Here is a 57,671-nt window from a genome sequence, read left to right on the forward strand (position 1 = left end):
AGCCGCCACATTTTGCTGATCAAAAGAGTCTTTATACATGGCAGAAAAAACCGGCTTAAGCGCCTTATACGCGCCCTCTTCGGTAGACGCCGCCGTGTCAGCATTAGCAAGGTTAGAAGCAATGGTATCTAAGCGCATGACTTGAGCACGCATTGCACTGCCGCTAATGTCATAAATAGAATTAAAAGACATTATTAATTTCCTTTGATTACTTTATGCAGGCCACTGATTTTCATGTTTAGAAAGGTCATACTGGTCTGAAAATCCATACTGTTGTTAGAGAATTTTGCCTGCTCGACATTGAGCTCTACGGTATTACCGTCACTGGATGCTTGATACGGCACACGATACATCAGCTCATTGGCAGTAATTCCCGCAAAGCCTACATCATTGTTATGCTCCATACTCGCTGCGACATCGCCCAAAATTTGCTGGTAATCCACATCTCTTGCTTTAAAATTTGGGGTATCAACATTTGCTAGGTTACTTGCGATAACCTCAGCTCTGTCTATTCTCAACTGCATAGCAAATGGGTGTACGCCTAACGCTTTATCAAATAATGCCATTGTTGCCTCAACTGACTACGTCTTGTATGCTCGTTTGCACATTTTGAATTCGGTATAAGGCTATTAACAACCTTTATGCCAAATTTTATAAGACATATTTTTCAATGAGTTACTGCAATAAATTCAATCTAAGGCACGTAAAAGCGGAAGCAATACTTCCGATACGGAATGGTGCTTTTTTCCTCTTTTTTGGAATTATTTCCTTATTATTTTCAGCTAATGTCTTAGCAAGCAATTTTCAAAAAGAGATTAAACGGTATATAAATAGCGAAATAACTCATTACTTGGGCAGCATAAACAAGCAAGGTCAACAAAAAAAAATTGCGTTATACATTCCAGCTGCAGCAAAAGAGCTTAGCTGTGATCAGTTATCAATAAACAGGGTAAAACCCAATTCCATTCCCGCAGGTAGAATTCGTCTGACCGTCAGCTGTGCAGATCCCATTTGGCAATTTAGAGCCACCGCAAAAGTTGATCTGTGGCTCAATTTAGTCGTTGCTAAACGTGACTTACAACGCGGCGAAGTGTTAAGCAATGAGTTACTAAACTATGACTCGATTAATATTGCAAAACACGTTTACGGTATGGAAACGAGCACAAATGAATTGATTGGAATGACAGTTAAAAGAAACATCAAGCAAGGCGATTTAGTCACTCGCAGACAGCTCGAAAATAACTACCTAGTCAATAAAGAGCAGCATATAAAACTTCTCATCAGCACAAGCTCCTTTACTGCAAGTGTAAAAGCAATTGCACTTGAGGAAGGAATTAGAGGCCAAATGATCAAAGTAAAAAACCTCAGTTCTGGTAAAATTGTTGAAGGCCAAGTGATTGATAAAGGGGTTGTAAAAGCAACACTTTTATAAATTTAAAAATAAATTTAAGAAATCGATAAATTGGGTCGCTTTACAAAATTAGTAGAAAATTAATTGGGGATTGATAATGAACATAAACAACAAAGGTAGCAGTAGTCATGTTGAGCAAGCTGCAAAAGTGAACAACTTTATTGATTCGGGCAGTCAAGATATCAGTAAAAAATCTCACACCGCGGCGAACAAGCAAGCAAGCGCAGAGCAAATTAGTTCACTTAGTAAAACAATCGATAATACCTTTGAAGACTTAGCGTCAAAGCCTGATGTTGACTTTGAAAAAGTAGCAAAAGTAAAAGCCGCTATTGCTAATGGTGAGCTGTCGCTTGACCAAGATACATTAATCAATGCCCTACTAGAGTTTCATAAAAAATGACCATAAACAGCATTAAGCAGTTTATTGAAAGCCTACAACACGACGTACGCAAGCTTGATTCACTCATTAGTGCACTTGAACAGCAGTATGTGCTTCTAAGCGAACGAGATACAACATTACAACAGCACAACGCCAAGATGTCTGCTGTTTTACAGTCTTTAGATAAAAACCATCTAAGCCGTGATAACTATTTACAGAGTTTAGGGCTTGCACAAGGTAAAGAAGGCTTAATGATGTTAGTTGAAAAGTTGCCAAAAGAAATAAAGCTAACAACACAAACATTAATGCAGCAGTTAGTCATTAAATCAAAGCATTGTCAGGCACTTAACGAACGCTCAGGTTTATTATTAGCCAGACAAAAACAGTTACTGCACAGACTAACAGGCACACAAAGCAAAACCGCTTACCCTGAATCACCTTTTTAATTTTTATGCCTCCCCTAGCATCACATCAGTTTATTGGTGTGGTGCTTTCTATTTTAAAAAAGCTAATCTAGATTTATAAGTTAGAATTAGATGACGTTTAAATTAATATTTTCACACCTAAGTTTAATGAGATATTTACTTTTCATATTAAGCACTTTTTTATTTGGCTGCAGTTCAAGTAATAATACTTTGCATAATAATGACTTGCTCGATTCCTTCAATAAATATAAATCCCTGTACGGCACCCCTAGAGAGCAAACTTTACTAAAAAAAGAGCTCTGGGAGGCTTTAGTGGAAGCAAGATCCATAACTGATAAAACAGCATTTGTTGATCCTCTAGCAAAATTCCCCACAGAAATTACCAAAATAATTGATACTAAAGAGTCAATTGATGATAAAGATGGGTGTTTATTAGTAAGCGGTACCAATACCAGCGGAGTCCCTCTTGATTACTACATTTCATTTAATCGAGAAGACAATCGTTGGATAATAAATAAGGTCACCGCCAAGTATTTTCTCGATGGTTCTGAGCGATACCTTGAAAAAGCGGTGTGTGATGAACAAGAAAGAATGAATTTATGGCTTGAATCAATGGAGAGTAGAGATAACTCATAACAACGAAAGTGATTAAACGAGATGAAGTTACGGAAAAGCTTTACAAAGTTTAACCCCATCGGTTAGAAGGATTAACTTGATGCATCGTACGAGATTTAAAGTACGAAAGTTAAAGTTAGGTACTTAGCCTTATTCACAATTAAGTATCGCTTTAGAGTATCGGCTCTAGCACCACTCCCTCAAATTAAGACTCTATCATGCAAATCTAAGCACCATAAAAAAAGCCGAGTATTTACATACTCGGCTGTTTACTATTCTGGCTCGTAGCCTAAATTAGGCGACAACCAACGCTCAGCTTCGGCAAGTGTCATGTTGGTACGCTTTGCGTAATCTTCAACCTGATCTTTTTGAATTTGCGCCACTGCGTAGTACTTAGCTTCAGGGTGAGAAAAATACCAACCTGATACCGCCGCCCCTGGCCACATTGCGTATGAACTTGTTAGCTTCATGCCGATACGTTGTTCGGTATCAAGTAACTGCCAGATTTTCTTCTTTTCTGTATGCTCAGGACAAGCAGGATAACCTGGCGCTGGGCGAATACCTTGGTAGTTTTCACGAATAAGCTCATCGTTCGATAGATTTTCATCTACCGCATAGCCCCAATACTCTTTACGCACTTGCTCATGCAAGTACTCAGCAAACGCCTCAGCCAAGCGATCTGCAACGGCTTTAACCATAATCTTATTGTAATCATCTTGCTTAGCATCAAAGGCATCGGCAAGATCATCTTCTTCAAGACCACCGGTTACCGCAAACGCACCAAAGTAATCTGGGATGCCTTTAGGCGCGATATAATCAGCTAAACAGTAGTTAGCAAAGTCGGTTTTTTCAGTTTGCTGACGTAAATGACACGATGTAGTTAAAAGCGTTGTACGCGACTCATCGGTGTAAATCTCAATGTCATCCCCTACTCGGTTTGCAGGGAATAAACCAATGACACCAAGAGGTTGTAGCGCACCTGATTGCTCAAGCTCATCAAGCATTGCATTGGCATCAGCGAATAAGCTTTTAGCCTGTTCACCTACAATTTCATCTTCAAGAATACGTGGGTACTTACCAGCGATTGACCACGTCATGAAATAAGGTGTCCAGTCGATGTACTGCCTTAACGTCGCAATCGAAACATCTTTAAACTCAGTCACACCCAGCTTTTTCGGTACAGGTGGCGTGTAGTTGTCCCAATCCAGTTTTACAGCGTTGTCGCGAGCACGCTGTAAAGTAACGGGTTTTGAGCGCGGCTTTTTACGTGCTTGTTGTTCACGTACTTTTTCATACTCAGCCTTGGTTTTCTCTAAAAATGCTGGTTTTAACTCTTTCGACAATAAGTTAGAAACCACACCCACAGCGCGGCTGGCATTATTGACATAAACCACACCTTTATCATACTGCGGCTCAATTTTAACCGCGGTATGCGCTTTAGAGGTTGTTGCACCACCAATCAGTAGCGGTAATTCAAAACCACGACGGGTCATTTCTTTAGCAACATGCACCATTTCATCAAGCGATGGGGTAATCAGCCCTGATAAACCAATAATATCGGCTTTCTCGTCTATGGCGGTTTGCAAGATTTTCTCTGCCGGCACCATCACACCAAGGTCAATAACCTCGTAGTTATTACATTGCAGTACCACGCCGACAATATTCTTACCAATGTCGTGTACGTCGCCCTTAACGGTTGCCATAACCACTTTACCATTGGTTGCGCCCTCTTCTTTTTCAGCTTCAATGAAAGGGTCAAGATAGGCAACGGCGCGCTTCATCACACGAGCTGACTTAACAACCTGAGGTAAGAACATTTTACCCGCACCGAATAAGTCACCTACTACGTTCATGCCGTCCATAAGCGGGCCTTCGATCACTTCGATAGGCTTAGCTTTGCCCTTGCGGCACTCTTCGGTATCTTCATCGATATACTCAGTAATACCTTTTACTAGCGCATGTTCAAGGCGCTTTTCAACAGGCCATGTACGCCATTCTAAATCTTCAACTTTCTCTGCTTGCGCCATACCTGAGTACTTTGGTGCAAGTTCAACAAGTCGCTCACCGGCACCAGGGTCGGTATTGAGGATCACATCTTCTACAGCTTTGCGCAGCTCTTCAGGGATATCATCGTAAACCGCTAATTGGCCCGCATTTACAATGCCCATGTCCATACCCGCTTTAATCGCGTGGTATAAAAACACTGAGTGAATAGCTTCACGTACAGGGTTATTACCTCGGAACGAGAACGACACATTCGATACACCACCCGACACTTTACAGTGCGGTAAGCCTTGCTTAATTCGACGCGTACCTTCAATAAACTCAACAGCGTAGTTATCGTGCTCTTCAATACCCGTTGCTACGGCAAAAATGTTCGGGTCAAAAATAATGTCTTCTGGCGGAAAGCCAATATCATCAACGAGTATTTTGTAACTACGCTGACAAATCTCGAACTTACGATCAGCAGTTTCTGCTTGCCCAGTTTCATCAAACGCCATTACAACCGCAGCAGCACCAAAGCGCTTAATTAGCTTAGCTTGGCGGATGAATGGCTCTTCACCTTCTTTAAGTGAAATTGAGTTAACAATGGCTTTGCCTTGAATACATTTTAAGCCCGCTTCAATCACGTCCCATTTCGATGAGTCGACCATGATAGGTACTTTTGAGATATCAGGCTCTGAGGCAATTAAGTTTAAAAACTTTACCATCGCCGCTTTTGAGTCCAACATGGCTTCATCCATGTTGATATCAATTACTTGCGCGCCATTTTCAACTTGTTCACGGGCAACATCGAGAGCGGTCTCGTAATCTTCTTCCATGATCAAGCGCTTAAACTTAGCCGAGCCTGTTACATTGGTACGCTCACCGACGTTAGTAAATACAGCAATTTGGTCAGTCATGTCGGTTTCCTAGTTTAAGTTACACGCTTCAAGGCCCGATAAGCGCATACGCACTTCAAGCTCAGGTAATTGGCGAGGTTTAACACCTTCAAGGCCTTTCGCAAACGCCTTAATATGAGCCGGTGTGGTGCCGCAACAACCACCTACAATATTGATAAAGCCAGACTTGCCCCAATCAATAATTTCTTTTGCCATTTCAGGGGCTTCTAAATCATATTCGCCAAACTCGTTCGGTAAACCAGCATTTGGGTGCACCGAGGTAAAGGTTTCACAAACTCGCGATAACTCTTCAACATACTGGCGTAGTAAGTCTGGGCCAAGGGCGCAGTTAAGGCCGATTGAGAGCGGTTTAATATGGCGAATTGAGTTATAAAATGCTTCGGTTGTTTGTCCTGATAAAGTACGACCAGAGGCATCGGTAATGGTGCCTGAGATCATCACAGGCAAACTACGACCAGCTTGCTCGAATGCTTCCTCTACGGCAAACGAAGCCGCTTTTGCATTAAGCGTATCAAAGATGGTTTCTATTAAAATAAGGTCAGCACCACCTTCCATTAATGCCAGTGTTGACTCAACATAGGCAGCCACCAGCTTATCAAAGTTGATATTGCGATAACCAGGGTCATTTACATCTGGAGAGATAGAGCAGGTTTTTGATGTTGGCCCAAGCACACCAGCTACATAACGCGGCTTACTTGGATCGTTTGCCTCAAACTCATCACAGACGCTGCGTGCAAGTTTCGCTGATTCGAGGTTGATTTCGCGGCTAAGGCTCGCCATATCGTAATCTTCCATCGAAATGGTCGTGGCATTAAAGGTATTTGTTTCTATGATATCGGCACCGGCTTCTAAGTAAGCACGGTGAATATCAGCAATGATTTTTGGCTGAGTTAGACTTAATAAATCGTTATTGCCTTTAATAAGTACATGCCAGTCTTTAAAGCGCTCACCGCGATAATCCTGTTCTTCTAATTTATATTCTTGGATCATGGTGCCCATCGCGCCATCGAGGATTAAAATTCGCTGTTTTAACGCCTCGGTTAATTGTTCGCGTTTATTCACTGCATTACTCGGCATAGTTGTTAGTCCTTACGTCTTGGCTAACTAAGTTAATATCATACGGTGTAGTTTGGTACACATAATAGTTTAACCAATTCGAAAACAATAAAAAGGCATGACTTTGCCACGTTTTCGACGGTTCGTTGTCTGGGTTATCGTCAGGGAAGTAATTTTCTGGCTTAGGTGCATCCGCTGATTTTTCTTGGTCACGCAAATACTCCCCTTTAAGGGTATGTGCATCGTACTCTGGATGGCCAGTAATATACACTTGGCTGCCTGATTTATTTTTAATTAAGTAGGCACCTACTCGCTCAGAACCAGCTAACACTACGAGCTCGTCGCAGGCAGTGATCTTGTCGATATCAATATGACCATAGCGAGAGTGTGGCACTAAAAAGGTATCATCAAAACCACGAGTGAGTGCTGCATGGTCAAAATAACTTTTATGGGTAAATACGCCGCTTAATTTATTTGGTTTAAGTTCGCGCTTAAGGCCATAGTGATGATATAGACCCGCATGGGCCGCCCAACACGAAAACAGCGTAGACGTAACATGCTGCTCTGCCCAATCTAAAATAACTTTTAGTTCGTCCCAGTAAGCAACTTCGTCATACTCTAAATGAGCAAGCGGCGCCCCCGTGATAATCATGGCATCGTAGTTATTATCTTTCACTTCTGAAAAATAACGATAAAACGTATCCATGTGCTGTTCAGAGTTACTGCTGGTGCGATGGGTATCTAAGCGCAACAGCTCAACATTAACTTGCAGCGGTGAGTTTGCTAACAAGCGAATAAACTGCACTTCGGTTTCAACTTTGTTTGGCATTAAGTTTAAGATGGCCAAACGCATTGGGCGGATTTCTTGCGTTTTAGCACGACTTTTTGGCATTACAAACACGTTTTCTTGACGTAACTTTGCAATGGCAGGCAATTCATCTTTTACTGTAATGGGCATAGCTGGCTCCGAGCATACTTATCTGACTGCTAATTATGAACGGATAGTTAGAAATTTCAACCTCTAGATGTTTAGATGTCCAAATGAGTTTTAATTGTTTGAAAGCAAAGCCCATAAAAGCCTGTTTCGTTGACGTATACGCGACAGAGCCTCTACAATATACGCTGTTAATTTTTCCTATAAATTGAAGGCTCCTTTCATGGTGTTACCAGATAAGTTTATATTCTCGATGAGTCGAGTTTCTAAGGTTGTGCCACCTAAGCGCACTATCTTAAAAGATATTTCTTTACACTTTTTCCCAGGCGCAAAAATTGGTGTACTAGGTCTAAACGGTGCAGGTAAATCAACGTTACTGCGCATTATGGCCGGTGTTGACCAAGACTTTGAAGGTGAAGCTCGCCCTCAACCAGGCACTAAAATCGGTTACTTACCGCAAGAACCGCAGCTAGACGAGAACAAAACAGTTCGCGAAACAGTAGAAGAAGCGGTAAGCGAAGTTAAAAATGCATTAAATCGCCTAGATGAAGTATACAACGAGTATGCAATGGACGGTGCTGACTTCGATGCACTTGCGAAAGAGCAAGGCGAACTTGAAGCTATCATCCAAGCACACGATGGTCACAATATCGACAACGTGTTAGAGCGTGCAGCTGATGCATTACGCCTACCACCTTGGGATGCAAAAATTGAACACCTTTCGGGTGGTGAGCGTCGCCGAGTTGCGATCTGCCGTTTACTACTTGAAAAACCAGATATGCTTATTCTTGACGAACCGACTAACCACTTAGACGCTGAGTCAGTTGCTTGGTTAGAACGCTTCTTACACGACTACGAAGGTACAGTGGTTGCTGTAACCCACGACCGTTACTTCTTAGATAACGTAGCAGGTTGGATTTTAGAGCTTGACCGTGGTGAAGGTATTCCTTGGGAAGGTAACTACTCATCGTGGCTTGAGCAAAAAGATTTACGTTTACAACAAGAACAGAAATCTGAAAAAGCACGTCAAAAATCAATCGCACAAGAACTTGAATGGGTTCGTTCAAACCCGAAAGGCCGTCAAGCTAAGTCTAAAGCACGTATGGCACAGTTCTCTGAGCTTCAGCAAAACGATTACCAAAAGCGTAACGAAACGAATGAACTATTCATTCCACCGGGTCCACGCTTAGGTGACCAAGTTATCGAAGTGAAAGGCCTGAAGAAGAGCTTTGGCGATCGCGTATTAATCGATGACTTAAACTTTGCAATGCCTAAAGGCGCTATCGTTGGTATCATCGGTGCCAATGGTGCGGGTAAATCAACGCTATTCAAAATGCTAAGTGGTGAAGAAACGCCTGATAGCGGTGAGATCATTGTTGGTGACACAGTTGAGCTTGCAACGGTTGATCAGTTCCGTGGCGACATGGACGAAAGCAACACTGTTTTCCAAGAAATCTCTAACGGCCAAGACGTATTAAAAATTGGTAACTTTGAATTCCCAAGCCGTGCCTATGTTGGCCGCTTTAACTTCAAAGGTAACGACCAACAAAAATTCGTGAAAGACTTATCAGGTGGTGAGCGCAACCGCTTACACCTAGCTAAGCTATTAAAAGCAGGTGGTAACGTATTACTACTGGATGAGCCAACCAATGACCTAGACGTTGAAACACTACGTGCACTTGAGAACGCTATTTTAGAGTTCCCTGGCTGTGTAATGTGTATCTCGCATGACCGTTGGTTCCTTGACCGTATTGCTACACATATTCTTGATTACCGTGACGAAGGCCAAATTAACTTCTTTGATGGTAACTACACAGAATATGAAGAGTGGTTGAAGAAAACCTTAGGCGCAGAAGCGGCGCAACCTAAGCGTATTAAATACAAAAAAATAGGTTAATTGATACTTAAGCTATCATTATCAGAGCCCTGCACACGCAGGGCTTTTTATTTTGAAAGAAAAATGTTTGCATTTAGTTCTTATTAAAGTACCAACTTTAAAAAAGAACTAATCTCATGAAACACTTGCTAGCACTTATTCTACTGTTTTCATGCTTTATAAATAGCACCTTTGCATCTGAGCTTGAAAACCCCATACAACTTCCTCCTCTCACGCTTGAAATGGCTGATGGGAGCCAGCTTAAAACGGCTGAATTACTTGGCACGCCTTATATTCTTCACTTTTGGGCAACGTGGTGCCCATACTGTAAAAAGCTTCAACCTGGGCTTGAGAAAATTCATCAACAATATAAACGTCACGGCCTTCGCGTGATAGGTGTTAGCTTTCGTGAAGACGATGATGCAGCACCTCAGCAATCTTTAATAAACAGAGGGCATCATTTTAAAACAGCAATAAAGGCAGATCTAATTGCGCAACAGCTTGGCGTAAAAGGAACACCCACAACACTTTTTATCAATAAACAAGGCCAAGTTATTTGGCTAACCACCACATCAGACCCTGACGATAAAAAACTTCATGACAATGCCGCCAAACTCGTGAGTGATTGACTATACTCTAAGCTTAAGCATCGCTAAGGGTTATTATGAAAAATCGCCGTAAGTATTCGCGTATCTTGTTTTCTACACCAGCAACATTGGTTATGAATGAACACACATACAATTGTGAATTACTCGATATATCTTTAAATGGGGCACTGATAAGCCTTCCTGATAAGCTCTTGGCTGATAAAAATGCGCTGGCAGAACTTACTTTCTCGCTGCCAGAAAGCCAAATCACTATTAATATGTCTGTTGAAATCAGGCATATTGAGCCGTTTCATTTAGGCTTACACTGTGTCCATATCGATATTGATAGCATCACTCACTTAAAGCGGTTAGTAGAGCTAAACCTAGGAGACGATGACCTATTACACCGAGAGCTAACTATGCTAATACATACACCCGAATAGACTATTAACGGTAACTTTATTACCATAGTTAAAAACTGGCTGTGCTGTATTCGATGAATTTAAATCCACATTTACCTATCGTCTATCATCCTAATTACTCATTTAACTTCGATCCGAAGCATCGCTTTGTAATGAGCAAATTTGCATACTTATATGAACATGTAAAAAGCCTTGGTCTTATTAATAGTAATTTAGTCCAACCAAAGTTAGGCACGCCAGAACCACTCGAACTAGTACATTGCGATAATTATATTTATGACCTTTGGCATAACCGCCTTGACGAAAAAGCAATGCGCCGTATCGGCCTGCCTTGGTCTGAGCAACTCATGGCGCGTACTTTTACCGCCCCACTTGGCACCTTGCAAACGGCGCGTCTTGCCTTGAAGCATGGTATAGCATGCCATCTAGCAGGAGGCACCCACCATGCTCATACTGATTTTGGATCCGGCTACTGCATGGTGAACGACTTAGCGTTTACCAGCGAAACCCTAATAAAAAGTGGTGAAGTCACCAATATACTTATTTTTGATTTAGACGTTCATCAAGGTGATGGTACCGCAGCAATGCTCGCGCATCAGCCCTATGCCTATACCTGCTCTATCCACTGCGAAAAGAATTTTCCGTTTAGAAAATCAGCCAGCGATTTAGACATAGGATTAGCACCCAATGTGGCGGATAGTGAATACTTAGGCGTTGTTGACGATACGCTGAGTTATTTATTAAACACCCTTAACCCGGATTTAGTGCTTTATGATGCAGGTGTTGATGTATGGCAAGAGGATGGCTTAGGAAAACTTGATATAAGCTGGCAAGGGATAGAGCAACGCGATCATTTAGTCCTTAAGCGTTGCCTAGAGCGCAATGTACCTGTCGCAACCGTAATTGGTGGTGGTTATGATAAAGATCACCGTCGTCTTGCCGCGCGTCATGGCATAGTAGTAGAGCAAGCTGCACGTTTTTAAAACAAATAACGAAAAAAGGCCCGGTGGAGAAAAAACCGGGCCTTTGCTACTGTAACATTGGGATATGTTAGCAACTTTTTTCTAAGTTAAAACAAGTAGCTGTGGAGCTACCGAATGGTAATCTAAAGCCATCGCTATACTCAAAACCGTAATATTTACTATCGAAAAAGCAAACACTTGGCGCGCCCAGCCGCTTACATCAATATTGCGACGATAGCCACGAAGCGCCATTAGCAACCACCAAAAACTCGTTGTACAAGCCACAGCCATAAAAGCTAAACCTGTATAACCACTAATGGTTAATAACATCACAACCAACGCATACACGGCGATATATAAAACAATGTGATGCTTTGCCTTCTCGATCCCTTGCGCTACAGGTAGCACAGGAATTCTGGCCGCTTGGTAGTCGTTATAACGAAAGATTGCAATTGCATATGAATGAGGCATTTGCCATAAACTGAACATTACCAATAAAATCACAGCACCAGCATCAAACTGCCCAGTTACCGCACAATAGCCCACCACAGGTGGAACTGCGCCCGATAAACTTCCTACAAAGGTGCCGTACACAGAACGACGTTTCATATATAAGCTGTACACACCGACGTAAATGACGTAACCAAACGTAGCAAATAAGAGTGCCACTACGTTGGTATACACTGCTAATAATGAGAAACCAAAAACACCAAGCACGATGCCATGTGTCATAGCCGCCTTTGCTGACATTTCGCCAGTGACTGTGACGCGTTTGCGAGTGCGCGCCATAGCAACATCAATATCACGATCAATGACATTATTGATTGCGCATCCAGATGCTACGACTAAAGATAACCCTAGCAAGGTCGCGATCATTAACCATGGGTCAACATCACCACGAGAGGCTAGCAAGAATCCTCCCGCGACGGAGATTAAGTTGCCCATGATAATGCCAGGTTTAGTGACATTTAAATAACGTCGAAACACTTCCTCGACTCCTCTAATATTTCGCACAAACGCAAAATTACGAAAGAAACTAGCTAATAACAGACTGTAAGAACTGGAGACACAACCTCAAACTAACCAGCTCCTTTCGTAAACTCTTTAATCAATTACAAAGTAATTGTTATTAGTACATCATCATGGCGTTCGATTCGTAGATGATCCACACCGACAAACCAACCACCATTACGATAATGATAGCGCTGAAGATAAATGACAATGAGCTGGCCTTGCCGTCTTCAGTTTTAAAACTTAAATGCAAGAAGTACTTTAAATGCACCCAAATTTGTACAACAGCCATCGTCACAATGCACCATACGGTGGCTGGTTTTGAAAACGACCCACTGATTACAGCCCAAAATGGAATAGCCGTTAAAATCACCGACAACACAAAGCCAACTAAATAGTCTTTGATACTGCCATGTGATTGCGCGTTATGTGCGTGTACTTCTAGATTATTAATGACATGTGATTCACTGTGACTCATTACATTGCTCCCATTAAATAAACAACGGTAAATACACAGATCCACACCACATCTAAGAAGTGCCAGAATAGGCTTAAACAACTTAGGCGTGTCACTGTTTGCGGGTTTAAACCACGACGTAAAACTTCGATCATCATGATTGTCATCCAAATTAAACCTGCCGTCACATGCAGACCGTGTAAGCCCACTAAAGAGAAAAACGAGGTTAAAAAGGCACTTTGTTGTGGGCCATTACCGTGCGCAATTAGGTGATGGAATTCATATACTTCCATACCAATAAATACGGCACCAAAGGCAAAGGTAACCAGCAACCAAGTTAACGTAGCGGCCTTCTTCTGCGAATGCGCAGAGATCATCGCAAAACCAAAGGTAATACTACTAAGTAGGAGTGCCGCGGTTTCAACCGCAACAAAATCAAGTTCAAAAATATCTTTGCCAGACACGCCACCGGCTGTGTTCATAAACAGTACGGCATAGGTTGCAAAGAAAGAAGCAAACAATAAGCAGTCGGTCATTAAGTACAACCAAAAACCGAAAACCGTGTTGCCACCCGTATCGTGATGCTCATGGTCATGTGCATCAACATGACCTTGAGTATTATCTAAGGTGTTTAAATCAGCAGTGATAGAACTCATGCATTCACCCCTTTAGTCGCGGCGGTATTGTGCGCCGTTTCAAGTTCAACAATTTCATCTGGTTGCACGTAGTAATCAACATCCGCCGTATAACAACGTTTGATAAATACCGCGATAGCACCCAGTAAACCAAAGGCTGCAAGCCACCAAATATGCCAAATCATGGCAAAACAAAAGGTTGTTAATGCACCACTCATTAACACGCCAGCAGAGGTATTTTTTGGCATGTGAATTGGGCTATAAGAGACTTCTTGCTTGTAAGCTAGGCCTTTTTCTTTCATGTCAGTCCATGCATCAATGTCATCAACATGGGGGATTTTTGCAAAGTTGTAGTACTGCGGAGGTGATGCAGATGCCCACTCAAGCGTATGACCATTCCACGGATCGCCTGTTGTATCATCAAGTTGCTCGCGGTTTTTGAAGCTCACTACCAGTTGCACAACTTGGAATAAGATACCGAACATAATGATCACCGCACCGCCAGCTGCAATGTATAACCAAATGTTCCAATCAGGGTTGTTAGTGTGGTTTAAGCGACGTGTCATACCTAAGAAACCAAGTACGTATAACGGCATAAATGCCACGAAGAAACCAATTAACCAACACCAGAAAGATCTTCTGCCCCAGCTCTCGTCAAGTTTGAAGCCCATTGCTTTAGGGAACCAAAACGCAAAACCCGCTAAATAACCAAATACCGCACCACCAATAATAGTGTTATGGAAGTGAGCGATTAAGAATAAGCTGTTATGTAATACGTAATCAGCACCAGGAATGGCAAGTAACACACCGGTCATACCGCCGATAGTGAAAGTCACCATGAAACCTAGAGTCCAAAGGACAGGCACCGTAATACGTAAACGACCACGATACATAGTGAATAACCAGTTGAAGAGTTTCACACCCGTCGGTACTGCAATGACCATGGTCATCACACCAAAGAAAGCATTCACATTAGCGCTTGAGCCCATAGTAAAGAAGTGATGAAGCCAAACAATAAAACCTAAAATCGAAATTGCACCACTTGCGTAAACCATCGACTTATAACCAAACAGGCGTTTACCAGCAAACGTAGAGATAACTTCTGAGAAAATACCAAACGCAGGTAAGATCAGAATGTAAACTTCAGGGTGGCCCCATGCCCAGAATAAGTTGATATACATCATCGCATTACCACCTAATTCATTCGTGAAGAAGTGGAAATCGAGATAACGATCAAGCGTTAGCATTGCCAGTACAGCAGTTAAAATTGGGAACGATGCTGCAATTAAGATATTTGCCCACGTACAAGCCCACGTAAAAATAGGCATTTTCATTAATGTCATGCCAGGAGCACGCATTTTGAATACAGTCGCTAAGAAGTTAACTGATGTTAATAAAGTACCCAAGCCGGATATCTGCAATGCCCATATATAATAGTCGACCCCGACACCTGGACTGAATGACAACTCTGACAAGGGTGGATAAGCAACCCAACCTGTTTTAGCAAATTCACCGAAAAACAGTGAAATATTAATGAGTATCGCACCGCCAGCAGTTAACCAAAAGCTAAGGTTATTTAAGAATGGGAATGCAACATCACGGGCACCAATTTGCAGCGGTAAAATGATATTCATTAAACCAATCATGAACGGCATCGCCATAAAGATGATCATAATCACCCCGTGCGCCGTAAAAATTTGGTCGTAATGTTCAGGTGGTAAGTAACCACTTGCACCGCCGGTAGCCATCGCTAATTGCAGTCGCATCATAATGGCATCCGCGAAACCACGGAAAAGCATAATAAGCGCAAGAATGATGTACATCACACCTAAGCGCTTATGATCAATTGAGGTGATCCAGTCGTGCCAAAGCACGCCCCATTTTTTATATTTTGTTACTAAGCCTGCCACTAGCAAGCCTAAAACAGCAACCACCGTCATGGTAACCATGATAATTGGTTCATGAAACGGGATTGCGTCTAATGTTAATTTACCTAACAACGACATGATTATTCCTCATCCTCGCTATGCCCTTTATGAGCTGAGTGCTCTGGCATTGCGTGTTGCATTGCACCGTGTGAGCCATGCGCTTGCATATATTTCATTACGATTGAATGAAACATATCTTTATCAACACTGGCGTAGTATTTAACTGGGTCGTACTCACTTGGCTTAGCAAGTTCAACATAGGTCTGTTTAGTAAGCGCAGAGCCTGTATTTTTAACCTTATTCACCCATGTATCGAAATCAGCTTGGGTTGGGGTAGCAATGGCATTAAACTTCATGCCCGTGAAACCAGCACCGCTGTAATTTGCAGAGAAACCTTTAAAAGTTCCTGGTTCATCAGCTATCAAGTGAAGTTTGGTTTCCATGCCTGCCATTGAGTAAATTTGGCTACCAAGCTGAGGTATGAAAAACGAATTCATGGTGCTTTCTGAGGTGATCTTGTATTGAACAGGCACGTTAGCCGGAAAAACCAACTCATTCACTGTTGCAATGCCTTGCTCTGGGTAAATAAATAACCATTTCCAGTTTAAAGACACCACTTCTACAGTAAGGTGCTCACCCTTCCCTTCAAGTGGTTTATAAGGGTCAAGCTCTTGCGTTGATTGCCAAGTGATCACACCTAAAATAACCACAATAATAATCGGAATGGTCCATACAACCGCTTCAATCTTGTTTGAGTGAGCCCACTTAGGAGCATAAATTTCTTGGTCTCGTCCATCACGGTATTTCCATGCAAAATAAATTGTCATGGCAATAACTGGGATTACAACAATCAGCATTAATACCGTCGCTACGATAATTAAATACTTTTCGTCAGCCCCAATTTGACCTTTTGGATCAAGTACCCCGCCTTTACAGCCAGACAAAGCCAGCACTAAAGACGCTAGAGCAATATTACAAAGGTTACGAATTGACAAAGGAATATCCTACAACCTAAAAGTTAACACTTGTCGATAAGTACACGACGCTTCTCTGTAGCAAAAAACGGCCACAGACACCCCCAGCCAAGTAACGAGCACAGAAAATCGGCACGCTAAAATGTGGGAATAATTAGGTTAGCTGACTGAAATTTGGACGCAGAAGGCCCACTAGGTGCTTAGTAAAGACAACTTAGTAAACGACTAAAATGGCTGAACTTAAGCAACAAAGCTTATTTACAGACAACCATTTACACGAGGAGGAGCACGACAGCCATGAGCGCTGTGTACTACTAAAGACTTTATCGTTTCACGCGCTGCGAAGGCCGCTTTACGTAAAATGACACCTGCACGACGCGCAGGGAAGAAATGGAAGACCAACCAGCATAAACCAATAAGTAACTGGCAAGACACCACTGGGTAAGCTAAAAAGCTCAACACATTAAGTAATGGCGCTTCGTACAGAGCCCCTTCACTTAATAAGCTTCTTAACCCGTGAGCATCTTCTAATGTACCGTTGATTAGCATGGCTGAATTAATCAGCAACAAGGCCAAAACTGACATTAATTCTTTACCAGCAAAAAACGCACGCGCAGCCAACTGCAATCTAGCTAAACTAGACTGTTTGACACCTTGTGACTGATTAATTGCTCGCAAAACTCACGCCTTTTAAAACTTTCACCACATTTAAGGTAGTTGCTCTACCCTATTTTTTAATGCGGTAACATGATCTTCATCAATAAAGTTTCAGTAATTACTGAAATTTCGATGTGGAGTATAACAAAGTCAACTTATCATACAAGAAAAAATTAACAGCGGTCAGTTAACCAGCATTTAATTAAGCTATAAAAAAATGTAAATAACCAATACTAACTTAGATAACCACCTAAAAAATTAGAGGATTTTATATTACAAAGTGAAATAGATAGGAAAGAAATTGTATAAAAACTTCTTAATACTGCAAGGTAATGCAGCTTGAGACAGCTGTGTATCAGTACTCAAACCCAGAAGCATTCTAAATAATATCACTTTTTTATTTTTCATTCCCTAATTCAGTTACGCAGCATAATAAAGTATGTTAATTTACTATTGCCTCTTGTTGTTGATATACAAGGGTCCAAAACAAAAACGCGAAACTATTTTTAAGGGAATAATATGAAGTTTGCTATTACATCGACACTTCTCAGCTTGATGTTAACCACTCAATCATCATACGCCGACGTAGAAAAAATGAAGCATTTTTCAAGCTTTGATGATTTAAGTAATGTTAGAGTGATCGATATTGATAATGATTCGAATAAAGATATCATTGCAATGATTAATGATGACAGCCAAAGGTTGTATATTATTAGTATCATCGGCAATGATGAAACTGTCAACACGCCAGTAACCAATGCAATAGAGTTTGAGAGCGAAGGAGAATCAATTGCTTCGTTTGAAATTTATTACGATAAAAGTTCAGATAATCACTTTGCTATTATTATTAGCGATCAACGCAACGCACACCTTGTAAATTTAACTGCTAGAAAATATGTAAAAAAGATCCCAAATATAACTGCTGATAACGTTAAATTTAAAGACATAGATAACGATGGCAATATTGAGGTTATGCTAATAAATGAAAGCACTATGTATACGCTAGATATGCATAGCCTCGAAACAAAAGCGCACTACACCCTGCCACATTATGAGTTTACTGTCGGAAAGTTTACCAATCATCTGCTCAATGAAATGCTGACATGGGACGGCGAAATCTACCAAATTCAAGGCAGTGATGTAAAAAAAGTTGGCGAGCTCCCCGTAACAAGCAGATACCTATTTGCCAAAGATTTAAATAATGATGGCATGGATGAAGCTGTAGGTGAAAAGTGTACTATCGATGTAAATGAAAACAGCGTTATTTGGCCTTTGGAGAGTACGCTAGAAGATTGTAATCAAGATAATGACTTTTTAAAATACACTAGTAGATCGCCTTACTACAACAACGACCTTTATCAAGATTATACAGCCATTGATAACAATGCCGAGATGTACAGTGATTCGAATCGTAGGACTCACTTTAACTATTTCTATAACTATTTAACAAGAGAAGAAGAAGTCATTGGCAGGAGCGTCACAACACAGGATGGAGGCGATTATCAACCTAATATTCTTCATTATATCTATGAATATTTAGACTTGTATGGCGATGAGCAAAAAGAAACAATTGAGCAAATACAGAGACTCAATGTTAAAGAAGTGAGATTCGGAGAGGTAACTGAACTCGGCTTTAACGGCAATGCTTATTTAGCCATGCAAAATGAAGAGGTAAAGATTATTGAAGAGTATAGACAGCTTATTATTATCGCAGGTTCGAAGCGGGATCCTGCCTATTTAACAAGTTATACAATATTAAATAGTATTTCTCCTGTCACACAAACTGAATCATGGTCAAAAAGTGTAACTAAAGAGCTTTATGCTTCTAAAGTAGATAAAGTTTCCATAATACCTTTTGGTAGAAACACCGATAATAAAATTGTGTACTCGACTCAAGGTGAGCAGTGGAATCCCGGTATTAGGAAACACTATATATTGAACATGGATGGGTCTAATCATATCGAACAACCTTTTATTGGCTATTTCAAGCTATTGGGTGATATTGACGGTGACGGAAACCAAGAGTACCTCTACCAATATTCAGACTGGTATTATGCTGATCAGTCAAAACCATTTGAAGTCAGAGAGTTATACAGTGACAGCATCAAATATACGATTTCACTTATTGGTGAACCTCAACTTGATACATCAGAATTACTAACGACAATTGACTTTGACGGCGATGGTATTAAAGAACTTGTGTTTGAGCATCTAGGAACTAACAAGCAGACAGCCGTCTATAACTTTGTTAAAAACACCCACTCATTACTTGATTTAGGTGATATCCAATCACTTGATACTTTTACGTATAATAATAACGAGCAATTGTATACAACAACTCAGGACGGGGCTTTAGTATCTATTTCCGCCCAAGGAAATAAACAAGAAGTGACTAACTTCTGTGCATCATCAAAATTAATTGCTGTTGAGCAACACCTTAGTGGCCAACTTCATATCGCCTGCGAAAATGAACTAGGTGTATTTAATTTGGCAAATGCACAATATAACAAGCTGGTTACTCTTGATGTGGCCGCTACACATTCAGATATTGAAATAGTTAACGAAAAGACCTATTGGCTAATAACACACTCAAATGGCAGAGAACTATTTAAAATCGGCGAAAAAACAGAGCAACCTTATCAACTTAGTGTAACTGAATTTAACACCAATAAGTTCACGCCTGTTGAGTTTAAAGCATTGAGTGAAAAAGATTCCTTCAACTATCGCTTTTATATTTCAAAGGCACCTAGCAAAGGCAATATTACATTTACCGATAGGGCTCTTGGCCACTTTAGTTACACTCCCACAACTGGCGAAGTTGGCCTAGACCAATTTGAGCTTTCTATGTCTATAGGCGGAAGGGCCACTGAAAGTGTGTCGGTTTCAGTCAATATTGATGGAACACCTCTTGTCATTGAGCCTAATTCAATTTCTGCTCATTGGCGCACGCCACTGAGCGAAACTCTCTCCTTATCAGGTGCAGGTGAAAACAGTAATCTTCAACTTAACGTAAAGGTACAGCCAGCATCAGGCGAGTTTGTGTTTAGTAATAATGCAACGGGTGAGTTTACCTATACACCATTAATCTCAACGTTAGAGCCAGCTAATTTTGTCGTTAATATAAGCAACGAGATTGGTTTAAATATTGATAAAATGATTACAATAAATCATACCAATACATCCCCACAGACACAGGCTCTGGAATTAATCATCAATCAATCTGAAGCAGCTCAATTCGAACTATTAGCCCAAGATGCAGATTCAGATCCACTTACTTATGAGCTTGTATCTGAGCCAAGCATAGGTTCAGTAACATTAGACAACAACAGTGGAATCGCATCATATACGCCGCAAACTAATACAAGCTACGAAACTAGCTTTCAGTACCGCGTTTTTGATGGCATGAGCTACTCTGAGCCAAGTACAGTTACTATAACCACAAAAGCCGATGATACAGACGATAATGGCGAAGAAACAAAAGAAAAAAGCGGGGGCAGTATGCCCTTCTATATTCTTTCATTACTTATCATTGTGGGACTGCTGCGTAAATCGAAGTTTTCTTTCACTGTATAAACTTAGCAACTCCAACCTTTACTTGCTCTTGGGAAATATCCCAAGAGCAAGATTCAATAATAGCGCCTCTATTCTGTGTGCTTCTATAAAAAATCAACTAAAAACGCGCGCCGCTAAGTACCCCAAAGTTAAAAAGAATAAAAACAAGAAGATAAGGTTGAACAAAGGTTAGCCAAACGAATGTAAATATAATATTCTTAGCATTAAAATAAAAAGGAATAAAGGATATCTTATGCGGGGCTGTATACTTGCCATGACTTTGCTAATCAGTACACCAATAATTGCCACTGAAATTGAAAATAACGAGGTTGATGGTTTTGATAAAGCAGCGATTAATCTCACAGATATAAAACCTGTTTTAAATCGCATAGCCAAGCATCCTGCAATTACACTACAGCAACTCGGTAGGTCGTACCACAGTCAACCCATTTACGCTCTTGATATAGGCTCTGGCACCACAAAAGTGATGATGTGGAGTCAAATGCATGGTGATGAAAACACGGCCACCGCTGCACTTATGGATTTTCTTGATTTTATAACTTTGCCCGAAAACGCTAACTGGCTACAAAGCTGGCAAGACAAACTAACGCTCAGGATTATTCCCATGATTAATCCTGACGGTGCCAAAGCTCAAACGCGTCACAATGCACAAGGTATCGACCTAAACCGCGATGCAAAAGCATTGAGGAGCCCAGAGGGGCAAACACTCATGCGTGCCGCTAAGGAGTTTAAACCTGACTTTGGCTTTAACTTGCATGATCAGAACGCGTATTACGGTGCAGGAAAAAAAGGGAATCAAGCTACTATTTCTGTACTCGCCCCTGCCTATAATGATGCAAGAGAGATTAATACTAGCCGTGGCGAAGCCATGCAGCTTATCGCTCACTTAGCTAAAACAATTGAAACGATGATCCCAGGGCACCTAGCAAAGTATAACGACAGTTACTCGTATCGAAGCTTTGGTGATACATTTTCCGAAATGGGTATTCGCACTATATTAATTGAATCAGGTGCTTACCCGAGCGACCCTCATCGCCAAGTTGCGCGAAAAGTAAATCGTGTACTTTATAAAGAGATAATCGATACACTACAAAATGGCACGTGGAAAGCAGCCAGCATTAACCAATACAATGCAATTCCTTTTAATGCTAGTAATAACTGGGTCGATCTACTTATTGATGATGTGAATGTACAGAGCCATTACGGTGATTACAAAATAGATATAGCCATTAATAACAAAGGCAATGCACCACGTATCAAAGAGCTGGGAGATATAAGTAGCATTCGCCGTGGCTACACTCAAATAGATGCCAACAAGCTCGTTTATAACCCAGGTAAAGGTTTTTCTTTAACAGAACCAATTAAGCTTAATAAGAGGCATTATAAAGAGCTATTAAAGCAAGGTTATAGCTGCTTTTCAGGGGATTTCGCGAAACTCGATAACCGTTCCCACTGGCCAGTTTACTGGTGCCAAGGCGCATTTGATTCGCAACCTAAATTGCACGCCTCAGCGGCATTCTTACTTTACCAAGGACAAACCATAAAATACGCAGTACTAGGTTCAGAACTCATAAAACTCAATTAATAAACATTAAAAAAGCGCCTAAAGGCGCTTTTTTTGTGGTTAAAGAATTTGATTCTCTTTCCAGACTTGTTCTTTTGCCATGCGCTTTTTGCGCTTGTCACACGGGTCGTCGCAGTCGCAGGCTTTGTCGATACCAACAGCACCTAGGCCGCCACAACTACTGGCCATAGATTTCTTTTGCACAATCATACCAACAGCCATCGCTGCCACAATTAAAATAAGTAGACCAAATGTAAGAAGAAAAAGTGACATTGCTTTGCCCCTATTGTTCAGCAATAAAATTGAGCCCAACCTGTTGGGCTGTATGCATTATAAACTGCTTCTTGCCCTGCTACAAATAAGGTTTAAAAGCAGGGCTTGAATAAGTGACTAAGCCATTGTCTGACTTACCAATTAAATATACCGGCAGACTATGTTCTTCAGCATATTTTTGGGCACGATCCATCCCCATAACTGTCAATGCTGTTGCTAAGCCATCAGCCGTCATTGCTGAAGGATGCAATACTGTGACCGACACTAAGTCATGACGACTTGGCATACCTGTTACAGGATCAATTAAGTGACTATATGTCACACCATCCATTTCATAAAAAATTCTGTAGTCACCTGATGTGGCAATACCATTGGTACCTGGTTCAATCACTTTATGTACTTTACGCACGCCAGGCTCTGCATCTGGCTGTTCAATTGCAATTTTCCATGTGATGTTGCTTGGCTTAATACCCGATACACGCAGCTCACCACCTATCTCAACCATATAATTTGTTAAGCCGTGGCTTTCAATAACCTCAGCAACTTTATCTATGCCATAGCCTTTTGCCGTAGCCGAAAACGACAGTTCTAAACCGTCTATCGTTTTCATAAGGCCTGAATCTGTTAATTCAAGCTTATCAACACCAATCTTTTCAATCATCGCCGCCAGGGCTTCATCAGTCGGGCGTTTAGTTGGCTTTTTATCTGGACCAAAGCCCCATAAGTCAATAAGTGGCCCCATTGTCACATCAAGGGTTTTTGTTGACTCCCCAAGGCGAATTGACTCAGCCACAACCTTACGGAAATCTTCACTAATCGGCATAACCTGCCCTGCTGGTAGCTGGTTGAACTGATTAATTTCTGAATCTGGAATGTACGTCGACATAGATTGGTTTACATCTTTGAGTGCTTGCTTAATTTCAGAATGTAAATCAGCCCCTGCTAGTTTAGAAGGTTCAGAAAATACCTTGATGTGATAAGTCGTTCCCATGGTTTTGCCTTCAAAATAAAGCTCCTCAGCTTTATCTGCTTGGCTACAACCTGCCATGAGTAAAGTAAAAGTTAGTAGAAAAAAGGCCATCAAGCCTTGGCGATAAAACACTCTATTCATAGCACTCACCTTTGGGATACCGTGACGTTGATATAAAAATAAAAAAGCCTCGTAACACTAAGTGCTACGAGGCCTGTATTCTAACCAAAACTTATTGTTTTGTGTATGGTGTTAGCCACCGAAGTCATCTAATAAGATGTTTTCGTCTTCTACACCTAAGTCTTTAAGCATGTTGATAACAGCCGCGTTCATCATTGGAGGACCACACATGTAGAACTCACAATCTTCTGGTGCTTCATGATCTTTCAAGTAGTTTTCATAAAGTACGTTATGGATGAAGCCTGTGTAACCTTCCCAGTTATCTTCTGGTTGTGGATCAGACAGTGCTGTATGCCATACGAAGTTATCGTTTTCTGCTGCTAAGCCGTCGAAATCTTCTACGTAGAACATTTCACGCTTAGAACGCGCACCATACCAGAAGCTCATCTTACGCTTAGATTGTAAACGCTTAAGTTGGTCAAAGATGTGTGAACGCATTGGTGCCATACCTGCACCACCACCTACGAATACCATTTCTGCATCAGTGTCTTTCGCGAAGAACTCACCGAATGGGCCAGAAATAGTTACTTTATCACCTTCTTTTAATGACCAAATGTACGAAGACATTTTACCACATGGAAGGCTTAGGTCTCTTGGCGGCGGCGTAGCGATACGCACGTTAAGCATGATGATGCCTTCTTCTTCTGGGTAGTTAGCCATAGAGTATGCACGAATTGTTTCGTCGTCTACTTTAGACTCCAGATCGAAGAAACCGAAGTGGTTCCAGTCGCCACGATACTCTTCTGGAATATCGAAATCAGCGTATTTAACGTGGTGAGCTGGTGCTTCAATTTGAATATAACCACCGGCACGGAAAGGTACTGACTCGCCATCAGGAATTTGTAACTTAAGTTCCTTGATGAAGGTTGCCTTGTTATCGTTAGAGATAACAGTACAGTCCCACTTCTTAACACCGAAAATCGACTCTTCAAGTTCAATTTCCATGTCGTTCTTAACATTTACCTGACACGCTAAACGGCAGCCTTCACGCGCTTCACCTTTAGAGATGTGATCAAGTTCTGTTGGTAAGATATCGCCGCCACCTTCTTTGATGTGTACACGACACTGACCACAAGAGCCACCGCCACCACATGCAGATGAAACGAAGATACCTGAATCAGCTAGCGCGCCTAATAGCTTGCTACCTGCAGATGTTTTAATAGCTTTTTCTGGGTCGCCATTAATTCCGATGATGATATCGCCGCTTGCTACTAATTTAGATTTAGCACCAATGATAACTAAAACTAAAATAACAACGATAGCGATGAAAACACCAACGCCTAAGAAAATCTCATTCATGATTTATCCTCGCTACCTATTAAAGTGAAATACCAGAGAATGACATAAAGCCAAGACCCATAAGACCAACAGTGATGAAAGTAATACCTAAACCACGTAAGCCATCAGGAACGTCTGAATACTTCATTTTTTCACGGATACCAGCAAGTAAAGTAATTGCTAGTGCCCAGCCCACACCTGAACCGATACCATAAACAACAGACTCACCGAAGTTATAGTTACGCTCAACCATGAAAGATACCGCACCGAAGATCGCACAGTTAACTGTGATCAGTGGTAAGAAGATACCTAACGCGTTGTAAAGTGCAGGGAAGAACTTATCTAATGCCATTTCAAGAATTTGTACCAGTGCTGCAATAACACCGATAAATGTCAAGAAACGTAAGAAGCTAAGGTCTGCTTCTGGGTAGCCAAGCCACTCTAATGCACCTGGTGCAAGAACAGCGTGATAAACCAAGTTATTTACTGGTACTGAGATACCTAGTACCACGATAACTGCCACACCTAGGCCGATTGACGTTGTTACTTTCTTTGATACAGCAAGGAAAGTACACATACCTAGGAAGAAGGCTAAAGCTAAGTTTTCAATGAAAACCGCTTTTACAAATAAACTAATATAATGTTCCACTGCTCGCCCCTTACGCTTTTGCTTCTACTTGGTCTTTCTTGAAGGTACGAAGTACCCAGATGAATAAACCAATAATGAAGAATGCACTCGGTGGTAAAATCAATAGACCCATTGGTTGATACCAGCCACCGTTCTGTACAAGTGGGATAATATCAACACCGAATAGTGAACCTTTACCGAATAACTCACGGATGAAACCAACAGTTAGTAGTACTACTGAGTAGCCTAAACCATTACCGATACCATCTAAGAAAGACATTAACGGTGGTGACTTCATTGCGTATGCTTCAGCACGACCCATTACGATACAGTTAGTAATGATTAGACCAACGAATACTGAAAGCTCTTTTGCCGTTGCATAAGAGAATGCTTGCAATACCTGATCAACCACGATTACTAATGATGCAATAATCGTCATTTGCACGATAATACGTACAGATGATGGGATGTGGTTACGAATTGACGAAATAAACAAGCTTGAGAATGCTGTTACAAGTGTCAATGCGATTGACATGATAAGTGCATTTTTTAAGCTTGATGTTACCGCTAGCGCAGAACAAATACCAAGTACTTGTAGTGCGATTGGGTTATTTGCGAATACCGGACCAAACAGGACCGACTTCATTTCTTTAGTATCAGCCATTATTTCAACGCTCCTTCACGTACTTTCGCAAGGAATGGACCAAAGCCATGCTCGCCAGTCCAGAAGTCAACTGTATGATCAACACCATTTGAAGTTAATGTTGCGCCAGAAAGACCATCGATTTGATGTTCATTGCTTGCACCACTTTTCATGATATTGATTGGTAACTCTTTACCTTGCCATTTAGCAGTCCACTGTGGATTTTGAATTTCACCACCTAGACCAGGCGTTTCGTTGTGCTTGAAGAAATTGATGTTCTTAACAGTTTCACCATCACTCTCAAGCGCTAAGAAGCCATACATTACACCCCAAAGGCCATAACCTTGGATAGGTAGAATGATTGCATCAGTAGAACCATCTTCTTTTTTCGAGATATAAACAGGTGAATTCTTAGTCATGCGTTGAATACCCGCGATGTCTTTAATTCCCTCTTCTTTCAACGCAAAGCTACGCGCTTGGTCGAATTTAGTTTTCTCGAAATCAAATGAGTTAGGATCTGCACCCTCAACAAATTCACCAGTATCCATATCTACAACGCGCGCTTCAATTTTGCCATTGAAAGTCTCTGACACAGAGCCTTCAACGTCAATGTCAGCTGCCGCTAGGATATTACGTTGAATATCTTGAGTTTTGTTAGCTTGCTGTAAAGGACGAAGCTGAACTGAAGCAAACGATACGATGACTGCACACACTAAACATAGTGCAACAACAACGGTTAGCGTTTTGCCGATTGATTCGTTATTACTAGACATTACGTGCCAACCTCCGCTTGATATTAGCTTGCACTACAAAGTGATCGAATAATGGTGCAAATAAGTTAGCAAATAAGATTGCTAGCATCATACCTTCTGGGAATGCCGGGTTAACAACACGGATCATTACAACCATAAAGCCGATTAACGCACCGTAAGCGAACTTACCTTTGTCTGTGAATGATGCAGATACTGGGTCTGTTGCCATAAAGAACATACCAAATGCAAAACCACCAAGCACTAAGTGCCAGTGCCAAGGCATCGCAAATACTGCGTTAGTTTCAGAACCAACTGTATTTAGTAAGAATGCCGTTGCAACCATACCTAGGAATACACCTAGCACGATACGCCATGAAGCAATACGCACATAAATCAGGAATAAACCACCGATTAATAATGCTAATGTTGACGTTTCACCTACAGAACCTTGAATGAAACCGTAGAACGCATTCCACCATAGTTCCATGTTGCTGTAATCAAGTGAACCAACGAACGCTTGGCCTAGCATAGTAGCACCAGAGAATGAATCTACTGCTGTCCATACTGTATCACCTGAAATTTGTGCAGGGTATGCGAAGAATAAGAACGCACGACCAGCAAGCGCAGGGTTCAGGAAGTTGCGACCTGTACCACCAAAGATTTCTTTAGCGATTACAACACCAAACGTAATACCTAATGCAACTTGCCATAAAGGAATTGTTGCCGGCAGAATGAGTGCGAATAGTACAGATGTTACGAAGAAACCTTCATTTACTTCGTGCTTACGCACAGAAGCGAATAGTACTTCCCAGAAACCACCCACAGCAAACGTTACTGCGTATATTGGTAGGAAGAAGCAGGCCCCGTAAAACATTTTCGCGCCCCAACCAGAGTCAGCAGTTAATTCACCGCCAAATAATTGGAACAGACCAACTTGCCATGTGTTTGCCAGTTCAAAACCTTGTGCTAATGCACCCGCGGCCTGATGACCGATGTTGAACATACCAAAGAACATTGCAGGGAACGTCGCCATCCACACTAAAATCATCATACGTTTTAGGTCGATGTTATCGCGAACGTGTGTTTTGCCTTTATTTACATAACCAGGCGTATAGAAAATAGTTGCAGCAGCTTCGTAAAGCGCATACCACTTTTCATGTTTACCACCCGGTTCAAAATGCGGCTCAATATCTTCTAGAAATTTCTTTAAACCCATCTCTCTAGCCTTCCTTCTCGATCGTAGTCAAGCAATCGCGCAGGATTGAACCGTACTCGTATTTACCTGGACAAACGAAAGTACATAACGCTAAATCTTCTTCATCAAGCTCTAGCGCACCTAACGAAATTGCACCATCAAGATCACGTGCGATTAAATCACGTAATAATAGTGTAGGTAAGATGTCTAAAGGCATAACACGCTCATAACTACCAATTGGTACCATGGCACGGTTCGAACCACCTGTAGAAGTCGTCATGTTAAATAGACGGCTCGGAGTCAGGTGAGATAAGAAGGTACGTGTTACAGAGAACTTATTAGCGCCAGGCGCAATCCAACCGAAGAATTCTTTTTCGCGACCTTCAAGTAATACAGATACTTGAACATGGTAACGACCTAAGAAAGCATGTGGACCTTGTGAAGTAGCGCCTGAAAGCACTGAACCAGAAATTACACGGTTATCACCGTCTTCTAATTCGCCAGCAACTAAATCATCTAATGATGCACCTAATTGAGTTTTTACTAAGCGTGGGTTTTTAACACGCGGACCAGCAAGCGAAACTACACGGTCTGTGAAGATTTCACCTGTCAGGAATAAGTTACCAAACGCAATAACGTCTTGGTAGCCTAAGTGCCAAACCTGTTTGCTAGCAGAAACTGGGTCTAAATGATGAATGTGTGTACCAACAAGGCCAGCCGGGTGTTTGCCACCAAACTCATGTACTTCTACTTGAGGGATTGATGAACTAGGCACTTGGCTACCAGCTTGTTTACAAACAAATACTTTGCCGTCAGTTAAACGAGATACCACAGCTAAACCGGCTTCAAATGCTGCAGTGTTTTCAGCAATGATTACTGCAGGATCTGCAGCTAACGGGTTAGTGTCGATAGCCGTTACAAAGATAGAGCTAGGATTTGCATCCAAAGCCGCTACTCTGCTGAATGGGCGAGCACGTAGTGCTGTCCATTGACCTGACTGAACTAGTACTTCTTTCACTTTTTCACGGTCTAAGCTTGAAAGCTCGTCGGCCTTGAAAGAGTCAAAGGTGATTTGCTCACTGCCATTAACTTCAATAACAACAGATTGCAGCACACGTTTAGCACCACGATTAATTTCTTTAACTACCCCAGAAGCTGGTGCAGTAAATAAGACGCCTGGGTTCTTTTTGTCTTCAAAAAGTACCTGGCCTTTTTTGACTTGGTCATCCACACGAACATGCATGGTTGGACGCATACCAATAAATTCTTCACCTAGCACAGCTACACGTTTGACGGTAGAACCATCATGAATAACTTGCTGAGGTGCGCCCTCTATGGGTAAATCCAGACCTTTTTTTATGTTGATCATACGCACTTGCATTACATTAACGGAAAGAAACTGAAAAATCGTACCAACCACGTCGCTTCTTGATATGCTCAAGTTAAGTTCTTAGTATCTAAAAACTGCTTGTTTCACACCCAAACAAGCAACGCAGTAAACTCCTCACATATATTGCCCGAATTTTAACATCAATCAGGGTGACTATGCGAGAGCAAATATGAAATTTATACGACTGATGTGGTTATTTAGACTACAAAAAACCATTTGAATTAATTTCAATATAGACCAAAGTGCTATTGATGCCGTTTTATTTTCTCTTAAAAACAAAAAAGCCGCTTAAAAAAGCGACTTTTCCAAAACCAGCGTTATTTAATCACTAGTCAATCAGCTGCGAAATCGCCACATCAGGATTCACATCTTGTTCGTAATCTACGCTATCAATACCAAAACCGAATAAACGTAAAAACTCATTGTGGTAACCCACATAATCCGTTAATTCGTCAATGGTGTCTGTGTCTACCGTATCCCACACTTTTTGAACACGAGCTTGCACATCGTCTTCCAACTCTTTGTAGTTTTGGAATAAATGACCGCCGTCATCGAAACGTGGCGTTTCGCCGTAAAGGTTTTCAGTGAATAGCGCATGGATTTGTTCAATGGTACCTTCGTATGTGCCATCTGCTTTCATTACTTTGAATAACGCAGAGATATATAAAGGCATGATAGGAATTGCTGAACTTGCTTGTGTCACAACTGCATTTAATGAAGAAACATACGCTTCACCATTTAAGCCTTTTGTAGACTCTTTGATTGCTTGTGTTGCACGGTCTAGGTCTTCTTTTGCTTTACCAATCGTTGCGTGACCGTAAATTGGCCATGTTAACTCTTTACCAATGTAGGTATAAGCTGTTGTTTTGAAGTTATCAGCAAGGACATCGGCTGCTTTTAATGCGTCAATCCACATTTCCCAATCTTCACCGCCCATTACTTTGATTGTATTGTCGATGTCTTCTTGGCTTGCCGCTTCAACGGTTACTTCATCAATCACACGCTTAGACGTATTTAAGTTTTTTGTTGTGATATCTGAGCCAATTGGCTTAAGCGTTGATGAGTATGTCTCACCTGTATTTGGATCAGTGCGACGAGGAGACGCTAAGCTGTAGATAACTAAATCAATTTTACCTAAGTCAGCTTTAATCGTATCAATTGCTTTTTGCTTGATTTCATTAGAAAACGCATCGCCATTGATATTTTTAGACCAAAGACCCGCGTCTTCAGCAGCTGCTTGGAATGCCGCAGTATTATACCAACCCGCTGAGCCTGTTTTACGCTCGCTACCTTCTTTTTCAAAGAAGATGCCTAAAGTCTTAGCGCCACCACCGAATGCAGCTGTAATACGTGATGCCAAACCATAACCAGTAGAGGCACCAATTACTAATACATTTTTAGGTGCATTGCTCAGTGGCCCCTGTGCTTTCACATAATTAATTTGTTCTTGTACATGCTCAGCACACCCTACTGGATGCGCGTTAGTGCAGATAAATCCACGAATTTTAGGCTTAATGACCATTGATCATCCTATATCTATCACAATAAAAATTAGCGCTAGTTTAAAGGCTAATAGTTAAAATACAGGTCTGATCAGTAATATCAGTATAAATTACTAATCAAACCATACGATTAATCGAACTTTGAACCACCCAAACATTTCGGTGATTCAGGAGCCTGCCCTTGCTGTGCAGAAAACTCATCGGGCGTAAAAGTATGAATCGCCAATGCATGTATATGATTCGCTAATTCATCTTGTAATAATTCATTAATTTGACGGTGACGTGCAAGTAAACGCTTACCAGCGAACTCTTCGCTCACCACAATTACCTTAAAGTGTGATTCTGTGCCACGACTATGCATATGGCTTTCATTGACAACATTTAGGTGCTTACATTCAATACCCGCTGCGAGCTTTTCCTCAATTTGTTGTTGCATTGACATGTGTCATAGACCTTTAATAGCAAAATAATTGGTCGTCACTATATCAAGGGGATGACTCATTTTACCAATAATTTTATATTATCGAGCGAAAGGTTAAGTTAATACGGGGATGCATTAGCCTTTGCTGCTTTGGCAAGCTGTGTTGATAGTCACGTTGACTAAAGCCATTCATTATTAAGCAGCTACCACTATGCAGCACAATACTTTGTTTTTCATTACTGTGTTTGTGCTTAATTTTAAATACCCGCTCAGCCCCCAGTGAAATGGACACAATAGTCGGCTGCTCACCAAGCTCTTTTTCATCATCACTATGCCATCCCATACAATCTTGACCGTCACGATATAAATTGACCAATAACGCATTAAATGGAATGTGTAATTGTTGGGATAAGCGCCTTCGCATTGCATCAAGCACCTCAGGCCAAGGTTCAACCACAAGCTGTGTGCCTGAATAAGCATAGTTAATCTGCTTATCAGCGATAAAGCACTGCAAACGAGGAATAGGATGAGTTTTACCAAATACTGAGATATTGGGCTGTTGCCAATTTAAATGTTGCTGTAAAAAATAAAACAAATCGAGACTTTTTTGAGCACTCAACGCTTTCTGTTGATAATAAAACCCTTCAGGTAAATGATTAGGCTTGGCGTTTGGCTGTTGCATGTTAGAATTTACCCATACTTAAATACTTACCCTAAAACCATGATGACCACCCAAGTACAACTCGGCGATAATACCTATACACTAGAACGTTTTCCATTAGATCAAAAAAATCGCAGCCTACAAGCTTGGGACTCTGCCGATGAGTACCTTGTCACTTATGTAAGGGAGCATCATGCGCAGGCAAATTCAATCCTGATTTTAAATGACAGCTTTGGTGCATTGGCTTGTGCGTTTAATCAATTAACCACTTATTCAGTTAATGATTCGTATATTAGTCACCAAGCAACCTATTACAATTTACAAGCAAATGGTTTAGAAACAAGCTCATTGACGCAATTAAACTCTTTAGAGGCATTACCAAACAAGGTTGATTTAGTGATCTTAAAAGTGCCACGAAATTTAGGCTATTTACAACATCAACTTGCTGCAATCAGTGCCGCGTTACCTAAAGATGTTGACATAATTGCAGCAGGCAAAACCAAAGACATTCATAACTCGACAATTAAAGCGTTTAGCCAATTCATTGGCGAAACATCAACAAGTTTAGCCGTTAAAAAATCTCGCTTAATCATCAGTAAAACGAGCCAACTCAATAAACAAGCTGCATTTCCTGTAAGCTGGCCACTTGAAGGCAGTGAGTTTGAGATTCAAAATCACGCCAATGTTTTTTCGCGTGATTCTTTAGATATTGGCGCTCGCTTTTTCTTTAACTACTTGCCACAAACCAGTAAAGCACGCCACATAATTGATTTAGGCTGTGGCAATGGCGTGATTGGACTGATGACACTCAAACGCTGCCCCAAAGCACATGTAACCTTTGTTGATGAATCATACATGGCAGTTGAATCTGCACGCCTAAATATACAAAGTAATTTACCTGAGCAATTAGCTAACTGTGAATTTATTCAAAATGATTGTTTAACAGATTTTGAGCCGCAAAGTGCAGATCTTGTTTTGTGCAACCCCCCTTTTCATCAAGCGCAAGCTGTCACAGATCACATTGCTTGGCAGATGTTTAAACAAGCTAAGCAGGCACTTAAACAAGGTGGTGAATTAAGAATAATAGGTAATCGTCACCTCGATTATCATGAAAAACTAAAACGCATGTTCGGCAACTGTAAACTATTAGGTTCAAATAAAAAGTTTGTTGTTTTAAGTGCAAAAAAGACAACTTAATGGAGCAATATAAATGAAAAAAATACTTCTTTTAAGCATGTTGGTTGCGCTAACAGCGTGTAGTAACCAACCTAATCAACTGATCTTAAATCCTGTTTATAAAAGCGGTAAGGTTGCCTCAATCAATGCAAATATCAGTACCAGCGTCATTGATTTGCGTGGTGATAATGTAACCCTAAAAATTATTGAATCAGATAAAGTAAAAACCCTGGCAAGTCCAGGCCTGACTGAATCAGTAAAAAGCACACTTGATAGCGCCCTTAGCCGAAATGGTGCCAGTATTTCTAATCTTGCGACAACGCGATTTGAATTAGATATTCACGCATTACAAGCGATCGTCACTGAAAAAATGATGACACACACGAGTAATGCCAATATTGAGCTGGGTATTCGCGTAATAAGGAGTAATAGTAACTTTAGTAAAGTTTACCGCGGCAGTGCAAACCTTGAAGGGCCATTAAGACACGATAGAGCAAAAATTGAGAGTCAGCTGAATAAGTTGACTGAACAACTAATTACCCGCATTGTATCTGACCCAGAATTAATCGCTTATTTGGAAGGTTAACTATGAAGCGCATTTTTATACTTAGTTTTATCTTACTGTTCAGCCAGAACACCTTTAGTGCAACTGAGGGTAAGTTCATCCAAAAAGATAACATGTTTCCTCGTGTCGAAATTGTCACCACACTCGGTAGCATCATCGTAGAAATGGACCGTTCTCGCGCTCCTATCACAGTCAACAACTTCTTAACTTATGTCGCTGATGGTAGCTATAAAGGGAGTGTATTTCATCGTGTAGAACGTGATGAAGACAACGAACGAGATTTCGTTATTCAAGGCGGTGGCTACGATAAAGATTACGATGGTCTACACGAATACGACCCTATCTTTAATGAGAGCGGTAATGGTTTAAAAAATGATATGTATAGCATCGCCATGGCTTATCAAGACAGACAACCACACTCAGGGACACGCCAGTTCTTTTTTAATATGGATGATAATGACCATTTAAACCCAGGTCGTGACTGGGGGTTTGCTGTATTTGGCATGGTTATGGATGGCTATGAAACGTTGGATAAAATTATGCGTGTGGAAACAGCTTATAACGAAAAAATAGGTTACAGCTTTGTACCCAAAACGCCTGTGGTTATCTTAAATGTAAAAATGATTGAACCCACTGCACTATAAAAATAACAAGCGAACTCATCGCCCCACTCACATGGCAGTACTATGACAAAGACGCTTTCTGTTTCAGAGTATTTTTCGTACTTTAAAGACAAACGCTTAATCAATATTTTTCTGTTCGGGATCAGCAGTGGCTTTCCATGGGTACTCATTGGTTCTGTCATGTCTGCATGGCTAAAAGATGAAGGCCTCAGCCGAAGTATGATTGGCCTATTTGGCATTGTATTTGGGGCGTACAGCATTAACTTTTTATGGTCACCTTTGGTTGACCGTGTAAAACTGCCAGTTTTATTTAAATGGCTTGGTCAGCGTCGCAGCTGGATTTTACTCTGCCAGTCAGTCATTTTTATAGGTACCTTTTCACTTGCAGGGCTCGATATCAAAGCGAATCTTTGGTTTGCCGCCGCACTGTGCTTAGTCATTGCGGTTGCCTCTGCGACTCAAGACATCGCCATTGATGCGTTTCGTATCGATACTTTAAGTGAAAATGAAAGCCATAAAGCCACGGCAGCTGCCGCCATGGCAACATCAGGTTGGTGGAGTGGTTATGCTTTACTAGGAGCACTCCCCTTCTACATGGCTGATATCCCCTCTATTGATTGGCCCCAAGTTTACTTTTTCTTATCCGTTATCATGCTGCTATTAATGAGTAGTGTACTTTGGGCAAAAGAGCCCGAATCAAATCGTGAAGTTATTCAGGCTGAACTTGAGTCTACCTATCAGCAAAAGCTTATGGGTGTAGAACAAACGCGATTTGCAAAAATAATTGCTTGGTTAGCGGTCACCGTGTTTGATCCATTTAGAATCTTTTTTGCACGCAATGGTGTAAAAACAGCGCTCGCACTTTTAGCGTTTATCTTCCTATTTAAAATTGGCGAAGCCTTCCTTGGGCGAATGTCGATTGTGTTTTATAAAGAAGTGGGCTTTAGCAACAGTGACATTGCCACCTTCTCAAAAGTAGGCACTGCAATTCTTACCATCGCTTTTACTTTCGTCGGTAGCCTATTCAATCAACGCTACGGTATCGTAAAAGGCTTATTCATTAGCGGCATTGCTATGGCAGCGTCTAACCTTGCATTTGCTTGGATTGCTATTGCAGGCCCTAAATTAAGCCTCTATGCCTTTGCAATTATCATTGACGGATTTACACAGGCCTGGTCACTGGTGGCAATGGTCGCCTTTATTTCTATGTTGTGTGATCGCGCCTTTAGTGCAACTCATTATGCACTTTTAGCGTCACTTGGAAACTTAGGCAGAACACTCCTGTCTAGTTACAGTGGTGTTGTGATAGATGATTGGCTTTTAGGTAACTGGGCACTGTTTTTTGTGCTAACAGCGCTCATGGTAATTCCTTCGCTGGTATTTTTATTCTTAATCCGCCACAAGCTTTATGCGTTAGAGAACAATTATCATCGAGATAATTAACAAAAAATATAAAGGTGTGATTGGTATTTACCGAAAAGTGAGGATGACTATTTAGTGCATCCATGCACTAATTGTATTACTAAAAATGTATTAGTAACAGCAAATTAAGCGTCTTTTAATAGGTTAAGACCTTCGTATGGGTCTACTTCCAAAGCATCACAGTAACGCATAAACTCAATAACATCTAAACGACGTTCTTGGTTTTCAATTTTACCAATGAATGAATGTGGCGTTCCTAAAACTTGAGCAAGGCTGCGCATTGTATGGCCCTTCTCATGGCGTTTTGTTTTAAGCCACTTCGTTAGTTTTGAGTTTTCGTCAGAAGAAACTGTTTTACCCATCATAAAAATACATCTCCTACTAGATGATTTGAGTTAATTAATTAAAGAGTGAAATTTTGCCCGTCTCACTCTTGGACACATTATATACTAATAATTTTTTCTGTGAATTAATAATTATACAAATGTCCACGTTTCAGGTATAGACTGCTTTGCTTGGCAAGTCTAGTTTTAAAGCTAAAATTAAAGCAGATGCTCTATAATTAGTTATTTAACTGTACCAAAAAATTGATCAATTGGAACCGTGTTAAATATAAAATATAGCTTTTAAAATTGCATACTTATGCTTAAAGTGTACGTAAATACTGAAAAAGGCTAGAAAATGTTCCGAATATTATTTTTGTTGCCAATTGTACTATGTGTCATCTGGTACCTATTTCTAAAGCAAAATCGTATACCAATTAAACAAGGGAAAAGAGGATTTATGTATATTTTAATCGCCTCTGCACTGGTATTAGGCTTTTTCTTATTAATGATTCAGGTTACCCAAAGCTAGTAGGGCTAACATTAATAAGCCTCCCCCTGCCAATAGTACTTATTAACGAAACCCAGCTTCACTGTATCGTCATATACAAAAGGAGAGCGTTGCTACTAACGCTGTTTTCATTCTAAAAAGTTTTTCTAAGGGAAAAGCCAAAGCCATTGCTAAGATCAGCACTAAGAATAAAGGCAGGATGGTGTAGAAATAAAGGCAATAAAAAAGCCACATCATGTGGCTTTTCATATAATCAGTTAAACGCTGAAACTCGCTCCGCATCCACAGGTTGTTGTAGCGTTGGGGTTGTTTACAAAAAAACGTGCCCCTTCAAGCCCTTCAGTGTAGTCGACCGTCCCATCAACCAAATACTGAATACTCATAGGATCAATGACTAAGGTAACGCCATTCTTTACAATTTCTAAATCACCAGGGTTGGCTTTTTCATCAAAAGTAAAACCATATTGGAAACCCGAACACCCACCACCTGTTACATAAACACGTAGTTTTAGATCTGGATTTTCTTCTTCTTCAATTAACTGTTTAACGCGAACAGCAGCTGCATCACTGAACTTAATTGGCAACTCTTCAGACATACCAAACCCCTCAAAATCTATAATACTGTAATTATCTAATACCCGAGTATTTTAATCAAGTATCGACTGTCGGCTGAAAAGTATTTTCAGGTACGCATTGGCTAAGCTATCTGCATTGAACTAATGTTAATTTGTACGACTTTTTAATTATTTAAAGTAAGCGGTGAGGGATCATCATAGTGATTGACCAGTTAAGGCTTCATTTCATAAACTCTGACTTAGATAGTGCGCAAATAATCCCTGCACAGTACGATGTTTTGCTTGTTATAGCCTCAGTTCTTACTGCCGTTTTCGCCTCTTATGTTTCTTTTTTACTTTCTGCTCGAATCAAAAGCTCACACCTTAAAAATGAAAGTTTAGTATGGACGATAATGGCGGCCTGCTTTTTGGGTATCGGTATTTGGGGCATGCATTTTATCGGTATGCTTGCTTATAGATTACCGATAAACGTAGAGTACAACACCACAATCACCTTGGTATCAGTACTGCCAAGTGTGTTTGCCAGTTATATCGTGCTTTCAACTTCACTGAGCCACATAAAAGGACTTATTTTTCGAAGTGTTCTTATGGGAGCTGGGATTGGCAGTATGCACTTTGTTGGTATGATGGCAATGATGATGCCCGCTCATATGGCTTATGAGCCAAGGTTGTTTTCATTATCAATTTTTGTAGCAATCATTCTTTCTGGCATTGCTCTAAAAATAAATGACCTCCGACAAGCCCAAAAAACACATCAAGTACGCATGAATATGCTCGTTGCTGTCATTATGGGTAGCGCTATTTCCGGTATGCATTATATCGGTATGATCTCTATGTCGGTCTATACAACTGAGCAAACTGTTTATGTTACAAATCACGATAGTTCAACGCTTGCTCAGCTTGTTATTTCTGTACTATTGGTGTTAAGCCTTTTAGTACTGAGCGTTGTGGAACTGAGAGCGAGAAGCTTGCTTTCAGCTAAACTAAAAGCGGTACTAAATACAGTCCAAGATGTTGTGATTAGCTTTGATAGCACAGGTATCATCGAATTTGCTAACCCTGCTGTTTTACCTGTTTTTGGCTATCAAACAAATGAGTTAATCGGTAAGCACATCTATACACTTATCGCAGATAAATCAGCTGAACTCGAGCTAATCTTAAACACCGAATCAACAACGCTCCAGCAATCAAATAGCTTTAGTAAAAGCAGATTATTAAATGCTCTTAGAGCGAACCAAAGCGCATTTCCAATTACCATGACAATCAGCTCAATAGGCAACAAAGATATGGGCCCGTACGTTGCCACAATTAAAGATTTGAGTGACATCCACAACCAAGAAGCATTCACCCAAACCATATTCGATAACCTACCTATCATGTTGTTTGTAAAAGAAGCTAAACACTTAACATTTAGTCATGTAAATAAGGCTGGCGAGCAACTATTAGGAAAAACAAAAGAGCAGTTGATAGGCCTCAACGATTTTGACATTTTTAATGATGAAGACGCACTAAGTTATGCGCAAACAGATCGCGATGTACTCACAAGTAGTGATATTCTCACAGTTGATGAAAAGCCTATTACAATTGATGGCCGAACTCACTACCTTCGCACCCGCAAGCTCTCTATTAAAGATAGCCATGGAAAAGCACAGTATCTGCTCGATGTTTCAGAAGATGTCACTGAGCTCAAGCAAGCTAAAACCGAACTTGAGAACTTACACCAACGCATGGCAATGGCCGCAGATGCAGCCCACATAGGTATTTGGGAGTGGAATTTTGAAACCAACGAATTGATATGGGATGACTGGATGCACACCCTGTTTGAGATCCCTAAATCTCAGTTTAATGGTAATTATGCCGCATGGGCTAATACGCTTCACCCTGATGAATACGAAGCCGTTACAAATAAACTTAAACTAGCAGTGCTCAATAATGAGGAATTTCATGCTGAATTTCAGATTGTTCTTCCCAGTGGGCAAATTCGTTATATAAATGCCGATGGTAGAATCTACGGAAACCGAATGATTGGTGTTAATTTTGATATCACCAAACGAGTTTTAGCTGAGCAAAAGATCAGACAACTAGCTCAAACTGATCACCTCACAGGTTTGGCTAACCGCAGTGCATTAAGTAAATTCCTAAAGCATGAGTTTGCTCGTATAGAACGAACAGGCACAAAAGTAGGCTGTTTATACTTTGATCTTGATAAATTTAAACCCATTAACGATACCTATGGTCATTTAATAGGTGATTTTGTACTTGTAGAGATAGCAAAACGATTACAAGAAACTGCGCGAAAAACAGATTGTACAGCCCGTATCGGTGGTGATGAGTTTGTTGTAGTCATAACAGATATTGAAAATAAAGAACAAATAAATCGTGCCCTTATTAGACTAATCAATGCTATAGAAACACCCATAGCCTGTGAAGTAGGTTATTTACAAGTAGGTGCAAGTGTAGGTTATGCAGTCTATCCAGACGATGCTAAATCTCTCGATGATCTCCTTAAAAAAGCCGATGAACAAATGTATAAACAAAAGCGGGATTGTTCACTTAAAAAAACCACGATGAATACCCCGTAACTTTATACATCCGTTTAAAGGAGATAATTTTGCAAAATCACAAGGACTTAGTGAATTTGATTTGCTAAACTTGCGGCTCTAAGGTGCTGTGAGGAAAAATGCATGTGGCTTGAAACGCTGAGGCGTCGTCTAGCAAAGCCTAAAACATCTGTGCAATTGTGCTTACTAGGAGTTTGCGCAGGATTAATTGCGGCAGTACTGATTATATTATTCCGCCTCACAATTATGTTTTTTCAAAGTCTTTTTTTGGAAAAGCCCGATGACTTCTCTACCTTAGACACGCTAGAGCGTGTACTTCTTCCTATTGGTGCTGCCTTAGTCATCGCTTTATTTGCAGCACTAACGGGTTTTAAACATTACCGTTTAGGTATTCCTTTCGTTATCCACCGGATAAAAAAGCATTATGGTCATATGCCACTGTATAACACAGTCAATCAATTTGTTGGTGGGGCACTGGCTCTAATCAGTGGTTTTTCTGTTGGCCGAGAAGGCCCTTCTGTTCATATGGGGGCAACCGGTGCAAGCTTATTAGCAGATAAACTACATTTACCCCATAATGCCATGCGCACACTCAGCGGCTGTGGTGTTGCTGCGGGCATTGCCGCCTCGTTTAATACCCCGCTTGCTGCCGTTATTTTTGTAATGGAAGTTGTGCTAAGAGAATACAAAGTACATATTTTTGTGCCTATTATGCTCGCAGCGGTTACAGGTGCCCTTGCCACTCAATTTGTCTTTGGTGACGCATCGGAACTTGCACTTATCACTATGAACCCGCTTAGTGGCTGGCACTATCCTTTTTTAATTATTTTTGGCATGGCACTAGGTGCAGTCGCTTATGCATTTAATCAAAATTTAATGTTGATTATTCGCACTTTTAAACCGCTAAGTATGTTTCCTCGCTTATTACTTGCAGGCTTAATTGCAGGGCTAATCGCTTACATGGTGCCTCATGCAATGGGCTCTGGTATGAGTGCTATTACTATTGCCATTGAATCCCCTGATGATGTGCAATTTTTAACAACAATTTTAATCGCTAAATTACTTGCCACATTATTTGCAATTGGTCTGGGGATCCCAGGCGGTATTATTGGCCCCGTGATTGGTTTAGGCGTATTAATGGGTACCTTAATGGCATTTTTTGCCCAATTTATAAGCCCTGGAACTGATATTGCGGGTACCTATAGCATGCTTGGCATGGCTGGCTTATTAGCGGCCACCCTGCACGCCCCTCTTGCAGCACTAACAACGGTGATGGAGCTTACATCTAGTCCAGAAATTATTGTTCCTGCTATGTTAGTCATTTCTTCTGCGTATGTTACTGCTCTGCAATTTTTTGGCAATCGTTCTATCTTTATGCAGCAACTAGACTTTCAAGGGCTTGAATATCAAATATCCCCAGCAACCGAAGCGCTACAAAAGGTTGGAGTAATGGAAGAAATGGATGAGCAATTTAAACTGCTATACAGCGATGATAAAGAACAAATAAAAGAGTCATTAGACGCTTTGGATAGTCAAACGCCATTGATTGTTCATGATGATGAAAATGGCTATCGCCTTGCAGAGTATGACTTAAGCCTAATGTCTGACCAAAGTAGTAATATAAAGTATGTCAGTTTGAATGGTTTAAGTAGCCAAGCAACACTTGCCGATGCATTTGATCTATTAAAAGATAAACGTAGTGGCGCTGTATATATTTATAACCTACTGGATAACCAGCAAATTATGGGGCTTTTGCGTTGGGATCAAATCAGGCATATCCTTACCATACGTAACAGCTTGCTATAACAACTAAAAATGGACACAACAATGAGCGCGCTATTAGTTTACAAAACTTTTCATGTATTTTTTATGATTGCTTGGTTTGCGGGGATTTTTTATCTTCCTCGCTTGTTTGTATACCACGCAATGAGTGAAGAAAAAGCCTGCAACTCGATGCTAAAAGTAATGGAGCGCCGTTTACTGTTTTTTGTGACGCCGTTTGCCGTTTTAACACTCGTGTTTGGCGTACTGACCATTTTTGAATATGGCCGAGATTGGTTTAGATACAGTATGTGGCTGCACTACAAACTCGTGTTAGTGATTATCCTCTATATCTATCATGGCTACTGTTTCAAATTACTGGCTGACTTTAAACATGATCGTAATACTCGCAGCGATCGTTTTTATCGTATTTTTAATGAAGTCCCAGTACTTATTCTATTAGCAATAGTCGCACTAGCAATTATCAAACCTAGCTTATAATTTGCTGCTGTGTACGCTAAAAATTTGCTATAGTACGGCGCAAATTTATGCGGCCTCCCATATAGAGAGCCGGCGCCTTAATAAATGTGATTAGGAACAGCCCCATGTTAAGTTTCCAAGGTGAAAATATTCTGTCGGTTAATCAGCTTGACCGCGATTGTATTGAACGTATTTTTGCAGTTGCTAAAAAGATGGAGCCTTATGCTAAAAAGCAAAAGCGCACCAATGTATTAGAAGGCGCTATTTTAGCAAACCTATTCTTTGAACCAAGTACACGTACTCGCGTAAGCTTTGGTACGGCATTTAACTTACTGGGTGGTTTAGTTCGCGAAACAACGGGCATGCAAAGCTCGGCTTTAGCCAAAGGCGAATCGTTATATGACACCGCACGCGTTATCTCAGCGTATGCTGATGCCGTTGCGATGCGTCACCCTGATTCAGGATCAGTTGCAGAGTTTGCAACCGGTTGTGATGTACCTGTCATCAATGGTGGTGACGGCGCAAATGAACACCCAACTCAAGCCCTACTTGACTTACTAACGATTGAACGTGAACTTGGCCGTTTCAACCAAGGTATCGACGGTATGCATATTGCCCTAGTGGGTGATTTAAAATATGGCCGTACTGTGCACTCTTTATCTAAATTACTTTGCCATTATAAAGACGTTAAATTCTCTATGGTGGCACCAGATGGTTTACAAATGCCAGACTACATTTTAGATGCGGTAGATAACGCCGGTCATAAAATTCAAGTAGTGGATAAAATGGAAGGCAACTTAGCGGCAGATATTGTTTATCAAACCCGTATCCAAGAAGAGCGCTTCCCTTCACAAGAAGAAGCTAACAAATACCGTGGTGGTTTTCGTATCAGCCAAGCAATTTACAACGCACACTGTAAGCCAAACTCTGTATTGATGCACCCACTCCCTCGTGATAGCCGTTTAGAGGCAAACGAGCTTGATAACGATTTAAATAGCAACGACAACCTTGCCATTTTCCGCCAAGTACAAAACGGTGTGTTAATTCGCATGGCGTTGTTTGCTCTAACCTTAGATGTTGCCGACAAAGTTGAGCAATATGAAGTCGACGTGCCTTGGTTTAGCCGTAAGCGTAATAGCTAATACGCTTCATTCTGGGCTCTTTGAGCCCTTACAAACCAACTCATTTAACGTGACAACTCAATAGGACTATTCATGACAATTAGCAAAGACCTTTTTAATCGCGCGCAAGAATCAATCCCAGGCGGCGTTAACTCACCAGTTCGTGCCTTCAATGGCGTTGGCGGTACTCCTTTATTCATCACTAAAGCAGAAGGTCCTTTTACCTTTGATGCTGATGGCAACCGTTATATCGATTACGTTGGTTCATGGGGACCCATGATCATGGGCCATAACCACCCAGCTATTAAACAAGCGGTATTAGAAGCCGTTGAAAATGGCTTAAGCTATGGTGCGCCAACCGAAACTGAAATCTTAATGGCCGAAAAAGTAAAAGAGCTGGTACCATCAATCGAAAAAGTACGTATGGTAAGCTCAGGTACTGAAGCTACAATGAGTGCGATTCGCTTAGCACGTGGTTTCACTGGTCGTGACAAAATCTTAAAGTTTGAAGGCTGTTACCACGGTCATGCTGACTCACTACTAGTAAAAGCAGGCTCAGGTGCACTAACTATGGGTGTTCCAAATTCACCGGGTATTCCTGAAGACTTTGCTAAGCACACCTTAACTGTGTCGTTTAATAATCTTGATGAAGTAAAAGCAATTTTCGCAAAATACGCTGACGAAATCGCTTGTATCATCGTTGAGCCAGTTGCTGGCAACATGAACTGTATTCCTCCTGTACCTGGCTTCTTAGAAGGTTTGCGTGAGGTGTGTGATAAATACAAATCAGTGCTTATTTTTGATGAAGTAATGACAGGTTTCCGTGTTGCTTTAGGCGGCGCGCAAGCTTACTACAACATCAAACCAGATCTAACTTGCCTAGGTAAAGTGATCGGTGGCGGTATGCCAGTCGGTGCATTTGGTGGTAAGAAAGAAATCATGGATTACATCGCACCAGTAGGGCCAGTTTATCAAGCGGGTACATTATCAGGTAACCCAATTGCCATGGCTGCAGGCTTAAAATCTTTAGAGCTTTTAAGTGCTGAAGGCCTGCACGATGAACTTGAAGCAAAGAGCAAAGCAATTTGTGAAGGCTTTGAAGCCGCTGCGAAAAAAGCAGGCATTGCACTTACAACAAACTACGCTGGCGGTATGTACGGCTTCTTCTTTACTGACAAAGAAAAAGTAACGAGCTACCAACAAGCCACTGAGTGTGATTTAGAGCGCTTCAAAAAGTTCTTCCACTTAATGCTTGAAGAAGGCGTTTACCTTGCTCCTTCAGCATTTGAAGCAGGCTTTGTATGTGCAGAGCATTCAGAGCAAGAAATTAGCGACACCATAGCAGCGGCAGAACGCGCATTCGCTAAGCTATAAAATATAATTAGACAAAAAAGCCCGTAAGGGCTTTTTTTATGAATAAAAACAACGCAATCACAGGTCTACTCCTAATATAATTTCTAACTGGGTGTACCTGTGAATAATCTAATTAAACCTGCTGTTTTGTTAATGGGGCAATTAAGTTACAAAGCAAAAATGTCGCTAATGTTTAGCATTTTAATTTTTCCTCTTTGTTTAAGTTTATTTTTTTTACTAAGCGTTTTAAGTAAAGGAATTGAAATATCACAAAAACAAAATCAAGGGGTTCAAATATATCCTCAATTGCTCGCTAATTTACTCACTGCAAATCAAGCTGATAATATCAGTATTGCCCAACAAGTAGGTTTTGCGAATGCAACCACTGATGACGGCAATATTTTAGAAATAGTCTCGATTGAGTCACAGCTCGCTATTGTAAATGAGCTCAGTAGTAGCTACTTAAATCGCACATTAGTAACCGCTCTACCGCCTCTTATCGCACATTTAAATAAAACCATGCAAAGTGCAGAAACCGTGATATCTAACGGGCAGTTTTCGCCGAGTACCTTTATTACTTTATCAAACCAAGTTAAAGCACTGCCGCAGTTAGAGTCACAGTTTTTAATGAGTTTAAATACATCTTTAAATGCAAACGAAGAACTCAAAAACACCCTAACAGAACCCGCAACGCAACTTTCAAGCAGTATCAATGCACTTTTTATAGCATTAAACCAAGGCCTGCTTGAGCCGGATGAAATTGCACTTACACGGCAGCAACTTGCAAATTTAAAAGTAAATATTAATAGTAAAATTAATCACTTTATTACCCACAGTGAACCGGCTTTATCGGCAATGATATTAGCGCAATTAAAACAGCAGCGTATGACCCGCCTTGTGGTTATCATTGCCGCTTTAATCAGCCTATTTATAGCAAGTTATTTGATGATGGGGTTTTACCGCTCATTAGTCGATACTTTAAAGCAGTTTTCTCGCGCAGCAACAGAGGCTGCAACAGGTAATTTAGGCGTGCGATTAGATTTAAAAGGCAAGGATGAGCTTAACTCAATAAGCTTACTATTCAATGATTTACTAAAATCGTTTACGGCGCTTATCAATAATGCTCAAGAAACCACTCACTCAGTAAGAAGTACCACTCAGCACGTATTTGAAAGCCGCAATAAAACGACCAATGATGTTACTGAGCAACAACAAAGCATTAGCGCTATTAATGACTCACTAGATAACATGAGCCAATCGGCAGAGCATGTTGAAAAAACAGCCTCGCACGCCGTTTTTCTCGCCAATAGTGCTGCCAAACAGGTTCAAAACAGCGCAAAAAATAGCGAGGAGTTAGCGCAACATATCGCACAATTACAACAAGAGTTTAACCAAGGGTTAAAAGCTCTGGATTCATTAGCGCAAGACACCTCAAATATTAGCCAAGTAAGCAAAGGAATTAGCGACATAGCTGAACAAACAAACCTTTTAGCCTTAAATGCTGCGATCGAAGCTGCAAGAGCCGGTGAGCAAGGACGAGGGTTCGCTGTTGTCGCTGATGAGGTTAGAACATTGGCAGGGCGAACTCAGCTACAAACAAAGGAAATACACGATATTATCGCTTCATTACAAAATGCATTGCAGTTAACACAGCAGAAAATGCAGCAAAGTGTCGAAAAAATGGAACAAGGGGCAGCATCCGCTAACCAAACAAAAGCAAGTTTAGTTGCAGCCGTAAATACGATGGATGAAATCAGTCAACATGGTGAACAAATCGCGCAGTTAGTTGGTGAGCAAACGAGTGCAACACAAGATGCTTTAAATGATGCCAAGCGGGTAAGCTGTTTAGCCGAAGAGACGCTTAAATCATCAAAAAATGCCTCAGCAAGCGCACACGATTTAACCGCGCTTGCTGAGCAACTTAACGATGCAATGAAAGCATTTAGCGTCGACAACTCGGACGAGGCTCAAACTCACTAGCTCGAATAGGCAATTGCACCACTTTGCCGCAGCCAGGTGGTGCTTGCAGACCTGTTTCTTCATTTATGAACGCCCATCGAATAGAAGCTGGACGAGTATCTGCAATGGCTTCAGGGTTAAGCGGTTTTAAATAACGAATATAGGTTTCTAACGCACCAACACTCCCCGTTAGGCCGGTATTTTTATTATCGTCTCGACCAATCCAAGCAACGGTTACTGTATTTTGGTCAAAACCTGCAAACCAGCTATCTCGTAAGTCATTACTTGTGCCCGTTTTACCCGCTAACTGAATCGATGGAAAGTGGGCATTTAAACGTTTTGCTGTGCCATCTTTAGTTACTCGCTTCATCGCATATTTGGTCATATAAACCGATGCTTCATCAAATCGCTTTTGTGACTCAACATTATGTTTATAAAGTACTTTACCTACCGAATCAGTCAGTGCAGAAATTGATGTTAGCTCTCGATACTGACCATCAGCAGCAAGCGTTGTATAAAGTTGAGCGACTTCAAAGCTAGACAACTCCAATGCCCCAAGTAGCAGTGATGGGTATTCATCGATGTTTCCTTCAACTCCTAATCGCTTCAAGGTCGTTGCAACTGTATCGACCCCTACATCTAACCCAGTATTTACCGCTGGTATATTGATACTATTACTAAATGCCTTATATAGCGGCATCATGCCTCTAAATTGCCTATCAAAATTCTCTGGCTGCCAAATTTTTCCTTGCTCATTCGTTACTCTTAGAGGAGAGTCATCAACCAAAGATGCAAGGTTAAATTTGCCGCTTTCAAAAGCACTCAAATAAACAGCAGGCTTTACTAATGAGCCAATATTGCGCTTAGTATCTAATACTCGATTGAAACCAAAATAGCGAACATCGCGACCGGCAACTAAAGCTGACACGCCGCCTTTTTCAACGTTAACCGAGATCATAGCGGCTTCTAATTCTTCGGTTTTAGGACGTCTTTCAAGGTAAGGTAAGCTTGCCTCAACCGATTTTTCCATTGCCGTTTGTTTTTGTAAGTCGAAATAAGTGAAGACACGCACGCCAGCATCCAATACTTGCTGGTCAGGTAACAAACGCTTTAATTCGCGATTAACTAACTCTAAATAACCAGGATACGACTTCTGTAGGCTATCTTTCATAGGTGAAATATCAATTGGACGCTTTAACGATGCGCGATACTCACGTGTATTTATTAAGTTGTTTTCGACCATTAAGCGCAGTACTAAATCGCGACGCTCCATCGCACGTTCACTGTAACGGCGTGGGTTGTAGTACGATGGGCCTTTAACCATAGCAACCAGTAACGCAATTTGGTCATACTCTAGCTCATCCACAGGTTTAGAAAAGTAGAATTCAGCGGCAAGCCCCATACCGTGAACACCCTGATTGTATGATTGCCCTAGGTACACTTCATTTAAGTAGGCTTCTAAAATTTCATCTTTGCTATAGCGGTAGTCTAATATCAATGCGATAAGTGCTTCATTAAACTTACGAACAAGAGAGCGTTCACGTGTTAAGTAAATATTTTTAGCGAGCTGTTGTGTTAAGGTACTTCCCCCCTGCACTGTTCTTCCCGCTTTGATATTACTGTATAGAGCACGCATAATAGACCATACCGACACACCGTGGTGCTGATAAAAATCTCTGTCTTCAACCACCAGCAAGGTGTCTTTTAACATTGCAGGAAACTTATCAAGTGGAACGAATTCACGATCTTGGTTCGAATCATTACCAATTCGCGCAATTTGCACAGGCTCCAAACGCGCAGAATTTAAGCGTCGACCGAATTTATCCTTAATAGTTGCTAATTTTTTCCCTGAAAAACGAAGTTCAATAACACGAGCATCTTCAAGCCCATCGTAAAATTCAAATTCGCGGCGATACACTTTAATGCTGTTAGATGACTTAACATACTGCCCTGTACGACTAAGCTTATTAACTGAAGAGTAGTTTAATCTGTTAAGCTCCCAAAGAACTTCTTGCTGTGATAAAAACTGCCCTGGGTAAAAGCTCATTGCTCGCGCGTATACCTGCGCAGGTAACTGCCACTTATTGCCCTCAAATTGACGCGTTATTTTTGCATCTAAATAAATAAGATACAGCACCATCGCAATCACAACAGCTAAGGATAACTTCCAAAAAATTGACCACGTTTTACGAAAAATACGCGACTTTACTGTCGTATTCGAAGAGGTTTTGCGTTTTTTAGTCGTTCGTTTAGTGGACGCCGTTTTCTTTGCTGGCGTTTTTTTAGCAGGAGTTTTTTTATCAGCCATTGAGTTCGCTATTGGTCAGTTAATTTTACAGGTGTAATCAGTCGCAATTCTATCACCTGTAAAATTAACAGTCACTTAAACTCTATTAGCGGGTACATAACCAAAGCGAGTGAATAACCGCAGGTATAAAAAATATAAAGCATAAAATAATATTAATAACCAAATCTTTACCAACACCGGCTTTTAAAAACACAGCCACAGGTGGTAAAAACAATGACAAAATAATTAATAACAGTTTGTTATCCATAGTATTCCCTTGTTGATTAAGTTATTTGAGCATAGTCAATATTGTTGAAATCGCCTATAAGAAAACACTTATTTTGAATGCAAAAAAGCCCTACCTGAGTAGAGCTTTGATTTGAACACACAATGATTATTGTATGTGCGTGCTGAAGCACGCACTAAAATTAGTTACTGCGAACTGATACAAACTCAGGGTAAGCATCAATACCACAGTCATGTTGATCCATACCGTTTAATTCTTCTTCTTCGGTAACACGGATACCCATGGTATTTTTCAGAATTGCCCATACGATTGATGACGCGATAAACACAAACCCTAAGATACACACCAAGCCAATTAATTGATTAACGAAGGTTGCATCTGAGTTTGAAAGTGGTACTAACATGATACCTAATGCACCACATACACCGTGTACAGAAATCGCACCGACAGGGTCATCGATTTTTGCTTTATCAAGTGCAACAATACTAAATACAACCAGTGAACCGCCTAGTAGACCTAATAGACAAGCAAGTAATGGTGTTGGTGAAGCTGGCTCAGCCGTAATAGTGACAAGGCCTGCTAACGCACCGTTTAGTACCATAGTTAAATCAGCTTTCCCCCAAAGCACTTTACATACGAACAGTGCTGCAATAGCTCCACATGCCGCTGCTGCGTTAGTGTTTAAGAAGATTTTACCCACAGCTGTTGCATTTTCAGCGTCAGAAACAAGCAGCTGTGAACCACCGTTAAAGCCAAACCAACCCATCCAAAGGATTAATGTGCCTAATGTGGCAAGTGGTAAGTTAGAACCAGGAATTGGGTAAATTTCACCATTTTTACCGTATTTACCTTTACGAGCCCCAAGGAAAAGCACACCTGCTAGCGCTGCCGCAGCACCTGCACCGTGAACAATTGCAGAACCTGCAAAGTCAACAAAGCCCATTTCAGATAAAAAGCCTGCGCCCCAAGTCCAATAGCCTTCAATCGGGTAAATGAAACCTGTCATTACAACAGTAAAGATCAAAAATGCCCATAACTTCATACGCTCAGCAACAGCACCAGATACAATAGACATAGCTGTAGCAACGAATACAACTTGGAAGAAGAAATCAGACTCTAATGAGTGATTTGCATCAGCTGCTTGCGTACCAATTAACGCACCAAAAGAAGGAACAAAACCACCTTCTGCGTTATCAACATACATGATGTTATAACCCACAAGTAAGAACATGGTGCAGGCGATCGAGAAAAGTGCTACGTTTTTAGTGAGTATTTCTGTTGTATTTTTTGCACGAACTAAACCCGCCTCAAGCATCGCAAAACCGGCAGCCATCCACATGACTAAAACACCCGACATCAAAAAGTAAAAAGTGTCGAGTGAGAACTTCAACTCTACAATCGTGTTTTCCATAAATCCCCCTTAAATTGCTTCTTCATCAAGTTCGCCGGTACGAATACGGACGATTTGGTCTAGGTCGTAAACAAAAATTTTGCCGTCACCAATTTTGCCTGTTGAAGCAATTTTCGTGATGGTTTCAACAACGCGTTGACAATTTTCGCTACGAGTTGCAATTTCAAGTTTAATTTTAGGAATAAAATCGACTTGGTATTCAGCTCCACGGTATAGTTCAGTATGTCCACGTTGGCGGCCAAAGCCTTTAACGTCGACAACTGTCATCCCCTCAATGCCTAAATCAGCCAATGCTTCACGCACATCATCAAGTTTGAATGGCTTTATTATTGCACTAATCATTTTCATAGTGGCCCCCTTCGGACGCTTATTGTTATCCTGTTGGCTTTAACAATCCAACCTTTGTGCCACTATTTTTTATTATTTATTTTCAATGATTTAAATACAATCAGCCACTTACAAACAAAAAAAATGCACCACAAGGGTGCATTTTTTTAACAATTAACCAGCACTGGTGCAATTCAAGCAATGAAACCTTGATTATAGCAAAGCAAACATTTCGTTATTTAATTATGCTTGGTAATTGCTCTGCATCCATGCAGCCGTAAAGTAATTATTTTTCAATCAATTAGAAACAGTTTTAATCTCTCAAAATGATTAAGTTTTATTGCGTATTGGTGCTATAAACGTACTACGCAGTTACGCTGTTGCTGTTTAGCTTGATATAAAGCTTTATCAGCTAAGCGCATTGCAGCTGTGAGTGAGACATGTTGAAATGCAGTCATACCAATGCTGATAGTAAGTGAATAAGGTTCGCCATTAATTGAAAACTGGTGCTCTGCAAGTTGTTCTCTGAAACTATTTAGCCTTGCCTCTGCTTTTTCAAGATCCATGTTGTCTAACACAACTGCAAATTCTTCCCCACCAATGCGAGCAATTGTGAAGTCGTCAAACTTGCTTTTTAAAAAGCTTGTTACTTGCTTTAATGCATGATCACCCGCTTCGTGACCAAACTGATCGTTAATAGTTTTGAAAAAATCAATATCGAGTAATGCAAGCACATTCTCTTGTTCGGTTTTCTTTAGGATTTTCTCGGCGTATTGATAAAAATAACGGCGGTTATGAAGCCCAGTTAAGTGATCTCTGTATGCACTTTCTTTAATGTCTGCGATTAGGGCAAGCTGTTCCATCGTCTGCATTACACGGCAATGAAACTCTTCATTCATAAATGGCTTGGTCAAAAAGTCATTGGCACCGTACTTGATAAAACGTGCCGATAAACCGTGCTTACCTGCGCCTGATAAACCAATAATAGCTAAGTCATCACGGCCTCGAAAATTACGCACTGCTTTAACAAGCTCAAAACCATCCATCGTTGGCATTGCATAGTCAGTGAGTAGCAGCTTAATTTCAGGATCATCTTTGAGCATTTGCAATGCTTGCTCACCATCATGGGCATCACTTACATTAAAAAGCTGCTTTTCTAGCATTTGCTTCATCAAGGTGCGGCTTAATACCGAATCATCGGCAACAAGAGCCTTTGAACCATGGTTTCTGAGTAATTGTGCAACAAGTTTAATGGCATAGTGGTATGAGTCACGATTATCTTTAACAACATAATCAACCACACCAAGTTCTAGCATTTGTTGACGAATGTATTCATCAATTTTAGACGTTAACACAACGGTAGGAATATTCTTTGATAAGGTGTATTTAGCCACTTCACCGTTCATCGCATCAGGCAGTGTTAAGTCAACTAAAGCGAGGGTGTAGTCATGCTCAGCGATTAAATCGATGCCTTCCTGCAAAGACCATGCAAAGTCGACATCCACATCTAAATAGTGGGCAGATAAGTGGCGTAACACTTGCTGTACTACTTTACTGTCTTCAACAACTAACACTCTTTGCATTGCAACTTCTCTTTTCTATGCACATGTACACAAATTACCAACATGCCAAATATACGTTATTTTTTAATCTAGCTAAATGATTAAGCAAAATATCTTTATTAAAAAGTACTTTTTTGTAATTAACCGCGCAGTTTACAGAATCTTCCTATTTAACAGCTATTATTGGTCACTAGTCTCAATAGTTTGTCTTCAAGCGAGCTTTTCTCTTTAATAGCAGCAACTCGAATAATAAGGAATCAACATGAAACTAGTTAGTTTTATTGGCTTGTCAGTAACAGCCCTAACACTGACCTTCAGCACACCCAGCTTTGCTGATAATGAACGACGCATAGACGTTGACAGCAGTGTTGTTACAGAACATAAAGCACGTATTAACGGTGAGCGCTTCTCTTACACTGCAACAACAGGTACCCAACCAGTTTGGGATGAGCAAGGTAATGCGGTTGCAACGCTGCAATATACTTATTATACCCGCGATAAAGTAGACAACAGAACAAAACGCCCATTGGTTTTTTCATTTAATGGCGGCCCTGGTTCTGCGTCAGTGTGGATGCACCTTGCCTATACTGGACCTCGCGTATTAAAGATTGATGACGAAGGCTACCCAATTCAACCCTATGGCGTAAAAGATAACCCATATTCAATTTTAGATGTGGCTGATATTGTTTATATCAACCCCGTAAACACGGGTTACTCTCGCATCCTTGAAAACGATAAAGGTGAGTTACCAAGCAAAGCTGACCAACAAAAAATGTTTTTTGGTGTAAACGCCGACATCAAATACTTAGCAGAGTGGTTAAATACCTTTGTGTCGCGCAACGAGCGCTGGCGCTCACCTAAGTTCTTAATTGGTGAAAGCTATGGTACAACTCGCGTTTCAGGCCTTGCTCACGAATTACAAAACCGTCAGTGGATGTATATCAACGGTGTTATCTTAGTATCACCAACTGAGATTGGTATTAAGCGCGAAGGTCCTGTTGAAGCAGCAAATCGTCTACCTTACTTTGCCGCAACGGCTTGGTACCACAAAGCCCTCAGCGCAGACCTACAAGCAAAAGACTTAGATGAATTACTGCCTGAAGTTGAAAAGTTTACCGTTAATAAGTTCTTACCAGCAATTGCTAAAGGTGGTTTCTTACCTGCCGATGAGAAACGCGCAATCATCAAGCAAGCAGCACAATACGCAGGTTTATCTGAAAAGTTTGTTGAACAAAACAACCTTGATATTCCAACTAACTTCTTCTGGAAAGAGCTATTACGCGAGCGCGGTCAAACGGTAGGTCGTTTAGATTCTCGTTATTTAGGTATTGATAAACGTGATGCAGGTGAATCACCTGATTACTGGGCAGAGCTTACCTCATGGTTGCACTCATTCACGCCAGCAATTAACTATTACCTACGTGAAGAGCTTAACTACAAAACAGATATCAAATATAACCTATTTGGCAATGTTCACCCTTGGGATCGTACTGGTAATAACACAGGTGAAAATTTACGTTTAGCGATGGCGCAAAACCCATACTTAAATGTAATGATCCAATCAGGTTACTACGATGGTGCAACCAATTACTTTGATGCTAAATACACAATGTGGCAATTAGACCCAAGCGGCAAAATGAAAGACCGCCTAAGCTTTAAAGGCTACCGCAGTGGTCACATGATGTATTTACGTCACGCTGATCTTGAATCATCAAATAATGACTTACGTGAGTTTATCCTTAAATCACTACCAGCTGAAGGCAAAGCAGCTAAGTACTAACTAGACGATGATTCATTTAGAAAGAAAAAGCCCGTTTTACACGGGCTTTTGTTTATCCACTAATCTATTTGGGTATATACTCAAGTCATTGATTTAAGGAATTGGATAATCACAACATGGCTGAAAAATTTCGTGTGATGTTTGCAGGGCTAGAAGCCGGTGTTGATCAAGCACATGCTACTGAGCAACTTGCAGCAAAATTAAAAACAAATACAGATAAAGTAGCCACTCTTTTTGAACATAAACCACTCTTTGCCCCTAGCGAACAAGAAAAAGCATTAAAGCAAGCAAAGCTATTAGCAAGCGTTGGGATTAAAGCAAAACTCCAGCCAGTCAATCAAAACCAAGTTAATCAACAAACGAATGCAAGTCTTGAGGCTAAACAACGTGATGAACGCATTTTTGATGCCTTAGATTACATTACAAGCAGCCTTATTCGCCTTGAAGAAAAGCTTGATGATCTAGAACAGCGCTTGCCTGAGAGTGAGAGTACCAATCCACAAGATAGTGACGATAGCTGGCAAGAAGATGACTTGCTACTGGAAGAAGAGTTAACAGAGCCCGTTAAAAAACGCTCTAATACATTACTTTATTCACTCATCGCCATGGTGATTTTGTTATTAGCTATTCTTGGCGTTGTAGAGCTTTTTCCTGAGTTTTTCTCTTTTTTAGAAAGTTAACACCTATATTGACATGAGCAACACGCGAGCAGAAATCAGACAATCTATTCGAAAAAAGCGCAATTCACTGACTGTTGAACAACAAAAAAATGCAGCAATTGCGCTAAAAGTGAATTTTACTCAACACTTAAAATCACTAAAAATCGCTAAAAATGCCCACATCGGCATTTATTTCAGCAATGATGGAGAACTAGACACCTCATTGTTAATTAAAGAATTATGGATGCAAGAACAGCATTTATACCTGCCGATAATCCACCCCTTCAATGGCACGACTTTGTACTTTCAGAGATATGAAGAAAATTCACCCATGACTGCAAACCGCTATGGTATCTTGGAGCCCAAGTTGAATTGCAGTCAAATATGTCCTTTAGACAAGCTTGATATTTTACTTATGCCATTAGTGGCATTTGATGATCAAGGTAACCGTTTAGGAATGGGCGGTGGGTTTTATGACAAAACGTTGGCACGGTATTACCAAGAAAACTGGCAAAAACCGATTTTGATAGGCCTTGCCCATCAATGTCAGCATGTTTCAGCATTGCCAATTGAATCGTGGGATGTACCGTTAAAACACATTATAACCCCAGAGAAAATCTACCAATGGTAAGCAAACTATTTGTATACTATAGACCCTCTCTGACAGCTAACTGAGCACATAATTATGACGCAAGATGAATTAAAAAAAGCCGCTGCCTGGGCAGCACTCGAGTTTGTAAATGAAAACACCATTGTTGGTGTAGGTACAGGCTCAACAGTCAATCATTTTATTGATGCACTGGGTACTGTAAAAGACACCCTTATTGGTGCGGTTTCAAGCTCTGAGGCTTCAACTGAAAAGTTAAAAGCACTGGGTATTGAAGTGTTTGAACTAAACGAGGTATCAAGCCTTGATGTGTATGTTGATGGCGCAGACGAAATCAACCCACACAACGAAATGATCAAAGGCGGTGGTGCAGCGCTGACACGTGAAAAAATCGTTTCAGCAGTCGCAAAACAATTTGTTTGTATTGTTGATGAATCTAAAGAAGTAACAACATTAGGGGCTTTTCCACTACCGGTTGAAGTGATCCCAATGGCACGCAGCTATGTAGCTCGTGAGCTCGTAAAACTAGGCGGTGATCCTGTTTACCGTGAAGGTGTTGTAACAGATAACGGTAACGTCATTTTAGACGTGCACAATTTAGATATCAGCAATGCCAAAGAATTAGAACTAACAATCAACCAGATTGTGGGTGTAGTAACAAACGGCTTATTTGCCCATCGCGGTGCAGATAAAGTCATTATCGGCACCAAAAATGGGCCGCAAATCAAGTAAATAGGAATGAGGATATGAGTAAGGTATCGTTAGCAAAAGACAAAATTAAAATTCTCTTGCTGGAAGGCGTGCATCAAAGTGCTGTCGAAACGCTTAAGCGTAATGGCTACAGTAATATTGATTACGTAAAAACCTCCTTACCTGAAGACGAGCTCATTGAGCGCATTAAAGATGTGCACTTTGTAGGACTTCGTTCTCGCACTCATATTAATGAAGCGGTATTAGAAGCAGCTGATAAGCTCGTGGCAATCGGCTGCTTCTGTATCGGTACTAACCAAGTCGATCTGCAAGGCGCCCGTGAGCGTGGTATTGCGGTATTTAACGCACCATTCTCAAACACTCGTTCTGTTGCAGAATTAGTACTAGGTGAAATTTTATTACTCCTTCGCGGTATTCCAGAGCGTAATGCTCTCGCGCACCGTGGCGGTTGGTTAAAATCTGCCAACGGTTCATTCGAAGCTCGTGGTAAAACATTAGGTATTATTGGTTACGGTCACATTGGTACACAGCTAGGGATCATGGCTGAAAACATCGGTATGAACGTTGAGTTTTACGATATTGAAGACAAGCTAACACTGGGTAATGCAACACAAGTTCATAACCTCACTCAGTTATTACAACGTGCCGATGTGATTAGCTTACACGTACCAGAAACACCGCAAACGAAGAATCTTATTGGTATGGCAGAGCTTGAAGTAATGAAGCAAGGTGCCATCTTAATCAATGCGTCTCGCGGTACGGTTGTTGATATCGATGCACTAGCAGAATCACTACGTGATAAAAAGCTGAGCGGCGCTGCAATCGACGTGTTCCCTGTAGAACCAAAATCAAATGATGAAGAATTTGTATCACCACTGCGCGAGTTCGACAACGTGATTTTAACGCCACACATTGGTGGTTCAACACAAGAAGCTCAGGAAAATATCGGTATTGAAGTAGCTGGTAAACTCGCTAAGTACTCAGATAATGGTTCAACCATTACGGCGGTTAACTTCCCTGAAGTATCACTACCTGAGCTTGCAAACCGTAGCCGCCTATTACACGTACACCACAACCGCCCAGGTGTTCTAACGCAAATTAACCAAGCGTTTGCACAGCACGGCATCAACATCGCCGCCCAGTACTTACAAACTGACGAAGCGATTGGTTACGTGGTCATCGATGTAGATACCGATCACTCTGAAGTAGCCCTTAAAGAACTAAGTGCCGTTGAAGGTACAATCAGAGCACGTATCCTCCACTAATCATTCGCATATCGAATCATTAAAAAGCGCAAGCAGTTTAACTGCTTGCGCTTTTTTGTTACTACTTTTTAGGTTGGTCTAAGCAAAGCGAAAGCCACTAGCATCAAGCTTGATCACTAAGTC

54 protein-coding genes (1 of these 54 running past the window's edge) are annotated in these 57,671 nt (G+C 40.9%); 25 read left to right on the forward strand and 29 right to left on the reverse strand.

Annotated elements, in window-relative coordinates; genetic code table 11:
- Positions 1-192, reverse strand: the 5' end (the start) of a protein-coding gene (gene flgC, locus NYF15_RS11035) for a flagellar basal body rod protein FlgC (RefSeq protein ID WP_062570291.1). 225 nt of this gene lie to the left of the window's left edge; only the first 192 of its 417 coding nucleotides appear in the window; it begins with the start codon at positions 190-192; the stop codon falls past the left edge of the window.
- Positions 193-194: 2 nt separating this feature from the next.
- Positions 195-566: a flagellar basal body rod protein FlgB gene (gene flgB, locus NYF15_RS11040; protein WP_062570290.1), complete on the reverse strand. Its 372-nt coding sequence runs from the start codon at positions 564-566 to the stop codon at positions 195-197.
- A 104-nt stretch (positions 567-670) separates the two neighbouring features.
- On the opposite strand from flgB, the gene flgA reads away from it, so the two are divergent.
- From flgA to NYF15_RS11060, 4 genes are all read left to right on the forward strand, one after another.
- On the forward strand, positions 671-1,432 hold the full coding sequence (gene flgA, locus NYF15_RS11045; RefSeq protein WP_371353583.1) for a flagellar basal body P-ring formation chaperone FlgA: 762 nt from the start codon (positions 671-673) through the stop codon (positions 1,430-1,432).
- Between the two features lie 76 nt (positions 1,433-1,508).
- Positions 1,509-1,811, forward strand: coding sequence for a flagellar biosynthesis anti-sigma factor FlgM (gene flgM / locus NYF15_RS11050; RefSeq protein WP_237119620.1), 303 nt, complete (start codon positions 1,509-1,511; stop codon positions 1,809-1,811).
- Positions 1,808-2,236 (forward strand): flagellar export chaperone FlgN, encoded by a 429-nt coding sequence (flgN, locus tag NYF15_RS11055; protein WP_240701242.1) that lies wholly within the window; start codon positions 1,808-1,810, stop codon positions 2,234-2,236. Before flgM ends, flgN begins: the two co-directional genes overlap by 4 nt.
- Positions 2,237-2,527: 291 nt before the next feature.
- Positions 2,528-2,851: a hypothetical protein gene (locus NYF15_RS11060; protein WP_371353584.1), complete on the forward strand. Its 324-nt coding sequence runs from the start codon at positions 2,528-2,530 to the stop codon at positions 2,849-2,851.
- 251 nt (positions 2,852-3,102) lie between these two features.
- Here the strand turns inward: NYF15_RS11060 and metH are convergent, their stop codons facing one another.
- Genes metH through metA form a run of 3 tightly spaced genes read right to left on the reverse strand, consistent with a single transcriptional unit; the run spans position 3,103 to position 7,747 of the window.
- On the reverse strand, positions 3,103-5,733 hold the full coding sequence (gene metH / locus NYF15_RS11065; protein WP_371353585.1) for a methionine synthase: 2,631 nt from the start codon (positions 5,731-5,733) through the stop codon (positions 3,103-3,105).
- Positions 5,734-5,742: 9 nt separating this feature from the next.
- Complete coding sequence (locus NYF15_RS11070; protein ID WP_371353586.1) at positions 5,743-6,810, reverse strand: homocysteine S-methyltransferase family protein; 1,068 nt, start codon at positions 6,808-6,810, stop codon at positions 5,743-5,745.
- Positions 6,800-7,747, reverse strand: a complete 948-nt coding sequence (gene metA / locus NYF15_RS11075; protein ID WP_193988429.1) for a homoserine O-succinyltransferase — start codon at positions 7,745-7,747, stop codon at positions 6,800-6,802. Before metA ends, NYF15_RS11070 begins: the two co-directional genes overlap by 11 nt.
- Before the next feature lie 199 nt (positions 7,748-7,946).
- Here metA and ettA point away from each other — a divergent pair, with 199 nt between their 5' ends.
- From ettA to NYF15_RS11095, 4 genes are all read left to right on the forward strand, one after another.
- Positions 7,947-9,620 (forward strand): energy-dependent translational throttle protein EttA, encoded by a 1,674-nt coding sequence (gene ettA, locus NYF15_RS11080; protein ID WP_371353587.1) that lies wholly within the window; start codon positions 7,947-7,949, stop codon positions 9,618-9,620.
- A 116-nt stretch (positions 9,621-9,736) separates the two neighbouring features.
- Positions 9,737-10,228 carry a TlpA disulfide reductase family protein gene (locus NYF15_RS11085; protein ID WP_371353588.1) on the forward strand — a complete coding sequence of 164 codons (492 nt, stop codon included), beginning with the start codon at positions 9,737-9,739 and terminating at the stop codon, positions 10,226-10,228.
- A gap of 35 nt (positions 10,229-10,263) precedes the next feature.
- Entirely contained in the window at positions 10,264-10,629 is a 366-nt protein-coding gene (locus tag NYF15_RS11090; protein WP_062570281.1) for a PilZ domain-containing protein, read from the forward strand.
- Positions 10,630-10,682: 53 nt separating this feature from the next.
- Positions 10,683-11,591, forward strand: coding sequence for a histone deacetylase (locus NYF15_RS11095; protein ID WP_371353589.1), 909 nt, complete (start codon positions 10,683-10,685; stop codon positions 11,589-11,591).
- Between the two features lie 81 nt (positions 11,592-11,672).
- Here the strand turns inward: NYF15_RS11095 and cyoE are convergent, their stop codons facing one another.
- The 6 genes from cyoE to NYF15_RS11125 all read right to left on the reverse strand — a co-directional run bounded on the left by cyoE (position 11,673) and on the right by NYF15_RS11125 (position 17,253).
- The gene (cyoE, locus tag NYF15_RS11100) at positions 11,673-12,557 is read right to left on the reverse strand and encodes a heme o synthase (protein WP_130151033.1); all 885 of its coding nucleotides are present in this window, start codon (positions 12,555-12,557) and stop codon (positions 11,673-11,675) included.
- A gap of 142 nt (positions 12,558-12,699) precedes the next feature.
- Entirely contained in the window at positions 12,700-13,059 is a 360-nt protein-coding gene (gene cyoD / locus NYF15_RS11105) for a cytochrome o ubiquinol oxidase subunit IV (protein ID WP_237119628.1), read from the reverse strand.
- Positions 13,059-13,694 (reverse strand): cytochrome o ubiquinol oxidase subunit III, encoded by a 636-nt coding sequence (gene cyoC, locus NYF15_RS11110; RefSeq protein ID WP_193988422.1) that lies wholly within the window; start codon positions 13,692-13,694, stop codon positions 13,059-13,061. Before cyoC ends, cyoD begins: the two co-directional genes overlap by 1 nt.
- Entirely contained in the window at positions 13,691-15,679 is a 1,989-nt protein-coding gene (gene cyoB, locus NYF15_RS11115) for a cytochrome o ubiquinol oxidase subunit I (RefSeq protein ID WP_371353590.1), read from the reverse strand. The genes cyoC and cyoB overlap by 4 nt, the downstream gene beginning before the upstream one ends.
- 2 nt (positions 15,680-15,681) lie before the next feature.
- Positions 15,682-16,596, reverse strand: a complete 915-nt coding sequence (gene cyoA / locus NYF15_RS11120) for a ubiquinol oxidase subunit II (protein WP_371353591.1) — start codon at positions 16,594-16,596, stop codon at positions 15,682-15,684.
- 237 nt (positions 16,597-16,833) lie between these two features.
- Positions 16,834-17,253 carry a hypothetical protein gene (locus NYF15_RS11125; protein ID WP_130151028.1) on the reverse strand — a complete coding sequence of 140 codons (420 nt, stop codon included), beginning with the start codon at positions 17,251-17,253 and terminating at the stop codon, positions 16,834-16,836.
- Positions 17,254-17,751: 498 nt separating this feature from the next.
- On the opposite strand from NYF15_RS11125, the gene NYF15_RS11130 reads away from it, so the two are divergent.
- Positions 17,752-20,805, forward strand: a complete 3,054-nt coding sequence (locus tag NYF15_RS11130; RefSeq protein WP_371353592.1) for an Ig-like domain-containing protein — start codon at positions 17,752-17,754, stop codon at positions 20,803-20,805.
- 232 nt (positions 20,806-21,037) lie between these two features.
- Complete coding sequence (locus tag NYF15_RS11135) at positions 21,038-22,390, forward strand: M14 family zinc carboxypeptidase (RefSeq protein WP_371353593.1); 1,353 nt, start codon at positions 21,038-21,040, stop codon at positions 22,388-22,390.
- Positions 22,391-22,429: 39 nt separating this feature from the next.
- Here the strand turns inward: NYF15_RS11135 and nqrM are convergent, their stop codons facing one another.
- The 11 genes from nqrM to NYF15_RS11190 form a co-directional block, all read right to left on the reverse strand.
- Entirely contained in the window at positions 22,430-22,642 is a 213-nt protein-coding gene (nqrM, locus tag NYF15_RS11140) for a (Na+)-NQR maturation NqrM (RefSeq protein WP_055020649.1), read from the reverse strand.
- 79 nt (positions 22,643-22,721) lie between these two features.
- On the reverse strand, positions 22,722-23,753 hold the full coding sequence (locus tag NYF15_RS11145; protein WP_371353594.1) for an FAD:protein FMN transferase: 1,032 nt from the start codon (positions 23,751-23,753) through the stop codon (positions 22,722-22,724).
- Between the two features lie 111 nt (positions 23,754-23,864).
- A complete protein-coding gene (gene nqrF, locus NYF15_RS11150; RefSeq protein ID WP_130052183.1) occupies positions 23,865-25,091 on the reverse strand; it encodes an NADH:ubiquinone reductase (Na(+)-transporting) subunit F in 1,227 nt (408 codons plus the stop codon).
- 19 nt (positions 25,092-25,110) lie between these two features.
- The gene (gene nqrE / locus NYF15_RS11155; protein ID WP_016708692.1) at positions 25,111-25,719 is read right to left on the reverse strand and encodes an NADH:ubiquinone reductase (Na(+)-transporting) subunit E; all 609 of its coding nucleotides are present in this window, start codon (positions 25,717-25,719) and stop codon (positions 25,111-25,113) included.
- A 10-nt stretch (positions 25,720-25,729) separates the two neighbouring features.
- A complete protein-coding gene (locus NYF15_RS11160; RefSeq protein ID WP_054554281.1) occupies positions 25,730-26,362 on the reverse strand; it encodes an NADH:ubiquinone reductase (Na(+)-transporting) subunit D in 633 nt (210 codons plus the stop codon).
- Entirely contained in the window at positions 26,362-27,114 is a 753-nt protein-coding gene (locus NYF15_RS11165; RefSeq protein WP_371353595.1) for a Na(+)-translocating NADH-quinone reductase subunit C, read from the reverse strand. Before NYF15_RS11165 ends, NYF15_RS11160 begins: the two co-directional genes overlap by 1 nt.
- Entirely contained in the window at positions 27,107-28,309 is a 1,203-nt protein-coding gene (locus NYF15_RS11170) for an NADH:ubiquinone reductase (Na(+)-transporting) subunit B (protein WP_062570263.1), read from the reverse strand. Before NYF15_RS11170 ends, NYF15_RS11165 begins: the two co-directional genes overlap by 8 nt.
- Before the next feature lie 4 nt (positions 28,310-28,313).
- On the reverse strand, positions 28,314-29,657 hold the full coding sequence (locus NYF15_RS11175; protein ID WP_130151090.1) for a Na(+)-translocating NADH-quinone reductase subunit A: 1,344 nt from the start codon (positions 29,655-29,657) through the stop codon (positions 28,314-28,316).
- 349 nt (positions 29,658-30,006) lie between these two features.
- On the reverse strand, positions 30,007-31,200 hold the full coding sequence (fabV, locus tag NYF15_RS11180; RefSeq protein WP_237119634.1) for an enoyl-ACP reductase FabV: 1,194 nt from the start codon (positions 31,198-31,200) through the stop codon (positions 30,007-30,009).
- A gap of 110 nt (positions 31,201-31,310) precedes the next feature.
- The gene (locus NYF15_RS11185; protein ID WP_130151021.1) at positions 31,311-31,622 is read right to left on the reverse strand and encodes a BolA family transcriptional regulator; all 312 of its coding nucleotides are present in this window, start codon (positions 31,620-31,622) and stop codon (positions 31,311-31,313) included.
- A gap of 73 nt (positions 31,623-31,695) precedes the next feature.
- Entirely contained in the window at positions 31,696-32,283 is a 588-nt protein-coding gene (locus NYF15_RS11190) for an alpha-ketoglutarate-dependent dioxygenase AlkB (RefSeq protein WP_371353596.1), read from the reverse strand.
- Between the two features lie 42 nt (positions 32,284-32,325).
- On the opposite strand from NYF15_RS11190, the gene NYF15_RS11195 reads away from it, so the two are divergent.
- Genes NYF15_RS11195 through NYF15_RS11210 form a run of 4 tightly spaced genes read left to right on the forward strand, consistent with a single transcriptional unit; the run spans position 32,326 to position 36,069 of the window.
- The gene (locus NYF15_RS11195) at positions 32,326-33,459 is read left to right on the forward strand and encodes a methyltransferase (RefSeq protein WP_062570781.1); all 1,134 of its coding nucleotides are present in this window, start codon (positions 32,326-32,328) and stop codon (positions 33,457-33,459) included.
- A 13-nt stretch (positions 33,460-33,472) separates the two neighbouring features.
- A complete protein-coding gene (locus tag NYF15_RS11200) occupies positions 33,473-34,024 on the forward strand; it encodes a YajG family lipoprotein (protein WP_371353597.1) in 552 nt (183 codons plus the stop codon).
- 2 nt (positions 34,025-34,026) lie between these two features.
- Positions 34,027-34,647: a peptidylprolyl isomerase gene (locus NYF15_RS11205; protein ID WP_062570258.1), complete on the forward strand. Its 621-nt coding sequence runs from the start codon at positions 34,027-34,029 to the stop codon at positions 34,645-34,647.
- 42 nt (positions 34,648-34,689) lie between these two features.
- Positions 34,690-36,069 (forward strand): MFS transporter, encoded by a 1,380-nt coding sequence (locus NYF15_RS11210; protein ID WP_371353598.1) that lies wholly within the window; start codon positions 34,690-34,692, stop codon positions 36,067-36,069.
- Positions 36,070-36,173: 104 nt separating this feature from the next.
- On the opposite strand, the gene NYF15_RS11215 is transcribed toward NYF15_RS11210, so the two are convergent.
- The gene (locus NYF15_RS11215; RefSeq protein ID WP_130151017.1) at positions 36,174-36,413 is read right to left on the reverse strand and encodes a helix-turn-helix transcriptional regulator; all 240 of its coding nucleotides are present in this window, start codon (positions 36,411-36,413) and stop codon (positions 36,174-36,176) included.
- A gap of 726 nt (positions 36,414-37,139) precedes the next feature.
- A complete protein-coding gene (gene erpA, locus NYF15_RS11220) occupies positions 37,140-37,478 on the reverse strand; it encodes an iron-sulfur cluster insertion protein ErpA (protein WP_062570256.1) in 339 nt (112 codons plus the stop codon).
- 179 nt (positions 37,479-37,657) lie between these two features.
- Between erpA and NYF15_RS11225 the strand changes: the two genes are divergently transcribed.
- From NYF15_RS11225 to NYF15_RS11250, 6 genes are all read left to right on the forward strand, one after another.
- Complete coding sequence (locus NYF15_RS11225; RefSeq protein WP_371353599.1) at positions 37,658-40,039, forward strand: diguanylate cyclase domain-containing protein; 2,382 nt, start codon at positions 37,658-37,660, stop codon at positions 40,037-40,039.
- A gap of 102 nt (positions 40,040-40,141) precedes the next feature.
- Positions 40,142-41,824 carry a chloride channel protein gene (locus NYF15_RS11230; RefSeq protein WP_062570254.1) on the forward strand — a complete coding sequence of 561 codons (1,683 nt, stop codon included), beginning with the start codon at positions 40,142-40,144 and terminating at the stop codon, positions 41,822-41,824.
- A 21-nt stretch (positions 41,825-41,845) separates the two neighbouring features.
- Complete coding sequence (locus NYF15_RS11235) at positions 41,846-42,280, forward strand: CopD family protein (protein ID WP_062570253.1); 435 nt, start codon at positions 41,846-41,848, stop codon at positions 42,278-42,280.
- A gap of 104 nt (positions 42,281-42,384) precedes the next feature.
- Complete coding sequence (locus NYF15_RS11240) at positions 42,385-43,401, forward strand: aspartate carbamoyltransferase (RefSeq protein ID WP_237119640.1); 1,017 nt, start codon at positions 42,385-42,387, stop codon at positions 43,399-43,401.
- Between the two features lie 72 nt (positions 43,402-43,473).
- A complete protein-coding gene (gene hemL, locus NYF15_RS11245; protein WP_371353600.1) occupies positions 43,474-44,754 on the forward strand; it encodes a glutamate-1-semialdehyde 2,1-aminomutase in 1,281 nt (426 codons plus the stop codon).
- Positions 44,755-44,853: 99 nt separating this feature from the next.
- The gene (locus tag NYF15_RS11250) at positions 44,854-46,713 is read left to right on the forward strand and encodes a methyl-accepting chemotaxis protein (RefSeq protein WP_371353601.1); all 1,860 of its coding nucleotides are present in this window, start codon (positions 44,854-44,856) and stop codon (positions 46,711-46,713) included.
- On the opposite strand, the gene mrcB is transcribed toward NYF15_RS11250, so the two are convergent.
- From mrcB to NYF15_RS11275, 5 genes are all read right to left on the reverse strand, one after another.
- Positions 46,676-49,000 carry a penicillin-binding protein 1B gene (mrcB, locus tag NYF15_RS11255; protein ID WP_371353602.1) on the reverse strand — a complete coding sequence of 775 codons (2,325 nt, stop codon included), beginning with the start codon at positions 48,998-49,000 and terminating at the stop codon, positions 46,676-46,678. The two genes, NYF15_RS11250 and mrcB, sit on opposite strands and share 38 nt — an antisense overlap.
- Positions 49,001-49,085: 85 nt before the next feature.
- On the reverse strand, positions 49,086-49,247 hold the full coding sequence (locus NYF15_RS11260) for a YqaE/Pmp3 family membrane protein (RefSeq protein ID WP_083515349.1): 162 nt from the start codon (positions 49,245-49,247) through the stop codon (positions 49,086-49,088).
- A 160-nt stretch (positions 49,248-49,407) separates the two neighbouring features.
- Positions 49,408-50,637, reverse strand: a complete 1,230-nt coding sequence (locus tag NYF15_RS11265; protein WP_062570248.1) for an ammonium transporter — start codon at positions 50,635-50,637, stop codon at positions 49,408-49,410.
- 9 nt (positions 50,638-50,646) lie between these two features.
- Positions 50,647-50,985 (reverse strand): P-II family nitrogen regulator, encoded by a 339-nt coding sequence (locus tag NYF15_RS11270; protein ID WP_054554260.1) that lies wholly within the window; start codon positions 50,983-50,985, stop codon positions 50,647-50,649.
- Between the two features lie 332 nt (positions 50,986-51,317).
- Positions 51,318-52,547 (reverse strand): response regulator, encoded by a 1,230-nt coding sequence (locus NYF15_RS11275; RefSeq protein ID WP_130151010.1) that lies wholly within the window; start codon positions 52,545-52,547, stop codon positions 51,318-51,320.
- 241 nt (positions 52,548-52,788) lie between these two features.
- Between NYF15_RS11275 and NYF15_RS11280 the strand changes: the two genes are divergently transcribed.
- From NYF15_RS11280 to serA, 5 genes are all read left to right on the forward strand, one after another.
- The gene (locus NYF15_RS11280) at positions 52,789-54,306 is read left to right on the forward strand and encodes a S10 family peptidase (protein ID WP_371353603.1); all 1,518 of its coding nucleotides are present in this window, start codon (positions 52,789-52,791) and stop codon (positions 54,304-54,306) included.
- A gap of 116 nt (positions 54,307-54,422) precedes the next feature.
- On the forward strand, positions 54,423-54,986 hold the full coding sequence (locus tag NYF15_RS11285; RefSeq protein ID WP_341803924.1) for a hypothetical protein: 564 nt from the start codon (positions 54,423-54,425) through the stop codon (positions 54,984-54,986).
- 13 nt (positions 54,987-54,999) lie between these two features.
- Positions 55,000-55,596 carry a 5-formyltetrahydrofolate cyclo-ligase gene (locus tag NYF15_RS11290; protein WP_341803923.1) on the forward strand — a complete coding sequence of 199 codons (597 nt, stop codon included), beginning with the start codon at positions 55,000-55,002 and terminating at the stop codon, positions 55,594-55,596.
- Between the two features lie 54 nt (positions 55,597-55,650).
- A complete protein-coding gene (gene rpiA, locus NYF15_RS11295; protein WP_130151006.1) occupies positions 55,651-56,304 on the forward strand; it encodes a ribose-5-phosphate isomerase RpiA in 654 nt (217 codons plus the stop codon).
- A 14-nt stretch (positions 56,305-56,318) separates the two neighbouring features.
- A complete protein-coding gene (gene serA / locus NYF15_RS11300; protein WP_130151005.1) occupies positions 56,319-57,548 on the forward strand; it encodes a phosphoglycerate dehydrogenase in 1,230 nt (409 codons plus the stop codon).
- Positions 57,549-57,671 lie beyond the last annotated feature (123 nt).

Source organism: Pseudoalteromonas sp. 68 DY56-GL68, assembly GCF_041414825.1.
Lineage (GTDB): Bacteria > Pseudomonadota > Gammaproteobacteria > Enterobacterales > Alteromonadaceae > Pseudoalteromonas.

Bases quoted from the DNA above. Each gene is read 5' to 3' on its own strand.
- NYF15_RS11135 (WP_371353593.1), top strand. From the start codon at position 21,038: ATGCGGGGCTGTATACTTGCCATGACTTTGCTAATCAGTACACCAATA.
- NYF15_RS11280 (WP_371353603.1), top strand. From the start codon at position 52,789: ATGAAACTAGTTAGTTTTATTGGCTTGTCAGTAACAGCCCTAACACTG.
- cyoC (WP_193988422.1), bottom strand. From the start codon at position 13,694: ATGAGTTCTATCACTGCTGATTTAAACACCTTAGATAATACTCAAGGT.
- NYF15_RS11285 (WP_341803924.1), top strand. From the start codon at position 54,423: ATGGCTGAAAAATTTCGTGTGATGTTTGCAGGGCTAGAAGCCGGTGTT.
- flgB (WP_062570290.1), bottom strand. From the start codon at position 566: ATGGCATTATTTGATAAAGCGTTAGGCGTACACCCATTTGCTATGCAG.
- serA (WP_130151005.1), top strand. From the start codon at position 56,319: ATGAGTAAGGTATCGTTAGCAAAAGACAAAATTAAAATTCTCTTGCTG.
- NYF15_RS11130 (WP_371353592.1), top strand. From the start codon at position 17,752: ATGAAGTTTGCTATTACATCGACACTTCTCAGCTTGATGTTAACCACT.
- hemL (WP_371353600.1), top strand. From the start codon at position 43,474: ATGACAATTAGCAAAGACCTTTTTAATCGCGCGCAAGAATCAATCCCA.
- NYF15_RS11260 (WP_083515349.1), bottom strand. From the start codon at position 49,247: ATGGATAACAAACTGTTATTAATTATTTTGTCATTGTTTTTACCACCT.
- NYF15_RS11085 (WP_371353588.1), top strand. From the start codon at position 9,737: ATGAAACACTTGCTAGCACTTATTCTACTGTTTTCATGCTTTATAAAT.
- NYF15_RS11185 (WP_130151021.1), bottom strand. From the start codon at position 31,622: ATGTCAATGCAACAACAAATTGAGGAAAAGCTCGCAGCGGGTATTGAA.
- NYF15_RS11195 (WP_062570781.1), top strand. From the start codon at position 32,326: ATGACCACCCAAGTACAACTCGGCGATAATACCTATACACTAGAACGT.
- NYF15_RS11210 (WP_371353598.1), top strand. From the start codon at position 34,690: ATGACAAAGACGCTTTCTGTTTCAGAGTATTTTTCGTACTTTAAAGAC.
- NYF15_RS11175 (WP_130151090.1), bottom strand. From the start codon at position 29,657: ATGATCAACATAAAAAAAGGTCTGGATTTACCCATAGAGGGCGCACCT.
- NYF15_RS11230 (WP_062570254.1), top strand. From the start codon at position 40,142: ATGTGGCTTGAAACGCTGAGGCGTCGTCTAGCAAAGCCTAAAACATCT.
- NYF15_RS11190 (WP_371353596.1), bottom strand. From the start codon at position 32,283: ATGCAACAGCCAAACGCCAAGCCTAATCATTTACCTGAAGGGTTTTAT.
- NYF15_RS11095 (WP_371353589.1), top strand. From the start codon at position 10,683: ATGAATTTAAATCCACATTTACCTATCGTCTATCATCCTAATTACTCA.
- nqrF (WP_130052183.1), bottom strand. From the start codon at position 25,091: ATGAATGAGATTTTCTTAGGCGTTGGTGTTTTCATCGCTATCGTTGTT.
- NYF15_RS11270 (WP_054554260.1), bottom strand. From the start codon at position 50,985: ATGAAAATGATTAGTGCAATAATAAAGCCATTCAAACTTGATGATGTG.
- ettA (WP_371353587.1), top strand. From the start codon at position 7,947: ATGGTGTTACCAGATAAGTTTATATTCTCGATGAGTCGAGTTTCTAAG.
- NYF15_RS11215 (WP_130151017.1), bottom strand. From the start codon at position 36,413: ATGATGGGTAAAACAGTTTCTTCTGACGAAAACTCAAAACTAACGAAG.
- nqrM (WP_055020649.1), bottom strand. From the start codon at position 22,642: ATGTCACTTTTTCTTCTTACATTTGGTCTACTTATTTTAATTGTGGCA.
- NYF15_RS11160 (WP_054554281.1), bottom strand. From the start codon at position 26,362: ATGGCTGATACTAAAGAAATGAAGTCGGTCCTGTTTGGTCCGGTATTC.
- NYF15_RS11145 (WP_371353594.1), bottom strand. From the start codon at position 23,753: ATGAATAGAGTGTTTTATCGCCAAGGCTTGATGGCCTTTTTTCTACTA.
- rpiA (WP_130151006.1), top strand. From the start codon at position 55,651: ATGACGCAAGATGAATTAAAAAAAGCCGCTGCCTGGGCAGCACTCGAG.
- NYF15_RS11170 (WP_062570263.1), bottom strand. From the start codon at position 28,309: ATGGGTTTAAAGAAATTTCTAGAAGATATTGAGCCGCATTTTGAACCG.
- flgA (WP_371353583.1), top strand. From the start codon at position 671: ATGAGTTACTGCAATAAATTCAATCTAAGGCACGTAAAAGCGGAAGCA.
- metA (WP_193988429.1), bottom strand. From the start codon at position 7,747: ATGCCCATTACAGTAAAAGATGAATTGCCTGCCATTGCAAAGTTACGT.
- cyoD (WP_237119628.1), bottom strand. From the start codon at position 13,059: ATGAGTCACAGTGAATCACATGTCATTAATAATCTAGAAGTACACGCA.
- flgN (WP_240701242.1), top strand. From the start codon at position 1,808: ATGACCATAAACAGCATTAAGCAGTTTATTGAAAGCCTACAACACGAC.
- metH (WP_371353585.1), bottom strand. From the start codon at position 5,733: ATGACTGACCAAATTGCTGTATTTACTAACGTCGGTGAGCGTACCAAT.
- NYF15_RS11165 (WP_371353595.1), bottom strand. From the start codon at position 27,114: ATGTCTAGTAATAACGAATCAATCGGCAAAACGCTAACCGTTGTTGTT.
- NYF15_RS11070 (WP_371353586.1), bottom strand. From the start codon at position 6,810: ATGCCGAGTAATGCAGTGAATAAACGCGAACAATTAACCGAGGCGTTA.
- flgM (WP_237119620.1), top strand. From the start codon at position 1,509: ATGAACATAAACAACAAAGGTAGCAGTAGTCATGTTGAGCAAGCTGCA.
- cyoB (WP_371353590.1), bottom strand. From the start codon at position 15,679: ATGTCGTTGTTAGGTAAATTAACATTAGACGCAATCCCGTTTCATGAA.
- fabV (WP_237119634.1), bottom strand. From the start codon at position 31,200: ATGGTCATTAAGCCTAAAATTCGTGGATTTATCTGCACTAACGCGCAT.
- NYF15_RS11090 (WP_062570281.1), top strand. From the start codon at position 10,264: ATGAAAAATCGCCGTAAGTATTCGCGTATCTTGTTTTCTACACCAGCA.
- erpA (WP_062570256.1), bottom strand. From the start codon at position 37,478: ATGTCTGAAGAGTTGCCAATTAAGTTCAGTGATGCAGCTGCTGTTCGC.
- NYF15_RS11200 (WP_371353597.1), top strand. From the start codon at position 33,473: ATGAAAAAAATACTTCTTTTAAGCATGTTGGTTGCGCTAACAGCGTGT.
- NYF15_RS11205 (WP_062570258.1), top strand. From the start codon at position 34,027: ATGAAGCGCATTTTTATACTTAGTTTTATCTTACTGTTCAGCCAGAAC.
- NYF15_RS11290 (WP_341803923.1), top strand. From the start codon at position 55,000: ATGAGCAACACGCGAGCAGAAATCAGACAATCTATTCGAAAAAAGCGC.
- NYF15_RS11265 (WP_062570248.1), bottom strand. From the start codon at position 50,637: ATGGAAAACACGATTGTAGAGTTGAAGTTCTCACTCGACACTTTTTAC.
- NYF15_RS11240 (WP_237119640.1), top strand. From the start codon at position 42,385: ATGTTAAGTTTCCAAGGTGAAAATATTCTGTCGGTTAATCAGCTTGAC.
- NYF15_RS11235 (WP_062570253.1), top strand. From the start codon at position 41,846: ATGAGCGCGCTATTAGTTTACAAAACTTTTCATGTATTTTTTATGATT.
- mrcB (WP_371353602.1), bottom strand. From the start codon at position 49,000: ATGGCTGATAAAAAAACTCCTGCTAAAAAAACGCCAGCAAAGAAAACG.
- NYF15_RS11275 (WP_130151010.1), bottom strand. From the start codon at position 52,547: ATGCAAAGAGTGTTAGTTGTTGAAGACAGTAAAGTAGTACAGCAAGTG.